General features: G+C 51.2%; 55 protein-coding genes and 1 tRNA gene (2 of these 56 running past the window's edge). 10 read left to right on the top strand and 46 right to left on the bottom strand.

Going from position 1 to position 57671, the window contains the following annotated elements:
• Positions 1-119 carry the 5' portion of a threonine--tRNA ligase gene (thrS, locus tag ACFR81_RS08585; RefSeq protein WP_343874937.1) on the bottom strand. It extends 1894 nt beyond the left edge of the window, so the window shows 119 of its 2013 coding nt (coding positions 1-119); the start codon lies at positions 117-119; its stop codon lies beyond the left edge, outside the window.
• 308 nt (positions 120-427) lie between these two features.
• Between thrS and ACFR81_RS08580 the strand changes: the two genes are divergently transcribed.
• Both ACFR81_RS08580 and ACFR81_RS08575 read left to right on the top strand, forming a co-directional pair.
• A complete protein-coding gene (locus ACFR81_RS08580; protein WP_343874940.1) occupies positions 428-1156 on the top strand; it encodes a DUF6318 family protein in 729 nt (242 codons plus the stop codon).
• A complete protein-coding gene (locus ACFR81_RS08575; RefSeq protein WP_343874942.1) occupies positions 1156-2202 on the top strand; it encodes a hypothetical protein in 1047 nt (348 codons plus the stop codon). Before ACFR81_RS08580 ends, ACFR81_RS08575 begins: the two co-directional genes overlap by 1 nt.
• A gap of 15 nt (positions 2203-2217) precedes the next feature.
• Here the strand turns inward: ACFR81_RS08575 and ACFR81_RS08570 are convergent, their stop codons facing one another.
• A complete protein-coding gene (locus ACFR81_RS08570) occupies positions 2218-3066 on the bottom strand; it encodes a fumarylacetoacetate hydrolase family protein (RefSeq protein ID WP_343874944.1) in 849 nt (282 codons plus the stop codon).
• Between the two features lie 179 nt (positions 3067-3245).
• Between ACFR81_RS08570 and ACFR81_RS08565 the strand changes: the two genes are divergently transcribed.
• Positions 3246-3758 carry a GNAT family N-acetyltransferase gene (locus tag ACFR81_RS08565; RefSeq protein ID WP_233125930.1) on the top strand — a complete coding sequence of 171 codons (513 nt, stop codon included), beginning with the start codon at positions 3246-3248 and terminating at the stop codon, positions 3756-3758.
• Between the two features lie 83 nt (positions 3759-3841).
• Here ACFR81_RS08565 and ACFR81_RS08560 read toward each other — a convergent pair whose 3' ends face one another.
• Genes ACFR81_RS08560 through ACFR81_RS08550 form a run of 3 tightly spaced genes read right to left on the bottom strand, consistent with a single transcriptional unit; the run spans position 3842 to position 6329 of the window.
• Positions 3842-4756 carry an SOS response-associated peptidase gene (locus ACFR81_RS08560; protein ID WP_343874947.1) on the bottom strand — a complete coding sequence of 305 codons (915 nt, stop codon included), beginning with the start codon at positions 4754-4756 and terminating at the stop codon, positions 3842-3844.
• The gene (locus tag ACFR81_RS08555) at positions 4756-5442 is read right to left on the bottom strand and encodes a lipoyl protein ligase domain-containing protein (protein ID WP_343874949.1); all 687 of its coding nucleotides are present in this window, start codon (positions 5440-5442) and stop codon (positions 4756-4758) included. The genes ACFR81_RS08560 and ACFR81_RS08555 overlap by 1 nt, the downstream gene beginning before the upstream one ends.
• A gap of 38 nt (positions 5443-5480) precedes the next feature.
• Complete coding sequence (locus ACFR81_RS08550; RefSeq protein ID WP_343874951.1) at positions 5481-6329, bottom strand: GNAT family N-acetyltransferase; 849 nt, start codon at positions 6327-6329, stop codon at positions 5481-5483.
• A gap of 60 nt (positions 6330-6389) precedes the next feature.
• On the opposite strand from ACFR81_RS08550, the gene ACFR81_RS08545 reads away from it, so the two are divergent.
• Entirely contained in the window at positions 6390-6863 is a 474-nt protein-coding gene (locus ACFR81_RS08545; RefSeq protein ID WP_343874953.1) for a P-loop NTPase family protein, read from the top strand.
• Positions 6864-6930: 67 nt separating this feature from the next.
• Here the strand turns inward: ACFR81_RS08545 and nrdF are convergent, their stop codons facing one another.
• From nrdF to ACFR81_RS08435, 22 genes are all read right to left on the bottom strand, one after another.
• Positions 6931-7905: a class 1b ribonucleoside-diphosphate reductase subunit beta gene (gene nrdF, locus ACFR81_RS08540; RefSeq protein ID WP_068168300.1), complete on the bottom strand. Its 975-nt coding sequence runs from the start codon at positions 7903-7905 to the stop codon at positions 6931-6933.
• Positions 7906-8006: 101 nt separating this feature from the next.
• Positions 8007-8477, bottom strand: coding sequence for a MarR family winged helix-turn-helix transcriptional regulator (locus ACFR81_RS08535; protein WP_068168297.1), 471 nt, complete (start codon positions 8475-8477; stop codon positions 8007-8009).
• A 121-nt stretch (positions 8478-8598) separates the two neighbouring features.
• Positions 8599-10698 carry a class 1b ribonucleoside-diphosphate reductase subunit alpha gene (gene nrdE / locus ACFR81_RS08530; protein WP_343875546.1) on the bottom strand — a complete coding sequence of 700 codons (2100 nt, stop codon included), beginning with the start codon at positions 10696-10698 and terminating at the stop codon, positions 8599-8601.
• Positions 10699-10742: 44 nt separating this feature from the next.
• The gene (gene nrdI / locus ACFR81_RS08525; RefSeq protein ID WP_068168295.1) at positions 10743-11213 is read right to left on the bottom strand and encodes a class Ib ribonucleoside-diphosphate reductase assembly flavoprotein NrdI; all 471 of its coding nucleotides are present in this window, start codon (positions 11211-11213) and stop codon (positions 10743-10745) included.
• Positions 11214-11324: 111 nt separating this feature from the next.
• The gene (gene nrdH, locus ACFR81_RS08520) at positions 11325-11549 is read right to left on the bottom strand and encodes a glutaredoxin-like protein NrdH (RefSeq protein ID WP_068168292.1); all 225 of its coding nucleotides are present in this window, start codon (positions 11547-11549) and stop codon (positions 11325-11327) included.
• Between the two features lie 547 nt (positions 11550-12096).
• Complete coding sequence (locus tag ACFR81_RS08515; protein WP_068170775.1) at positions 12097-13218, bottom strand: App1 family protein; 1122 nt, start codon at positions 13216-13218, stop codon at positions 12097-12099.
• Between the two features lie 99 nt (positions 13219-13317).
• On the bottom strand, positions 13318-13755 hold the full coding sequence (locus ACFR81_RS08510; protein WP_343874965.1) for a hypothetical protein: 438 nt from the start codon (positions 13753-13755) through the stop codon (positions 13318-13320).
• Positions 13756-13898: 143 nt separating this feature from the next.
• Positions 13899-14987: a 2,3-butanediol dehydrogenase gene (locus tag ACFR81_RS08505; protein ID WP_343875549.1), complete on the bottom strand. Its 1089-nt coding sequence runs from the start codon at positions 14985-14987 to the stop codon at positions 13899-13901.
• A 245-nt stretch (positions 14988-15232) separates the two neighbouring features.
• Complete coding sequence (locus ACFR81_RS08500; RefSeq protein WP_343874968.1) at positions 15233-15511, bottom strand: DsbA family protein; 279 nt, start codon at positions 15509-15511, stop codon at positions 15233-15235.
• Positions 15512-15585: 74 nt separating this feature from the next.
• A complete protein-coding gene (locus tag ACFR81_RS08495) occupies positions 15586-16029 on the bottom strand; it encodes a hypothetical protein (RefSeq protein WP_343874971.1) in 444 nt (147 codons plus the stop codon).
• A gap of 210 nt (positions 16030-16239) precedes the next feature.
• Entirely contained in the window at positions 16240-16425 is a 186-nt protein-coding gene (locus tag ACFR81_RS08490; RefSeq protein WP_343874973.1) for a hypothetical protein, read from the bottom strand.
• A gap of 48 nt (positions 16426-16473) precedes the next feature.
• A tRNA-Ala gene (locus ACFR81_RS08485) sits at positions 16474-16546 on the bottom strand.
• Between the two features lie 71 nt (positions 16547-16617).
• On the bottom strand, positions 16618-17064 hold the full coding sequence (gene rsfS / locus ACFR81_RS08480) for a ribosome silencing factor (protein WP_068169378.1): 447 nt from the start codon (positions 17062-17064) through the stop codon (positions 16618-16620).
• Between the two features lie 54 nt (positions 17065-17118).
• Positions 17119-18201 carry a hypothetical protein gene (locus tag ACFR81_RS08475; protein WP_343874978.1) on the bottom strand — a complete coding sequence of 361 codons (1083 nt, stop codon included), beginning with the start codon at positions 18199-18201 and terminating at the stop codon, positions 17119-17121.
• A gap of 94 nt (positions 18202-18295) precedes the next feature.
• Positions 18296-19018 carry a nicotinate-nucleotide adenylyltransferase gene (nadD, locus tag ACFR81_RS08470; protein WP_343874981.1) on the bottom strand — a complete coding sequence of 241 codons (723 nt, stop codon included), beginning with the start codon at positions 19016-19018 and terminating at the stop codon, positions 18296-18298.
• A gap of 66 nt (positions 19019-19084) precedes the next feature.
• On the bottom strand, positions 19085-19324 hold the full coding sequence (locus ACFR81_RS08465) for a hypothetical protein (RefSeq protein ID WP_068169387.1): 240 nt from the start codon (positions 19322-19324) through the stop codon (positions 19085-19087).
• Positions 19325-19448: 124 nt separating this feature from the next.
• Entirely contained in the window at positions 19449-20735 is a 1287-nt protein-coding gene (locus ACFR81_RS08460; RefSeq protein ID WP_343874984.1) for a glutamate-5-semialdehyde dehydrogenase, read from the bottom strand.
• A 54-nt stretch (positions 20736-20789) separates the two neighbouring features.
• A complete protein-coding gene (proB, locus tag ACFR81_RS08455; protein ID WP_377148781.1) occupies positions 20790-21923 on the bottom strand; it encodes a glutamate 5-kinase in 1134 nt (377 codons plus the stop codon).
• 156 nt (positions 21924-22079) lie between these two features.
• The gene (gene obgE, locus ACFR81_RS08450; protein WP_068169393.1) at positions 22080-23660 is read right to left on the bottom strand and encodes a GTPase ObgE; all 1581 of its coding nucleotides are present in this window, start codon (positions 23658-23660) and stop codon (positions 22080-22082) included.
• Between the two features lie 142 nt (positions 23661-23802).
• Positions 23803-24060 (bottom strand): 50S ribosomal protein L27, encoded by a 258-nt coding sequence (gene rpmA / locus ACFR81_RS08445; protein ID WP_145176109.1) that lies wholly within the window; start codon positions 24058-24060, stop codon positions 23803-23805.
• A gap of 50 nt (positions 24061-24110) precedes the next feature.
• The gene (gene rplU, locus ACFR81_RS08440; protein WP_068169399.1) at positions 24111-24422 is read right to left on the bottom strand and encodes a 50S ribosomal protein L21; all 312 of its coding nucleotides are present in this window, start codon (positions 24420-24422) and stop codon (positions 24111-24113) included.
• A gap of 490 nt (positions 24423-24912) precedes the next feature.
• Positions 24913-28050, bottom strand: coding sequence for an Rne/Rng family ribonuclease (locus ACFR81_RS08435; RefSeq protein ID WP_343874992.1), 3138 nt, complete (start codon positions 28048-28050; stop codon positions 24913-24915).
• Positions 28051-28474: 424 nt separating this feature from the next.
• Between ACFR81_RS08435 and ACFR81_RS08430 the strand changes: the two genes are divergently transcribed.
• Entirely contained in the window at positions 28475-29107 is a 633-nt protein-coding gene (locus ACFR81_RS08430; protein ID WP_343874994.1) for a vitamin K epoxide reductase family protein, read from the top strand.
• 48 nt (positions 29108-29155) lie between these two features.
• Here ACFR81_RS08430 and ndk read toward each other — a convergent pair whose 3' ends face one another.
• Positions 29156-29569: a nucleoside-diphosphate kinase gene (gene ndk / locus ACFR81_RS08425; RefSeq protein ID WP_145176115.1), complete on the bottom strand. Its 414-nt coding sequence runs from the start codon at positions 29567-29569 to the stop codon at positions 29156-29158.
• Positions 29570-29756: 187 nt separating this feature from the next.
• Here ndk and ACFR81_RS08420 point away from each other — a divergent pair, with 187 nt between their 5' ends.
• Positions 29757-30353 (top strand): hypothetical protein, encoded by a 597-nt coding sequence (locus tag ACFR81_RS08420; RefSeq protein ID WP_343874997.1) that lies wholly within the window; start codon positions 29757-29759, stop codon positions 30351-30353.
• A 95-nt stretch (positions 30354-30448) separates the two neighbouring features.
• Here ACFR81_RS08420 and ACFR81_RS08415 read toward each other — a convergent pair whose 3' ends face one another.
• From ACFR81_RS08415 to nirD, 5 genes are all read right to left on the bottom strand, one after another.
• Positions 30449-30880: a DUF4233 domain-containing protein gene (locus tag ACFR81_RS08415; RefSeq protein ID WP_343874999.1), complete on the bottom strand. Its 432-nt coding sequence runs from the start codon at positions 30878-30880 to the stop codon at positions 30449-30451.
• Positions 30881-30896: 16 nt separating this feature from the next.
• A complete protein-coding gene (locus tag ACFR81_RS08410) occupies positions 30897-32306 on the bottom strand; it encodes a bifunctional folylpolyglutamate synthase/dihydrofolate synthase (RefSeq protein ID WP_343875551.1) in 1410 nt (469 codons plus the stop codon).
• 13 nt (positions 32307-32319) lie between these two features.
• On the bottom strand, positions 32320-35610 hold the full coding sequence (gene ileS / locus ACFR81_RS08405) for an isoleucine--tRNA ligase (protein WP_343875001.1): 3291 nt from the start codon (positions 35608-35610) through the stop codon (positions 32320-32322).
• A 544-nt stretch (positions 35611-36154) separates the two neighbouring features.
• Positions 36155-36607, bottom strand: a complete 453-nt coding sequence (locus tag ACFR81_RS08400; protein ID WP_343875003.1) for a precorrin-2 dehydrogenase/sirohydrochlorin ferrochelatase family protein — start codon at positions 36605-36607, stop codon at positions 36155-36157.
• A gap of 169 nt (positions 36608-36776) precedes the next feature.
• Entirely contained in the window at positions 36777-37106 is a 330-nt protein-coding gene (gene nirD, locus ACFR81_RS08395; RefSeq protein ID WP_068170006.1) for a nitrite reductase small subunit NirD, read from the bottom strand.
• A 145-nt stretch (positions 37107-37251) separates the two neighbouring features.
• On the opposite strand from nirD, the gene nirB reads away from it, so the two are divergent.
• Together nirB and cobA are read left to right on the top strand one after the other, a co-directional pair.
• Positions 37252-39885 carry a nitrite reductase large subunit NirB gene (gene nirB / locus ACFR81_RS08390; protein ID WP_068170378.1) on the top strand — a complete coding sequence of 878 codons (2634 nt, stop codon included), beginning with the start codon at positions 37252-37254 and terminating at the stop codon, positions 39883-39885.
• Between the two features lie 101 nt (positions 39886-39986).
• A complete protein-coding gene (cobA, locus tag ACFR81_RS08385) occupies positions 39987-41009 on the top strand; it encodes a uroporphyrinogen-III C-methyltransferase (RefSeq protein ID WP_145176124.1) in 1023 nt (340 codons plus the stop codon).
• A 96-nt stretch (positions 41010-41105) separates the two neighbouring features.
• On the opposite strand, the gene ACFR81_RS08380 is transcribed toward cobA, so the two are convergent.
• From ACFR81_RS08380 to ACFR81_RS08350, 7 genes are all read right to left on the bottom strand, one after another.
• Complete coding sequence (locus tag ACFR81_RS08380) at positions 41106-42836, bottom strand: nitrite/sulfite reductase (protein WP_343875009.1); 1731 nt, start codon at positions 42834-42836, stop codon at positions 41106-41108.
• Between the two features lie 19 nt (positions 42837-42855).
• Positions 42856-43800 carry a sulfite exporter TauE/SafE family protein gene (locus ACFR81_RS08375; protein ID WP_343875011.1) on the bottom strand — a complete coding sequence of 315 codons (945 nt, stop codon included), beginning with the start codon at positions 43798-43800 and terminating at the stop codon, positions 42856-42858.
• A gap of 66 nt (positions 43801-43866) precedes the next feature.
• Complete coding sequence (locus tag ACFR81_RS08370) at positions 43867-45162, bottom strand: sulfate adenylyltransferase subunit 1 (RefSeq protein WP_343875013.1); 1296 nt, start codon at positions 45160-45162, stop codon at positions 43867-43869.
• A 1-nt stretch (position 45163) separates the two neighbouring features.
• Positions 45164-46090 (bottom strand): sulfate adenylyltransferase subunit CysD, encoded by a 927-nt coding sequence (gene cysD / locus ACFR81_RS08365; protein ID WP_083147189.1) that lies wholly within the window; start codon positions 46088-46090, stop codon positions 45164-45166.
• Positions 46072-46872 (bottom strand): phosphoadenylyl-sulfate reductase, encoded by an 801-nt coding sequence (locus ACFR81_RS08360; protein ID WP_343875017.1) that lies wholly within the window; start codon positions 46870-46872, stop codon positions 46072-46074. The genes cysD and ACFR81_RS08360 overlap by 19 nt, the downstream gene beginning before the upstream one ends.
• 255 nt (positions 46873-47127) lie before the next feature.
• Positions 47128-47844 (bottom strand): sirohydrochlorin chelatase, encoded by a 717-nt coding sequence (locus tag ACFR81_RS08355; protein WP_068170022.1) that lies wholly within the window; start codon positions 47842-47844, stop codon positions 47128-47130.
• A 5-nt stretch (positions 47845-47849) separates the two neighbouring features.
• On the bottom strand, positions 47850-48644 hold the full coding sequence (locus tag ACFR81_RS08350; RefSeq protein ID WP_343875022.1) for an SDR family oxidoreductase: 795 nt from the start codon (positions 48642-48644) through the stop codon (positions 47850-47852).
• Between the two features lie 181 nt (positions 48645-48825).
• Between ACFR81_RS08350 and valS the strand changes: the two genes are divergently transcribed.
• Positions 48826-51450 carry a valine--tRNA ligase gene (valS, locus tag ACFR81_RS08345; protein ID WP_343875024.1) on the top strand — a complete coding sequence of 875 codons (2625 nt, stop codon included), beginning with the start codon at positions 48826-48828 and terminating at the stop codon, positions 51448-51450.
• Between the two features lie 76 nt (positions 51451-51526).
• Complete coding sequence (locus ACFR81_RS08340; protein WP_151144682.1) at positions 51527-52936, top strand: LssY C-terminal domain-containing protein; 1410 nt, start codon at positions 51527-51529, stop codon at positions 52934-52936.
• A 54-nt stretch (positions 52937-52990) separates the two neighbouring features.
• Here ACFR81_RS08340 and ACFR81_RS08335 read toward each other — a convergent pair whose 3' ends face one another.
• From ACFR81_RS08335 to ACFR81_RS08310, 6 genes are all read right to left on the bottom strand, one after another.
• A complete protein-coding gene (locus ACFR81_RS08335; RefSeq protein ID WP_145176148.1) occupies positions 52991-53617 on the bottom strand; it encodes a mycothiol-dependent nitroreductase Rv2466c family protein in 627 nt (208 codons plus the stop codon).
• A gap of 54 nt (positions 53618-53671) precedes the next feature.
• Complete coding sequence (gene clpX / locus ACFR81_RS08330) at positions 53672-54958, bottom strand: ATP-dependent Clp protease ATP-binding subunit ClpX (RefSeq protein ID WP_190618489.1); 1287 nt, start codon at positions 54956-54958, stop codon at positions 53672-53674.
• A 215-nt stretch (positions 54959-55173) separates the two neighbouring features.
• Positions 55174-55851 (bottom strand): ATP-dependent Clp protease proteolytic subunit, encoded by a 678-nt coding sequence (locus tag ACFR81_RS08325; RefSeq protein ID WP_068170039.1) that lies wholly within the window; start codon positions 55849-55851, stop codon positions 55174-55176.
• 32 nt (positions 55852-55883) lie between these two features.
• Entirely contained in the window at positions 55884-56498 is a 615-nt protein-coding gene (locus ACFR81_RS08320) for a ClpP family protease (RefSeq protein ID WP_369796757.1), read from the bottom strand.
• Positions 56499-56689: 191 nt separating this feature from the next.
• Positions 56690-57445 (bottom strand): iron ABC transporter ATP-binding protein, encoded by a 756-nt coding sequence (locus ACFR81_RS08315; RefSeq protein ID WP_068170044.1) that lies wholly within the window; start codon positions 57443-57445, stop codon positions 56690-56692.
• Positions 57442-57671, bottom strand: the 3' end of a protein-coding gene (locus tag ACFR81_RS08310; RefSeq protein ID WP_233125982.1) for an iron chelate uptake ABC transporter family permease subunit. It continues 766 nt past the right edge of the window; only the last 230 of its 996 coding nucleotides appear in the window; the start codon falls outside the window, past its right edge; the stop codon is at positions 57442-57444. The genes ACFR81_RS08315 and ACFR81_RS08310 overlap by 4 nt, the downstream gene beginning before the upstream one ends.

The raw sequence follows: 57671 nt of genomic DNA, 5'->3' as shown, positions 1-57671 counted from the left end.
TCGTTTACTCGAGCGACGACGATTTCGCGGTCTTCCGCAAAAAGGTCCGCTGCAGTGGTGCCAGCTTCAACGTTCTTGTTTTCGCCGGATACGCTTACGGAAATATTTTCGACAGACATCTGTCTCCTTTTGTAGTGGTGCGCACCCGTACGAAGGGCACGCTGTCGGTTTATTCGCACGGTACGAGGGTACGAATCTTTCTTAGTTTATCTGCAGGCTCAAGGTGTTGTCTTCGTTTGAGTTATCCACAGGTGCAAAAGTTTTTGAAGTTTTTCCTGTACCCATTTGTGTGAGAGGCGCTTCACATTCCGTTATATTGCCTAGTAGCCCTGAATCGGTGATTTTGTTCGATTCTCGGTTTGCTTGTTATTGGCTAGTCTGTGGAGCAACTACACATACTGTTTGGCTCTACTTGAAAGGCATTTCGATGTCTCGTTCACTCCCCACCTCTAAATTTCTGACGACGACGAGCACGGCGCTGCTCGCGTCTCTCCTCTTCGTGGGGTGTGGCTCAAATGGCGAGTCGTCTGATGCAAATACAACGGCATCTTCCAGTTCAACTTCCGCCAGCTCGAGTTCTTCTTCGTCCCAGAATTCTTCTGCACAGCCTGACCAATCTGCAACCGCTTCAAGCTCGGAGAAATCTTCAGCAGATGCAACGAACGGTGAATATAAGCCTGCCGACGAGCACGGCCCCGCGCAGAATGTTCCTAAGCCCGTAAAACCAGAGGGTATGGACGTTGAGACGCCAGAGGCGATGGAGAAGTTCATTTACTACTGGAATGACTTGCGCAATTACGCAGTTCAGACCGGAGATACCACCGAGATTCGAAAATACACAGCAGGTTCATTCAAAACTTACGTTGATAACTTCGCAACATGGGATCAGCTTTATGAAAAGGATGGTTGGGTTGCTGGCGGTTTAGTCAAACCTGCCATAGGCACCCCATCAATCGTTTCTTTAGGTGATGGCTACTATGCGGTTCCAATGAATTATGACACCACAGATGCATTGATTGTAGATAACAGTGGTGATGAACCATATTACGAATCTCTTAAATTATCTGAAGATAATAAGACTGGCTATGAACTAAAAGTGCAATATTCAGACTCCGGAAATTGGTATGTAATCGATCAAAAAGTAGTTGGTAGTTAGTGAAAACTGCATTTCTACGTGGGGTTGGAATCTCTGCACTACTTTTGTGTAGCTCTTACTCTTATGCAGTAGCTGACTCTGACCCTACTTCTGCATCCATCGGTGGGGATGGAATCAGTGTTTCCGGTTCGGGTGAAGCAGCTAGTCGAGGAAATTATGCTAAGAGTTTCCGGCAGTCGTCTTCAACCTCGCTTAAAACCACGTTTACAGGAACTACCCTGAGCAAAGCGCTAGATGCAATTAAATTACAACCTGGCCGCAACACCTCCGACTCCACCGTCCCGCGCATCGCTTCCGATGATGCTCAGTCGAATGGTTCTGGGCGTCGGGGTGGAACCCTCGCCGGTCAGGGGTGCATGACGAACAGCGGCAAAGGCGCTGCCGGTCGGATGACCGCGATTCCTCTGCCGGTGGGCGAAACCGAGGGTACGGGTTCATTTGAAACGGACGCGGTAGGCAACCTCGCGTGTATACCCGCAAATGCCCCGGCAGGTGAACCCGTGGTGGTAGTCGATGAGGTAACGGGTGAGAAAATCGAAGTAGAACCTATCGTGATTTCGGTTTCTGCCGAAGATTTTGAGAACCAGCCCATCAAACCGGCGTCTTTGACCATGGATAACGCACCGCACTCGTTGAAGAACTACAACACCAACATTTTCGCGCAGTCGGGTGAGCAGACTTTCACCCAAAACGTGATGGGCGAACAAGTAGAAATCAAAGCGATTCCTGTCTCATATACTTTCAACTACGGCGACGGCACCGTGGTGACTACGACCAATCCCGGCCATTCCGTAGCCGAGCAGTGGGATGTGAAGACACCAACCAGCCACCAATATTCAACTCCTGGCGATTACACCTATACAGTCACCACCACGTTCCGCGGTGAATTTCGTGTGCCGGGCGGTCCGTGGCAGGTGATTGCAGGTACGTCGGATAGGACGTCGGCACCGCAGACGGTGCAGATTTGGCGGGTAACTTCGGGAAACGTTGAAGATTCGTGTGTTAAAAACCCATCGGCGTACGGTTGCCCTACATCCAAGAAGTAGTTCGCTCCAAAGAGTTTAGCTCTCTGCCCTACATGTGTTGGCGAGAGTGCCAATCCCTTCGATAGTGCACGTCACCGTTTGTCCATCTGACAGCCACTGCCTGGGACGTAGCGAAAGCCCCACTCCTGCCGGTGTGCCGAGAGCGACCAGATCACCGGGTTCAAGCGTCATAAAAGTAGAGATATAGGATATGACTTCTTCGGCACTGAAAATCATGTTGGCAGTAGTGCCGTTTTGCCTGAGCACACCGTCTACGCTGCACTGCATGGAAAGCCCCTCAGCGGGATCTAACGAGCCTGCCGTGACGATAGCTGGCCCAAACGGTGTGCTTCTATCCCAGTTTTTCCCCTGAAACCACTCGCTGGTTCTACCTTGCCAGTCGCGCACCGAAATATCGTTGAGTATCGTATAACCCAGGATGGATGCGCGAGCGTCCTCCGGGCTAACCCGTCGAGTGGATGCGCCGATTACTGCGCAGAGCTCTACTTCCCAGTCGATTTTGTTGGATTCAGCAGGTAATTGAATATCCTCTCCGGGCCCTATGAGCGCGTTGGAGTACTTGGTGAAAATGGTGGGATATTCAGGAAGAGGTGCACCCACTTCTTCTGCGTGGTCGGTAAAATTCAGTCCCACACAGAGAATTTTGCCGGGCCGGGTCAACAGTCGTGTGAAAGGAAGCTCGTTCCAATCAGCGTGCAACTCCTCTCCGCCTGCGTTCTCAACATCACCAAGGCTGTGAATCACATTTAGCTCCCCCTCCGCCACCATGGCATCGAGCGTGCGGTTAAATGCAAAGACGCGCTCATCCAGCAGGCAGACAGCCGTATTAGTCCCATGCTCCGGTCTGATTTGCGCCCACTTCATATTTCTTCCCTCGCTTCTTAAACACGTTGAAATAGAGCTTTAACCCTAGTCAGAGTATCTTGATGAGGTAAATATTTATCGTTTGGCTACCAAGAATTTTCCGAAATATTTGTTGGCTATGGCTGAAATGCAGTTACTCTTAAGATATTTCACCACCCTAACTAGAAACTCAGGAGGCAATGATGGAACGCATGATTACTCTCGTTTCTCACACTGATACGTTCACGCCCGATTCGGCGCTGAGCACCCGCTCTGCAGAATCCACCGATTGTGAAGCGTTGGCTCGTCTGCTCTTTACCTCCTACGAGAGCCGCCTCTACCCCACACAAGCTGATGCACAAAAAGAGCTAGAAGCTGTTTTCGCCGGTGAGAAGGGCGACTTTTTTGCCGAGGCTTCCCCTGTAGTGGTTGATGAAAATGGACGCGTTATTGCCGCCGCGCTGTGCCTGAAGAACCGTAAGGATGACGTCGAGCCCTCGGATGTCCCCACCATTTTTGAGTTGGTTACTGCGGCGTCTCGTCGGCGTCAGGGTATTGCTGAAAAACTTATTCGTGAAGCAATGACGTCGATGAAGAACAACGGCTTCGAAGAAGTGACCGTTCGTATACCTGAGACTAACGCACCAGCACTTGCCCTATACCTGACCTTGGATTTTCATCGTTGGCAGCCAGCTGATGAGGATCTTTACTAAAACCCGACGAGCCATAGAGTCTCAGAACCCCGGTTATCTTCTGGATATCCGGGGTTCCTTCTACCCAGATGAGCGGTCAAGCCCTAGAGCATCCCACTCAGCAAATCTTCGACCGGTTCAATCAATTCGGGGCCGTTGTTGCGCACATTCCCGACGGCATTGCTCACCGGATGCATGGTCCATTGGGTTGTCTGCCGATAGGCATTCGTCATAATGTCGTGCAAGGATTCACGAGCGCTCACCGTGAGCATTCCAGCAGGGGGTACGTTTATTTCCCCTGCTATCCTTCCGCTCCGAAGCCACTGCATGAGCGCGTCGTTCTCTGAACCATCGAAATGCAGGGGCACAGGAAGTCTGTCGTGAAGCTGGCTTAGCTGCAAGACTGGAGCATCATCAAGGCCTTCCGCAGAGAGCTCAGCAATCGCGAATTCATCGGGTGAGTCCATGGTGATAATAGAGCAACTCAGCAGCCACTGCCCCTCTTGACCAGTATAGGGTGAGCGGGGGTTCTCTGATTCCGCTTTGGTAATTTTCCACCATTCATAGAGTCCGGCAAAGTAAATGGGCTTGCCATCGTTGCGGTGAATGAAATAGGGGCTCTTCTGCTTTTTACCTGCGGCGGTCTCTTGAGTTTTCCACTCATAGTAACCGGTAACCGGTATGGCGCAGTGACCGTTAACCGCTGCATTTCGAAAGGTAGGTTTTTCGAATACAGTTTCGCTTCGTGCGTTGAAAGCTCGTGAAGAGAAACTAGCATCCTTAGCCCAACTGGGAAGGAGCCCCCATCGGGCAGCATGTATTTCGCGGTTGATGTTTGAGGTGTCTGAGCCAGAATCTATGGTTCCTGATTCTTGGTCTATGCTCTCTGGATTGATGCGGTCAATCAAGATGGGCACTGTAGTGGTAGGGGCAACGTTGAAATTGTAAATATCAGTTCCCACTTTGCGACCGCCCACATAAAGGTCATGGTCGAATTCAAGTACGTAGCGTCCGCACATTAGCAGTATCCTCGCTGGTTGAGTGATTCAAGGACTGCGTCTTCGACGTCCTCGATAGCAATCAGGGGGTTGGCGTCGGTCAGTGCTCCAACGGTAGATGGTTTGAGCGGTAGCCCAAGATTCCGATAGACGGCGGTGGTGACATCCCGTAGAGGCTCACTATTCGTTACAACGATGCCGGTACTAAACCACCAAGCCCCCGCCACCACACGCTGGGCAGTGCCGATAATCTTTGTAGGTGTTCCGTCGGGGAGGAGAATATGAACCGAGTGCTCACCGGGGCAGTACTCCCCCTCGATCTCACCCATCTGAGCTTGTACATCCAGAGTTCTTAGCGAATCGGTAAACATTTGCCCGAATTCGGTGAACCGTTTCATGTTCCCGCTGACGGCGTCCGCATCTGCCTGAAAATGATCGATAATCAGGCATCCGCTGTGATATGCCGCCGCATGCCCACCCACGGGTCTCACCTGAGGTACGAAACCATAATCTTTACACGCTTGCTGTGCCGTCGAAAATCGAGTGTTAAGTTCATCGCGTCGTCCAAAAGCGACGTTGGGGGCAGGTTGATACATTCGCAAGGTTGAGGGCTGCCCCCCTCGCCCCACAGCACGCAGAAAATCAACCGATTCGGCAAAAGAATAAAGGTGCGAACCGGGCGGGTTAGTATCTCGGATAATCTGCATGCATTGATTATCTCAAAGATTAATTAGGAGCATACCCATTAGTTGGTGTACTGAACCTTGGAAGGTTGAGACCCTACAGGAACGTCCAACAATGAACTGGACACAAACTCCCACCATGCCGGTTCAAATCCCGCCCGAAGAGCAAGATTCTGCGAAACAATATGTGAGGGCGAAGTTCCGTAGAACGGAACGAATCCACGGTCCAGGGATATTCGTGCCAATTTTTGAACAAGCAGGGTTCCCACTCCGCTATGCCTGTGTTCAGGTACAACGTCAATACCAATTTGCCACATAAGGTCAGAGTCCTCGCTGGCACCTACCATTCCCACTGTTTCTCCCTGGAACAGAGCAACCAAAACAGCGGTATCAGGGCGTAGGTCGTTGAATCCTAAGGCATTTGAGAATCGTGCATCATCTGCGAAAATCTGCCATTGCTCGGGTGTGAGCTCCCTAACCTCATAATTCTGGGGTACATGGAGGTCAAGAGGGAACTCCACGAGCTGTCGAGAGGGCGTAAAATACAGCGCGGTTCCCGTATTCTGCAATGCATAAGGAGTCAAGAAGTCGTTTATCTTGCGAAGCTTCGCATAATCTCCCATCCACTGACCGCCGTCACCCGCCAAAAGCTGATTGATTTCTTGCCGAACTCGCTCGTGCTCAGCACAAAGTAACGTCGTCCCACGATAGTTGGAAAGACGCAACTCGAAATGATCTTCAAACCGACGGCGGTGGGGTTCCATGTCCGCAATTTCTTGGCGAGGCGCACTAACAAGAAGCTCGTTGTCAGCTTGAGCTTTAGCTAAATCTCCCGCTGCCAAGCAGTGATCTGCTTCAAGCTGCTGCTGCACAATTGTTTTTATCGCAGCATAGGATTCGATTCGCCCCATCCTCGCCAACTTTCACTCATGTTTTGTCCGTTCATCTCTCGCCAGAGTAGGCTAACATTCATGAAAATCGCAATTCTTGGATTCTCTGGTAGCGGGAAATCAACATTAGCTCAACAGCTCGGTGCTGAGCATCAGTTTCCTGTGGTTCATCTCGATTCTCTACATTTCTTACCCGGCTGGGTCGAACGAGATCCCCAGGAAGAGCGCGCTCTTCTCGGCGAGTTCATGGATACCCATCAAGATTGGGTCATTGAAGGTTCCTATTCCTATCTACACTTTGAACGCCGGATGGATGAAGCCGACCAAATTTATATTCTGATGACCAATCGCTGGATTCGACTTTTCCGAGTTTTGCGCAGAACTGCTCAGCATCTCGGCACCCCCAGACCCGAGATGTCAGACGGATGCCCCGAAAAGTTCACCTTCGAATTCATCCGCTGGGTACTCTGGGACGGATGCCGGCCCGCGCGTCGTCAGCAATACCTTGATATTGCTCGGCAATATCTCCACAAAACTACAATTCGAAAAAATTAATCGGAGATATGAAAAGATGCCGCCGCAATTTTACGATTGCGGCGGCATCTTTTAAAGAATGAGGAGCTTAGAAGTCCCAGTCCTCGTCTTCAGTATTGACAGCTTTACCCATCACGTAGGAAGAACCTGAACCGGAGAAGAAGTCGTGGTTCTCATCGGCATTCGGGGAAAGCGCTGAAAGAATGGCAGGTGACACGTTGGTTACCGATGCAGGGAACATCGCTTCATACCCCAGGTTCATCAGCGCCTTGTTGGCGTTGTAGTGCAAGAATTTCTTCACATCTTCAGACAATCCCACGCCGTCGTACAGCGAGTGGGTGTACTGAACTTCGTTTTCGTATAGCTCGTACAGTAAGTCGAAGGTGTAGTCCTTCAGTTCCTGCTGGCGCTCAGGGCTTTCCTTCTCCAAAGCACGCTGATATTTGTAACCGATGTAGTAGCCGTGTACAGCTTCATCGCGAATAATCAAGCGAATCAAATCAGCAGTGTTAGTCAGCTTGGCGTGTGAAGACCAGTACATCGGCAGATAGAAGCCAGAGTAGAACAAGAAAGATTCCAGCAGAGTTGAAGCTACCTTTTTCTTGAGCGGATCATCACCCTGGTAGTAATCCATGACGATGTTAGCCTTTTTCTGCAGATGCTCGTTCTCGGTGGACCAGCGGAAAACCTCGTCGATTTCCTTGGTCGAGCACAGGGTGGAGAAAATCGAAGAATAAGACTTCGCGTGCACCGACTCCATAAACGCAATGTTGGTGTAAACCGCTTCTTCATGAGCCGTAACAGCATCGGGCAGTAACGAAACCGCACCCACAGTACCCTGGATGGTATCCAGCAGGGTCAAACCAGTGAAGACGCGCATGGTGAGCTGCTTTTCTTCATCAGTCAGAGTCTTCCACGACTGGACGTCGTTGGACAGCGGCACTTTCTCGGGCAGCCAGAAGTTCGAGGTCAAACGATCCCACACCTCGAGGTCTTTTTCATCCTCAATGCGGTTCCAGTTGATGGCTTCGACGTGGTGAACTAGTTCGACTTTTTCGCTCATAACAGCGGGAAACTCCTTGAAAAAGTGATAATCGGTTTTATCTATTCTCGCACGTTCGACCAGTGCGAGACAGCTCTTGAAATTGAAAGTGAGAATATTCTCTAGTGCTCGCGGAGAAGTTTCTTCTCCGCACTTTCGAGGGGTCTATCAACCAGGCGACGTAGCAGAGGTAACGCTTTAAGCACAGTGTTAGCTTCCTCCGCGGTTAGCTCAGCATCGACTTTCTCTTGAATCCATTTGAGTCTTTTGAGCTCAATGGCAGAGATGAGCCGCTCCCCCAGTTCGGTGAGAACTAGCTCTTTGCGACGTCGATCGAGGCTGCTCTTGTGAGAAGAAATATAACCCCTTCGAGTTAGGTTCTTAACCAGCATATGTGTTGACTGTGGAGTAATACGTTGAAATCGCGCCAGCTCTGCCCCCGTCTGATTCGGCTGTGCAGACAGAGCCAAGAGCACCGTTTCTTCTGAAACAGTTAGCGGGGATTCGTGCAGGGATTCGTTGCGCAGACGTCGATGCATTCTGAACACCACGTAATGGAGGTTGCGCGCGTCATCTTCTAAAAATTTTCTCATAGCGCCATCCAAAAATAATCAGTTTAACTTATCAGTTATATACATAATACTGCTAGTAATCATTTACGCTAAAGAAAAGTCCCGCCTGCTCAACACAGCAGACGGGACATTTAGCATAAACCTACAGCATGCAGGATACGCAACCTTCAACTTCAGTACCCTCTAGCGCCAACTGGCGAATACGCGAGTAGTAAATGGTCTTAATACCCTTGCGCCATGCGTAAATCTGCGCTTTATTCACGTCACGAGTAGTCGCAGTGTCCTTGAAGAACAGAGTCAAAGACAGACCCTGATCAACGTGCTGGGTTGCCACAGCATAGGTATCAATAATCTTTTCGTACCCGATCTCGTAGGCATCCTGGTAGTAATCCAGGTTCTCATTGTTCATAAACGGTGCCGGGTAGTACACGCGCCCCAGTTTGCCTTCTTTACGAATTTCAATCTTCGACGCGATGGGGTGAATCGACGAGGTTGAACCATTGATGTAAGAAATAGAACCGGTGGGGGGCACAGCCTGCAGGTTCTGGTTGTACATACCATGTTCAGCGACATCCGCTGCCAGCTTCTTCCAGTCTTCTTGAGTCGGAATATGGTGCTCCTCAAAGAGCTCAGCGGTGCGAGCAGTCTCAGGCTTCCATTCCTTTTCAATGTACTTAGTAAAGTAGGCTCCATTTGCATAATCTGAATTCTCAAACCCTGCAAAGGTCTCCCCGCGTTCGCGAGCAATCTCCATCGAAGCCTGAATCGCATGGTAAGTCACCGTGTAGAAATAAATATTGGTGAAATCCAATGCTTCTTCGGAACCGTAGTAGATAAGTTCACGCGCCAAAAAGCCGTGGAGGTTCATCTGGCCCAAACCGACCGCATGGGACATGCTGTTACCGCGCTCGATAGAGGGTACCGAGCGGATATCGGACTGATCAGATACCGAAGTCAACGAACGAATAGCCGCATTCACAGTCTTTCCAATATCGCCGCCGTCCATGGTCAGTGCGATATTCAGCGAGCCCAAGTTGCACGAAATATCCTTACCGATGGTCTCATAACCCAAATCAGGGTGGTACTTCGAAGGCTCTGACACCTGGAGAATCTCAGAACACAGGTTAGACATAATAACCTTGCCCTCGATGGGGTTCGCCTTGTTCACGGTGTCTTCAAACATGACATAGGGATAACCGGATTCGAACTGAATTTCAGCCAGAGTGGTGAAGAATTCGCGAGCATTAATCTTGGTCTTCTTGATGCGCGCGTCGTCTACCATTTCGTAGTACTTTTCAGAGACATTAATGTCTGAGAAAGGCACACCGTAGATTCGTTCGACATCGTAGGGCGAGAAGAGGTACATGTCCTCGTTACGCTTTGCCAGCTCGAAAGTGATATCGGGAATCACGACGCCAAGAGAAAGAGTCTTAATGCGAATCTTCTCATCAGCATTTTCGCGCTTGGTATCCAAGAAGGAGTAGATATCGGGGTGGTGCGCATGCAGATATACGGCACCTGCACCCTGGCGGGCACCGAGCTGGTTAGCGTAAGAGAAGGAGTCTTCCAAAAGCTTCATCACAGGAATAACGCCCGAAGACTGGTTTTCAATTTTCTTAATGGGAGCTCCAGCTTCACGCAGGTTGGTCAGCGCGAAAGCCACACCGCCACCACGCTTGGAAAGCTGCAATGCCGAGTTAATGGAGCGACCGATGGACTCCATATTGTCTTCGATGCGGAGCAGGAAGCAGGAGACAAGTTCACCACGTTGCTTTTTACCAGCGTTGAGGAAGGTGGGGGTTGCTGGCTGGAATCGTCCAGAAATAACTTCTTTTACGATTTCCTTGGCGAGCTCTTCATTGCCTTCTGCAAGAAGTAGCGCAACCATGACCACGCGGTCTTCGAAGCGTTCGAGGTAGCGCTGGCCATCGAAGGTCTTCAGCGCGTAGGAAGTGTAGAACTTGAAAGCTCCGAGAAAGGTGGGAAAACGAAATTTGAAAGAATATGCGAACTTAGAAAGTTCTTTGACAAAGTCCAGGCTGTACTGATCAAAGACTTCCTGCTCGTAGTACTGGTGCTGTACGAGGTATTCCAGTTTTTCTTCGAGATCGTGGAAGAAAACGGTGTTGTTGTTGATGTGCTGCAAGAAGTACTGGCGTGCTGCCTGACGGTCGGCGTCGAATTGAATATTGCCTTGCTCATCGTAGAGGTTCAATAGAGCATTGAGCTCGTGGTAACCCATACCGCGAAATTTTTCGGGGGTTGAGGGATCGTCGTGGCCGGGTTCTATAGTGTGGCGGGGTACAGAGAGTTGCTTCTCCAAAATGCTTTCAATCCTTCTTGTACGTTTTCTACATCTTCGGTGGTGCCCATGAGTTCGAACTTGTAGAGCACCGGGACGTCGCACTTTGCGGCTATTTTGTCAGCTGCAATGCAAAAGAGCGATCCAAAATTTGTATTACCGGCGCCGATAACTCCTCGGAGGAGTTTCCGGTTGCCGGGCTGGTTGAGAAATTTTACTGCTTGAGGAGGTACGGATCCGGCTCCCCCAGGTCTACCGTAACTGGGTACGCAGAGCACATAGGGGTGGTGAACCAACGGTGTTTCACCGGAGGTTTTGAGGGGCAAACGGATACTGTCTATACCTGTTTTTACTATGAACTTGTGGGTGTTTTCTGAAACCGATGAAAAGTACACGATGCAGGGTTCGCCAGTTTGTTCATTTTCTGGCTGCGCCTGAAGTACTTGGGATTCCATGTTCGTCATCTCCTGGGAAGAAACACGGGTGCTGCCTCGTGAGCGGCTAGCTAAGCTACCGTGCTCTTTCTTAATCCTTCAAGGACGACGATGACACGGCAGCGGGTGGAGCTAGGATGCCAAAGCGTTGATGCGGTCGGGCTGGAAACCTGACCAGTGTTCATCTCCAGCGATAACTACCGGCGCCTGCATGTAGCCGAGCTCCTTAATGCGAGCGAGCGCTGCGGCGTCTTCGGTTACATCAACGGTGGTGTAATCAATGCCGTTTTTATCCAGTGCGCGGTAGGTCATGTTGCATTGAACGCATGCGGGTTTGGTATAGACCGTAACTGACATTGTTTAGCTCCTTGAGGGCGCGTTGTGGGGCGTCCGATATCTGCGGTGAATGGTGGGGAGAGGAACGAGAATGAGCGTTTGGAACCGGGTTGTGGCCGGTTTTTATAGGGGATTCTCTAGGGGCTCCTCATAACGGTTAATACTATATCTAGTGTTAGCTGGAAATACATACCCCAATATAGTGTGGTTTCTGACTATAAATTGTGGGAATATTTTTTAATCCACAGCTACTCAGGCTTGTTTGCGGGTTTCTGGTTGGGTTATCCACATTGTTGCTTGGGCTATCGCTTGGTGGGGCTCTTGCTCACATCTGTGGGCCCTTTCTGGGTAGTGTTTGGAACACTGCCGCGTGTTCTCGCGGAATTCGCTTCAACCAGGCATTTAACTTGAAACCGCTCCCCTGTTGAGTCAAAATTTTTGCCTTAATTTTTTTTCGGGGGTGTCGGCTTCAGGGGTTGCACACGGGGAATATTTTGGGTACTTAAAGAGTTTTGGCGGTTCTCGAATCGGCTTGAGATTCGTGAACCGCCATTCGTACTATTTTGGGTTAGTACTTGTTGTGTTTGCCCTTGGTGCTCTTGAGCAAACCAAGACCTTTGAGTTTCTTGATAAAGCTGGCACCGTCGTTTGCTTCTAGCCACAGTCGTCCGCGGGAGATTTCTTTGGACTGGTTATCGCTCCATACTCGGCCCGATGCGAGGACGCTTTCTCCCAGCGTCAGGTTGCGAATGAGGATGGCTGCGACGTTTTGGGGGTAGCGTACGGCAAAGCCACTGTAGACGTCAGGGTCTCGCTGTCCGTCGTCGCCGATGAGGATCCACTGCATCTCGGGGAATTCTTCTGCTAGTCGGCGCAAAGAGTTTACTTTATGGGCGGATCCTGAACGGAACCAGCGGTCTGTGGTCGGGCCCCAATCGGTGAGGAGGAAGGTGCCTTTAGGGTAGGCGTTGCGGGTTAGGAAGCGGTGAAGGGTTGGGGCGATGTTCCATGCTCCTGTGGAGAGGTACATGAAGGGGGCGTCGGGGTATTCACGGTGGATGCGGTCCATCAGCACGGACATTCCGGGGGTGGGTGTACGTGCGTGTTCGTTGAGTACAAAGGAGTTCCACGCTGCTAGAACTGGGCGTGGGAGGGCGGTTACCATTACGGTGTCGTCGATATCTGAAACTACGCCGATCTTTTGTTCGGGGGGAACGATGTATACGGTCGTTCGGGCAATGGTGCTTCCTGGGGTGTGTAGCAGTACCTCATGAATACCGGGTTCTAGGTCAATTGCAATCTTGACGTCCAGGACGCCGCCGCGGTCCGTGTTTACTTTAAACTGTTGTCCGTCCACTGTAATGGTGATGGGTGCATAGGATATAGCGATGGCGGTGAATGAACGCCATCCACGAATTGTTTCGTGTGAGGTCTGGTAACTATCCAGTGAGTTAAAGACTTTTTCGAAAAGCTCTGTCTTATACAGTGCACGGGCAATGACTCGTACCCAGCCGTCTTTGGCAGAACCGTAACCCACCGAGGGTACAATCACCGGCTCTTCTTCATGATGGCGAGCGCGGTTTTCGCGAGCCTGGTGCAGGTGATCGGAGATGCGGTAGAGCAGGTTGGTGGGTTGGGTGTGGTGTTTTTCGATTTCAACGGTTGCTGTGTTGGTCGTTGTGGTACTCATGTCCTCTAGTTTTCCATATGTTTTGGGTTGGTGGAGCGCATAAAGAAAGCGGATTTTTTCGGGTGTGAAAAAATCCGCTGTCTTGGTGGTGTTTCAGGGTTAGCTGACGTCGATTTGGCAGGTTGCTGAGCCTTCGCCTTCGGATTCTGTGGCGTGAGTTGGTTCTTCTTTGGTGATGTCTTTGATGGCGCAGAGTACTTCTGCTTCGGGGTCGTTTGCTTGGACGACGACTCGGATGAGGTGGCCGGAGACTGATTCGCCTTCGTCGGTGACGACTTTGAAGTAGGATTCTTCGGGGTCGAAGTCTTTGCGGTTGCCGTCGAAGTCCATTTGGTCTTGGGTTACGGTGATGTTACCGGGCTTGAGTTCACCGGTTTTGGCGTCTTTTACCGCCGCTTCGATGACCAGTGAGTCTCGGTTGTCTTCAAAACCTGATGCTTTTTCGAGTCCCAGTCCTGGGACGATGGTTTGTGCGCAGCCGCTGAGCACAACGGTGGCTCCGATTGCTAGTGTAGCCAAAACTTTTTTATTACCCATACCAAAAATATAGCTTGTTCCCAGGGATTTCATAAATCTATTACATGGGTTTGGTGTAGTTAGTGGTTAAAGTTTTTGTTTTTTAGGGTGGGGTGAGGGAGTCTCGGTTGGGGTGAGACTCCCTCAGTTTGTTGTGTGGGGTGTTATGGGCGGTGGAGTAGGGCGGGGTCTGTGGTGGCAAGGATTTTTACTGCTGATTCGTTGCGGTGGATGAGGGTGTCGAAGCCTTTGTCTATGAGCTCATCGACCATGATTTTTCCGGTGATGAAGGGGGCGAGGTCGATTTTTCCGGATTCTACGAGTTTGATGGTTTGGGGGTGGCTGTTGACGTAGGCGATGGTGCCGCGGAGGTCGACTTCTTTGAGGACTAGTTTTTGCATGTCGAGTTGTGCTGGTTTGCCCCAGATGGAGACGACGACGATGACGCCGGTAGGTTTGATGGCGTCAAAGAGTGTGTCGAGTACTGCGTTGACGGAGGTGCATTCGAAGGCGATGTCAGCTCCCCGTCCGTCGGTGAGCTTTGAAATTTCTTCTACGATGTCGGTTTCTTGTGGGGAGTATGCGTAATCTGCTACCCCGGTTTCTTGGGCTTTTTGTCGTCGTAGAGTTGAAAGCTCAGAGATGACGACGGTGGCGCCTTTGGCTTTGAGGACTGCGGCGGTGAGTAGTCCGATGGGGCCGGCGCCGCCTACGAGGGCGACGTCACCGGGGCGGATGTCTCCTGCTCGTTCTACTGCGTGGTATCCCACGCTGAGGGGTTCGATGAGAGCTGCTTGATCGAGGGGGATGGTGGGTGAGATTTTGTGGACCCAGCGTCGTTTGACGGCGACTTTTTCGGAGAGTCCCCCGCCGCGTCCTGCTAAACCTATGAAGTTCATGTGTGGAGAGAGATGATAGGTCTTTGAGGTTTCGCCGGTATCGATGCTGTCGTCAATGATGTAGGGTTCGACGACAACGTGGTCGCCGACTTCTAGGTCATCTATTCCCCCACCTAGTGCTTCGATGACTCCTGAAAATTCGTGCCCCATGGTCACTGGGGCGGTTTCACCGGAAATAGGGTGCGGTGTGTCATGGGTGGGGCAGAAGATGGGGCCATCTAGGTATTCGTGGAGGTCTGTTCCGCAGATTCCGCACCAGGCTACTTTGATGAGTACTTCTCCGGTGTCTGGGGTGGGTTCAGGGATATCTTCGATTCGGATATCTCCGCGATCGTAAAAACGTGCTGCCTTCATCATTTTCACCTGAGTTCAAGAGGTTTGGAGTGGGAGGTGTAATTTTCCCTCCCACTCTTTACGATACTCAGCTGTAATGTCTGCCGGTAGGTTTGGAGCGGAGATAACCGAGTGTGAAGTTTAGGTTATTGAGGCCTAATCTCTGGGTGGTGTTAGCAGCCGACGGATCCGCAAGTAGATGCGTTCTCAGTGCCGTCTAGGGCGATAAATTGTGGTGTCTGTTGCGGCTGTAGTTCTACCCATACTTAACGCAGCGCACCGAGAATCATCTCCGGTGCTTGTGCGCGGCGAGCTACATCTTTTTGGCTCTCGATGGACTGTTCCAATGAAATGCCGTATTTCTGTGCGACGCCTTCTGCTACATTTCCTTCGACTTCATCAGGTGCGTTGGGATCTAGCTCGAAGGAGCGCCAGATGATGGCGGCGTCCTCGGCATGCTCAAACTGTTCGAGGGCAAGTTCTAGATGCCGTTTCCCGATGGTACAGAAAGGGCAAATGATGTCCGGCCACATCTCGATTTTCATGGGTAATACTTTCTTCAAAAATATATTTACCTCTGAATAACTGTAGAGTTACCCAGCATACTCCCTGTTGTTTTCTAGAAGAAAGCAGGAACTTTTCTAAATGCTTTCGCGCCCATCATGCGCCGGTTGAGTTCATATTGCACCGGTTCAATCGTTCCCTGCATGTACAAGGAAGGAATCTGTAAGGTCCGCCCATCGCTCAACATCACTTCAAGATATCTATGACGGCTCCAAAACGTCATCTTAATCTGCGTCGAGACGATTTCTCGGTAATCCATCAAGCAAAAAACTAGATCTCGGCGGAGTAAATACAAGCAGACTTTTTGTGGACCGAACATCATGGCACCAATCGCATCACCCTCACACAGTGTGTAAGCCACTTCAGTGCGCTCGATGGTGAGAGGACGACCCTCTAAAAGCAGCTGAGTAAGTTTTCGAGCCGCGTACTGGGGCGATTTATTGAGCTTTTGATGGATGTTCTGCTCTAGCAGATGATTCTGAAATTCTTCGGGGGTCATAGGAGAATCTGACTTCTTTCGGGGGGTTTAATTCTTGGGAGGAAGTTGGGGGGACTTCTCATCCATCCTAGGGACTCACTGGCGCACATAAAACGCATTTTTTGAAGAGGGATATGACCTGCAGAAACGCCCGACGCAAAAAGCAACAATCAGATCATCGTTCTTTACTCTCTAGTACCTCAGCCGCATCGAAGATTAAGTTGGGCGGGTTCAGAACCTGCCGGTGAGGTTTTCAGCAGTTTCCTCTGTCTCTTCCTCGCGCACGTCGTTGCAAGACTCACGAGTGGAACGAGCAACCTGCTCTCTATCTACAGATGCGCCACTGGTTTCTTGCGCCCTGCCCAGATGATGTCGCAGACCGCTATGCAAGCCTTCATATGCGAGGAAATACCACAAGACCCGAACCTCACCATCAATGATGGAAAGATTCGGGTCTTGTCAGTGTGGAGATAAGGGGACTCGAACCCCTGACCCCTTGCATGCCATGCAAGTGCGCTACCAGCTGCGCCATATCCCCGTATTTAGTTGAATGCCCGTGAGCACTCAACCAGTGTACACAAGTGTGCTCCACCTGTGCAACTTGAAGAATTAGTCTTCGATTTTTACTTCGTCTTCAGCAGTGATTATGCGCTGGTCAGCTTCCTGGTCTACCTTTTCGGTAAATTCAGTTTCGCCTTCCACACCCAGTTCAATACGGGGTGCTTCCGACCACAGGCGATCCAACGCATAGAATGCACGGTCTTCTTCATGCTGAACGTGTACAACGATATCCTCGAAGTCCAGCAGTACCCAACGACCGCCGGCACGTCCTTCACGGCGGGCGGGTTTCCAGCTCATCTCTTCACGGAGTTTGTCTTCAACTTCGTCCACAATCGCATTGACCAAGCGCTCGTTATGAGCGGAGACGACCAAGAAGCCATCGATAAGCCCCATAGCTTCTGAGGTATCAACAGCGAACAAATTAGTTCCCTGCATTTCTTCGGCTGCCTGAGCAGCAATTTTTAGAGCCTTAATAGATTCGGCTGATGCAGTCATGGTGTCCTTTCGACACTCGATTTACCGCAGTCGGTAAAGGAGAAAATATCAATCTTACAGTACAAAGAAAAGGGCCACAGCGATCAAGACCACAAGCATGAACAGGAATAACAGCAAACCTGTTTTTGCAGAAGATTTCCGATTTTCCTCTACGGGCGCCGTTGAATCATCAGGGGTAGCCAGCACATCCCGTGAAGGTGCCTCATCTGCAGCGGGTACTTCTTCAGGGTCGGAAGTATCTTCAGTAGTCTGAGTCTCATCCGCAGACTCTTCTTGAGAGACGACGGGCTGCTCTGAAGTGATCCACGGTGTCAAGTGCGGAGCAGACTCATCAACAGAATGAACGGACATATCTGAGGAAGCGGAATCCATCGCCGAATCCTGTTTAGGTGCCTCAGATGAGTTATTCGGGTGAAGGGGTTCCCATGCCTCGACTTCGTGATCGTCCGATCTATCCAAGGTGCTCAAATCCAGTCCCTGTGCTTTGAGCGCCGGGACGGGTAGAGGCAAGCGAACTTCGATGTGCTCTGTAGCGTGATCAGCAGGTGCCCGCCCAGATGCCTCTGCCTGATTTTCAGAGAAATCTTGCTCAGAGACAGTTGCTGATTCTTCACCGGCGAGCGCACCGTACTCGTCCGTTGTATCTTCGTCTTCATCTACGATGACGTCGCCGTCATAGGTGATGTCGGTTGTCGCATCGTGATCGACGGCGGCCAGATCAAGGGGTGATGAAGTTGTTTCGTTCATCTGTGGTACCGGCGTGGCGTCCACTACTGCGGTGTCTTCACGCTGATCCTTACCGCCGACAGTAATGTCATTAGCGGCATCGGGACCTTTAATGTCCCCCATAGCGGAGAGTGCAGCAAATTTGCGCTGTACTTCCAGGGTTTCTTCGGTGACTCCTTGTTCCTCAGCGGAGTTCGGCATAAAAGCTACGGGCTCCTCGGGCAGAGGCCTGCCGTCTCTTTTGGCGCGCAGGTAGGAGGCAACGTCGTCTCTATATCGAGCAAGACGACGCGGACCCATCGGACGAGTCGGAGGGGGTACCTCTAGACCGTCCGCGGTGATGAACGGGTCAAAAAGGTAACTGTTATTCTCGGCGTCGTTTCCTACTGCCTCGTCTTTATTTTCAGTCAAAATTTCCTCGCTTCAGAAGAACTGAGTCTGCTCTAAACCCATACTAGCAACGCCTAAGGGGGTTGAGCTTGAGGGATTTTATCCCACAGGGGTTTTATTCGCCGTTTCGCAGCTCATGGGCACCGTGCGGGAGGCCATCCGAATAGTGTGGGAGGTCTTCTGCTGTGTATGCAGTTGCATGGTAAAGGTCGTACTTATTGATATATTGAACCACCCCATCTGGCACTAAGTACCAGACGGGCATGTGGTTAGCAGAGCGCTCTCTGATGTCGGTGGAAGAGATTGCCATAGCGGGTACTTCCATGAGTGCGAAATGCTCTGGTCCTACATCCGGGACTTCGAGTTTGTGTCCTGGGCGTGTCACGCCTACAAAGTAGGCAAGGTTCCACAGTTTATCGGAGTCTTTCCAGGTCATGAGCTGATTCATGGCATCGGCGCCAGTTATGAAGAAGAGGTCACTCTGAGGTCGGAGCGCACGCAAATCGTTGAGCGTGTCGATGGTATAGGTGGGACCTTCACGATCAATATCAACCCGGCTGACTGTAAAACGGGGATTGGACGCGGTGGCGATGACGGTCATCAGATAGCGGTGCTCGGCATCTGATACCTGCCTTTTATTTGCCTTTTGCCAGGGCTGACCGGTGGGTACGAAAACTACCTCGTCTAAATCAAGAAGGGCTGCTACTTCACTTGCCGCTACGAGGTGACCGTGATGGATGGGGTCAAAAGTTCCACCCATGACCCCTAAACGGGTGCGGCCTTCTACGCGCGGAGGTATATTCGTAAATTCTTGGGGGAAATGAGGTAGGACGCTCATAAAACTCCTGGACACTACGAAAGTCGGCGCACCCCTGGTATGGATGCGCCGACTTTCACGAAAAAATTAGTGGCGGTGCTTTGCCTTGTAGTCTGCCATCGCCTGTTCTTCATCGTGGCCGATGATGTTGCCAGCATGGTCGGGGCGTACAATGCTTCGACCGCTGAAAGAGATAGTGACGAGGAAAAGCGCAATAAAAATGATAGCGGCAATGATACCGAACCAGTAGGTGGGAAGCCCCAAGAGCATCAGCTGTTCGCCGTGCTCAGCTTCAGCTTCCGCTGCTGCTAGAAAAATCTCGTTCATGAAATTCCTTTCCGAAAAGCTCGTGTGTGAGAGAGCAAATGCAGATGTTTAGTCACCATGCTACCGGCTTTTAATCGATTATTCGCATTGTGAACTGGGTATAGTGGCTAAAAACGTCGTGCTTTTAGCGGCGGGTTTGACCGTCACCGCGCACAATCCACTTACTGGTGGTGAGCTGTTCTAATCCCATGGGCCCACGGGCGTGCAGTTTTTGGGTCGATATTCCTACTTCTGCACCCAAACCAAATTGCCCACCATCAGTAAATCGAGTAGAAGCATTGACGTAAACGGCAGCTGAATCCACTTCTTGAATGAATTTCTCCGCATGATCAAGTGAGTTCGTAATAATCGCTTCAGAGTGACCGGTCGAATATCGGCGAATATGCGAGATAGCAGCATCGACGTCATCAACCGTCGCCACCGCGAGGTCAAGAGAACCATACTCAGTATGGAAGTCTTCTTCGGTAGCTTGAACATATTCAATCCCCGCAGGCAAACGCGCGGAGGTTCGCTCATCTACGTGCAAGGTCACCCCTGCCTGAGCAAGTGCTTTAAAAACTGCAGGAGCGGCATTGGAGCCCTCTGTTAGCAGAAGGGTCTCCACCGTATTGCAGGTACCGGGGCGCTGGGTCTTTGCGTTTACCAAGATATCCTTGGCCATTTTCTCCGATGCTGAAACATCCACGAAAATATGGCAGTTGCCCTCCCCTGTCTCAATCACGGGGACGCGCGCGTTCTTCACTACGCTTTGGATAAGATTGTGACCGCCCCGGGGAATCAGAACATCAATAGCTCCGGTGGCAAGCATCAGTGCGTTGGCGCCCTCTCTGCCGAATTCATCAACTGACTGAACACAATCCATCGGAAGACCACACCGATCGAGAGCGGCACGAATGATACGGCTGATGGTCTGATTAGTCTTGGCCGCCGCAGAGCCCCCTCGCAACATCACAGCATTTCCTGATTTAATCGCTAGACCTGCGATATCGACCGTCACGTTTGGTCGGGCCTCATAAATAGCCCCGACTACCCCCAGAGGCACCCGTGTCTGCACCATGCGCAAACCATTATCGAGGGTTGCCCCTCGAATGACCTGCCCCACCGGGTCTGCAAGCCCCACGAGAGCATGCAATGAATCTGCCAACTCTTGAATACGCTGAGGGTTAAGCGATAAGCGGTCGAGCATCGCCTCGCTCATGCCGTTGGCGCGCTCACGATGTACGTCATCAGCATTTTGCGCCAGAATTACCGAAGACTGCTCTACTAAGTCCTCAGCAATCGCTTGTAGTCCCCTGTTCTTCCACGCAGTATCTGCCCGAGCTAAAGCACGCGAGCTTATCCGCGCGTCGTACGCCATATCGCGAACTTCGCGCATGACAGAATCGGAAACGGTCAATGAACTCTCAGTCATGCTTCTATCCTAAACAGATACTGCGCAGAATGGGGCGTTTCTTATCCTAAAGAATCAGTATTGCCCCACGACAGCAATATTATCGGCATGCACCGCAATAGCGTCGAAGCTCTCCCCCAGCTTTTCTCGGATTTCTGCCGAGTGCAGACCAGCTATTGCCGCAGTTTCAGTAGCACTATAAGAACACAGCCCATGAGCAATCACCGCTCCCCCACTATCGCAAAGTGCCACCGGGTCGGCGCCGTCAAAGTTGCCTTCTACGCTCACAATCCCCGCTGCTAAGAGGGAACGGCGACGGCGCACCGCCGCTACTGCTCCCTCATCGAGAACAATACGTCCGCGAATATCTGCGAGATGTTCCAACCACAATTCGTGAACAGAACGCCGCGCACCGGTAGCAAAAAACCATGTTCCCACGTCCTCCCCTGCAAGAGCCGCCCGCGCCTGAGCCGCGCTAGTTACCAAAGCGGGAATACCCGAAGCTGCAGCAAGATGAGCCGCCTGAACCTTCGTCACCATTCCACCAGAACCCACTCCTGCAGACCCTACTGAACCAATTGAAACACCCTCTAAATCTTCTGCTCCTCGCACCTGGACAATGCGCTCACCACCCTGCGCAGGATGCTTCGTATACAAAGCATCCACATCAGAGAGCAGAATCAGAGCATCTGCTTTCACCGTATGAGCCACCAACGCAGCGATGCGATCATTATCCCCAAATTTAACTTCAGCAGTCGCAACGGCATCATTCTCATTAATAATGGGCATTACCCCCAGTTCCAAAAGGCGCTCTAACTGCCGGTGGGCATTCCGATACCGATCCCGCGCCATCAAATCGTCGGCGGTCAGCAACACCTGAGAAACCCGCACACCATAGCGACTAAAAGTCTCCGTATACCGCGCCATCAGAAGTGATTGCCCCACCGACGCCGCAGCCTGCTGAGTCGCTAGATCCTTTGGTCGGCGAGAAAGCCCCAAAGGCGCCAAACCCGCAGCAATCGCCCCCGAGGACACCAAAATAATCTGCATCTGAGGATTCATCCGCAGAGCCTTCGCCAAAACATCAATAATGGTGGCGATAGCCAACTCATCTAAAGAATTCTCAATGGAAGTCAGCGATGAAGAACCCACCTTAACCACGACTCTCTGTGCCTTAGGCAACTCAAAGCGCTCGGAAATAGGACTCATCCGATGCTTAGCCCGAGACTGAGCACTAGCAACCAAAGATTCTTGCGAAGCGGAGTTCATGAAGACTCATTTCATCGACCAACAAAACAAAACACCGTACCCGAGACACGGGTACGGTGTTAAGTCTAAAAGAGATCTAGGACTCATCTCTAATCATTAGGAGTTTTGCTCGTTCTTCGAAGAATTCTTAGCTTTCGCCTTTTCATCCACAGATTCAGTCCACACACCTGCCTGACGCTCAGCTTCAAGCTCAGCACGAGCCTCAGCCTTAGCATCCATACGATCGTGGTACTGAGCCTTACGTTCCGAACGGCTGGGACGAATAACTTCTTCCAAACGCACATCAGTACCGCGAGGAGAAGCCAACATCTCGGCGCCACCTACCATCGTAGGCTCCCAATCGAAGACGACGGCGTCATTCGCTTCACCAATCACCACGGCGTCACCAGCACGCGCACCCTGTTTATACAGTTCGTCTTCAATACCAAGCTTTGCAAAACGATCCGCCAGATAGCCGACCGCTTCATCGTTATTAAAATCGGTCTGCATAATCCACTTTTCGGGCTTCTCACCAATTACGCGGAACAAAGGCTCCAGATTACGCTCTTCACGGCGAATAAAGAATTCCTTCTGCTTCTTCGAGCGGAATCCCTTGGGGCGAACCACAGTGTTATCTTCAACGGGTTTCGATTCAGCCTTCTTCCGAGCCTTTCGATCCGCCTCAACAATTTCTGCCATCGCGAAAGTCAGCGCTCGCAAGCCTTCATGAGAGGCAGTAGAAATCTCAAAAACCTTGAAACCCTTGGCCTCAAAGTCACCGCGCACAAACTCCGCCAACTCGCGAGCATCGGGTACGTCAATCTTATTCAAGACAATCAACTGAGGACGCTCGTTCAACGGGATGGTCACTCCGGCAGTGGGATCCACCTCGTAATTTTCTAGCTCCCCACGGATAACCTCGAAATCAGAAATCGGATCGCGATTAGGCTCCAGAGTTGCACAGTCAATCACATGGACTAGCGCAGAAGAGCGCTCCACATGACGCAAGAAGCGATGCCCGAGCCCCTTACCGTCGGAAGCACCCTCAATCAAACCGGGAACATCCGCTACGGTATAGCGGGTATCCCCTGCCTGAACCACACCGAGGTTAGGCACCAAGGTGGTGAAAGGATAGTCTGCAATCTTAGGACGTGCAGCGGAAATAGCAGCAATCAAGGAAGACTTACCAGCACTGGGGTAACCCACCAGAGCGATATCAGCAATTGACTTAAGTTCAAGAACGATATCTCGTTCATCGCCGGGAATACCCAATAGAGCAAAACCGGGAGCCTTGCGCTTAGCAGAAGCCAACGCCGCATTACCCAGGCCCCCCTGACCACCCTGAGCGGCCACGAACTCATCGCCTACCCGAATAAGGTCGGCAAGAACATTGCCTTCTTTATCTTTGACCACGGTTCCCTGCGGAACCGACAAAATCAAAGATTCACCGTTGAATCCATGGTGCAGGTCGCCACGGCCAATATCACCATTGGGTGCATGCTGATGGGGGGTGTGATGGTATTCCAGCAGTGTGGTCGACTGACCATCGACTCGCAAAATGACGTCGCCGCCATTTCCACCGTTTCCACCGTTAGGGCCGCCAAGAGGCTTGAACTTCTCGCGGCGAACCGACACACAGCCGGTCCCGCCGTGTCCACCGGATACATGCAGGACGACGCGGTCTACAAATTCTGCCACGAAAGATTCTCCTTGTATTGACTATAAAAACTTTTACTCATTGTCCCATATCTAACGGGACTGAACTATACGCATCTTGAACAGATGCAGAGAGGGCAAGCACCATCGGTGCTTGCCCTCTCCGTGCATTCTAAAGAGCTAATTACTCAGCTGCTGCAAGAATGTTAACGACCTTGCGGCCCTTACGGGTACCGAACTCGACCTGACCTGATGCAAGTGCAAACAGGGTGTCGTCTCCGCCACGGCCTACGTTGTTGCCGGGGTGGAAATGGGTGCCGCGCTGGCGGACGATGATTTCGCCTGCGTTGACGGTCTGACCGCCAAAGCGCTTAACACCGAGGTACTGGGGGTTAGAGTCACGGCCGTTGCGGGTGGAGCTTGCGCCCTTCTTATGTGCCATCTGTGCCTACCTTAGGTAAAGATTGTTTGAAGATCCGGAGCTTGCCGAACTTACGCGTTGATCGCAGTGATCTTGACGGTGGTAAGTTCTGCGCGGAAGCCCTGACGCTTCTTGTAACCGGTCTTGTTCTTGTACTTCTGAATAACGATTTTAGGACCGCGAAGGTCTTCAATCTTTTCAGCAGTTACCTTGGCAGAAGCCAGGGTCTTTGCATCTGCAGTGACCTTGTCCCCATCAACCAGCAGCAGTACAGGCAGCTCTAGAGTGCTACCGGGCTCGCCAGCGACGCGGTCAAGGGTAACGAGGTCTCCTACGGAAACCTTTTCCTGGCGGCCGCCAGCGCGTACAATCGCGTATGCCACTTGGGAACTCACTTCTCTCGACGTCTTTAGTTTGAACAATATTTCGACAGAGCGCTGATCCTAGTACCAAAAACGTGTATCGCTTACTGAACCCTGAGAAGATTTCTCGCTGGATTCAGAGCATTTATATAAGGATGCGCGCTCATCGAGTTTTCCAGTGATTGCTCACCGGTGGATGCTTAAGTCTGACTTGAAAAGTGTAAAACAAATCAAACAGCACCGACATATAAGCCTACGACACTCTGCTACAGAGGGCAAGTGACACGCCCTGAGCATGTCAGCAAACACTCTGGACCCCTCATCAGACAACAAAGTTCTCTGAAAGAGTAGAAACGAACGCAAGTTTATCTACCCATTAATATATGAATTCTCGTCTCTTAGTAAGCCCACAAGACGCATTGTGTTGAAACACTCATAGCAAGAGCCTGGGGTACCGCCGTTTATAGCGGTCCCCCCCCAGGCTCTTGCATTTACCTGCTCACAGAAAGTCTTACTTTCCTTCGCGCTTAATTTCTTCGGCTGACACGCCCACGCCCAACATGACCGGCGCAGAGGCATTTTCAGTTGAAGACGCCACAGACATAGAAGTCGAAACAACTGTTCCTGTAGCTTCTGCCTTCTGAATATCCTGGGACTGCACGCTACCGTCAATGCCCGTGCTGACCGCGCGTCGCGAACGGCGCTTCTTTGCAGGTGTTTTCTGTACGGGCTCAGCTGGTTGCTGAGCTACAGTTTCAACAACCGAAGGCTCGGATGTTCCGTTCACACTACCGGGCTGCGCTACCCCGCTGACGCGAGGTTTTTTCTGTGCCTGACGCTCGTTATGTCGGGCATTCTCACCCTGAGATTGAGAGTTAGCGCGGCGCCCACGAGAATTCCTCGATGGTTTTTCTGCGGTATCGCGAGAGGAACGTGAACGTTCTGTACGCTGTGTAGATGATTCGGTGTCTCCGTTCTCATTCTCCGAGCGAACGACGTCGCGACCTGCTTTCTGCGATGCACGAGCCCGTGCCTCACCAGCGCGAATTGCTTCGAAGCGGTTGGAGTTCTGAGTGAAGCGGGAATCAATGTCAGCAGAAGAAGATGATGAGTCAGAGACATCAGATTCTTCTGCGGACTTAGCACTCTGTGATTGCGCAGAAGAATCAGAACGACGCTTGCGAGAGCGCCCCTTCTTCTCTTTCTGGTCAAATGCTTCTGTGAGCGACTCAAGAGTCAAAGACCCCTGCTCGGCAGTAGTGTCTTCAGTCTCTTTCGATTCCTCACGTTGGGGAAGCTCTATGACTTCACCGCCAATAGTAACCGTCAAATCCGGTGTACCGGTGAACTGCTCGTTTGAGCTCTGCTGATCCTGGGGAGTTTGCTCCCGGCGATTCTGCTTGCGACGCTTACGCCTGCGAGCATTCTTAGACTCTCGGGAGTCATCCGCCTCAGATTTCTCGGGCTCATGAGTACTTGCCGCAGCAATATTAGCAAGGGCTGCACGACGTGCTTCGCTTTGACGATTGTCGTCTTCATGCGAATACACCTGATGATCGTTGTGGCGAGTATCGCGATTACGCTGAGACTTACGTGCCTTACGACGGTCATCCCGATCATGGCGATGGATGTAATCCGAAGCGCCTCCCGAACGACCCTTCAGAGGCTGGTCGTGAACGATGACGCCACGCCCCGCACACTCCTCGCACGGCTCTGAGAAAACTTCCAAAAGTCCGGTTCCCATGCGCTTACGCGTCATCTGAACAAGACCAAGCGAGGTAACTTCAGCAACCTGATGCTTGGTACGGTCTCGACCCAGGCATTCCACCAGACGGCGCAGAACCAAATCACGATTTGATTCGAGAACCATATCAATAAAGTCAATAACGATAATGCCACCGATATCGCGTAACCGAAGTTGGCGCACAATCTCTTCTGCGGCTTCAAGGTTGTTCTTGGTAACGGTCTCTTCCAAGTTGCCACCGGAGCCTGTGAACTTACCGGTGTTTACATCAACCACGGTCATAGCTTCAGTACGATCAATGACCAGCGAACCGCCTGAAGGCAAGTAAACCTTTCGATCGAGAGCCTTGAAGAGCTGTTCTTCAATGCGGTAATGATCGAAAAGATCTTCGTCCTTGTCCCACTTTTGCAAGCGATCCACCAAGTCCGGAGCCATATAGGTGACATAGGCTTCAATAGAATCCCAAGCGACATCGCCCTGAACCATCATGGCGGTGAAGTCTTCATTGAAAACATCACGCACAGTCTTGATGGTGAGGTCAGGCTCCTGGTACAGCATTTCGGGAGCAAGAGTCTTCGGCGCGGAGGCGCGGTTTAGAATCTCTTCCCACTGTACGCGCAAGCGGTTAATATCGTGGCTCAGTTCTTCCTCAGAAGCGCCCTCTGCTGCGGTACGGACAATAACGCCTGCACCGTCAGGCAACTTATTCTTGAGAATCTTTTTCAAGCGTGTGCGCTCGGTATCAGGCAATTTACGTGAAATACCGGTCATTGAGCCACCGGGCACGTACACCAAGAAACGACCGGGCAAAGATACCTGGCTAGTCAGTCGAGCGCCCTTATGACCCACGGGATCTTTGGTGACCTGCACCAGGACAGAATCCCCAGATTTTAGGGCGTTTTCGATTTTGCGGGGTGAGCCGTCGAGACCTGAAACGTCCCAGTTCACTTCACCGGCATAGAGGACGGCGTTGCGTCCGCGTCCGATATCCACGAATGCTGCTTCCATTGAAGGCAAAACGTTCTGCACCTTTCCGAGGTACACGTTGCCAATCAGGGAGTCCTGCTGGGTTTTTGAGACAAAGTGCTCGGCGAGTACGCCATCTTCGAGGACACCGATTTGGATGCGGTCATCTTTTTGGCGGACTACCATTTGGCGGTCTACTGATTCGCGGCGGGCAAGGAACTCTGCTTCGGAAATTCCTCGCTGGCGACGGCCCGAATGGCGGGATTCGCGGCGGCGGATTTTTTTCGCTTCGAGACGGGTTGAGCCGCGTACACCGGTGACGCGGTTGGTGCTGTGGGAGTCGGACAGTCGCGGCGCACGCACCTTGGTGACGGTATTTTCGGGGTCGCCGTCGGTTCCGCCGTCAATTTCGATATCAACTTCTCCGCGGCGGCGGCGGCGACGTCGGCGGGAAATCACTTCTTCTTCGTCGTGGGTAATTTCAGCTAGACGGCGCTGGCGGCGTTCAGCCTCAAGAGCTTTGCGGCGAGCTTCGCGTTCTGCTTTTGCCTGTTCTGCAATCTCATCGAGATTAGGGGCGAAAAATAGGAGACTATTCGCGGCAGCTGCTTTAGTGAGGTTTTGCAGCTCGGCAGCTAGCTTCTCCCGTTGGGATTTGCTCTCTGCTTTTTCTTCTTCAGTTTCTTCAGCTTCTGAGGAAGTTTCCGGAGTTTGCTCGGAAGAGGTTTTTTCTTCGCTGGGCTGCTGCTCAGCAGAAGTATTGGATGATTCCGTAGCGTCTTCGGCGCTTTCTGGCGTCTCAACATTCTGCTGGTTATCTTGATTATTCTGGCGTTCTGCTGAGGTATCAGGATTCTCCTGGGGGGTATTCTGAATTGAAACCACTTCAGGTGAAGTGGATTCGTCAGCAGAGTTTACGTTCTGAACGTCCTCGCTCATCTGTATTATCTCCTGCCCTAGGGAGCGTCCGCATATCGCCCCTACGGCGTTCAGGGGCGCATTGCGCCCAAAAGCTTATAACTACCCGATTGCTCTCCAGCTCTTATGCGATCTACCTGAGACTGACCATTACTAAAGTCGTATTTCTCAGTGAATCGGGCCAACTATTTTTTCGAGTCGAACTTTGTCGAACTTATTTCAATCTAAACCTTGCCACCTGGGGCAGCGGTGCATCGAAAAAACCTGTTGGATGGCTACTTTTGAGTGCGGGTCAAAAGGCCACCGTCCCAATTCTCTCACAGAAAGTGCGCACATCGAATCAGATATTCAGCATTCTTTGCGGTGCCTGACGAGTCTAAGACCTTCAATCTCGAAGTACACATCAGTAAGATGGGGAGAGTCCACGTTCACTTGAGAGGTTAAAGTGCCACATATTTCCGAGGCGTCCGCTATCCATGAGTACTCGACCCACGAAGCGATGAAAGCAGACACAAGATACGCGATTCTATCTTTGTTGACAGGCATTCTCGCTTTCGCGTCTTCAGCTATGTTGGTGTATGAGCACTTGCAAATTGCCAAAGATGCATCCCACGTATCAGTGTGTGATATGAATGCTATTCTCAACTGCGGCACCGTCATGCGCACACCTTTTGCAGAGGCATTTGGGTTTCCTAACCCCTACATTGGGCTAGTAGGGTATGCAATTACCATTACAATCGCCACCGCAATGCTTGCTGGGGCACGGTTTTCTCGCTGGTACTGGCTGTGCATGAATGTGGGGCATGTACTGGCGTTTTGCTTCATTCTCTATCTCTGGTTCAACACTACTTTTGTGATCGGCGCGCTATGCCTGTTCTGCATGATCGTCTGGATTATGCAGACCATTTTGATGACCAAGACGACCGCTTATAATATTCAAACGGGTGTTATTCCTGCCCCAGAGCATATTCGTCACGCAGTAGCCGGGTGGTCCTGGTTCGTGGTTATTTTGATTTTTGTGCTCCTCTTCGGAATCATCATCATTCATTTCTTTGATCAGATAATAAATTCTTTCTAAACAGCAAATGGCCCGGTTAGTTGAAACTGACCGGGCCATTTTTATGACTTATTTGAACCAGATAGCGATTTCTCGTTCTGCAGATTCTGCTGAGTCTGATCCGTGCACCAGATTCTTCTGGACACCTGCACCCCAGGAGCGCCCCAAATCACCGCGGATAGTTCCGGCTGGAGCCACAGTCGGCTCGGATGGCCCCATGATGCTGCGAATACCTTCAACCACACGATCGCCTTCAAATATTGCTGCCACTACAGGACCTGAGAGCATGAAATCCACGAGGGGCTGAAAGAAGGGCTTGCCCTGGTGTTCGGCGTAGTGTTCTTGGAGGATTTCTTCGGTTGCCTGAAGCTTTTTGAGCTCCACCAGCTGGTATCCCTTCCGCTCGATGCGGGCCAAAACCTCACCGGTGAGACCGCGCTCGACGCCGTCGGGCTTGACCAAAATTAGACTGCGCTCAGTCATGAGTACTCCTTAAAATTCGCGAAACTATTGTTCTACCTCACAATATCAGCCCTGGTTGCATGCATGGAACTTCTGGGAGATTGCTCATTCCTTTACTTTTCTGCTCACAGGTTCGCCATAGGTAGGAACAATATCCATCACAGCCCTAACTCATACCCTTGAAAACAGGAGCGAAAGGAAAACGACAATGACCCAGAACGTGCCCCCTGAAAACAACAGCAACACATCCCTGAACAGGTATAAATATTTACTGTCAACGGCGAATCCTCAAGAAATTGAAAAAGCACATGAAGAGGCTTTCGCATCGATGAGCGAGGAGGAACGCTCCCAAGTACTTCTTGCTCTATCGCAGAGTGGGGAGAACGCTGTCAGCACTTCCCCCACAGCTCTTGCACAATCTGCAACTCGACTTGAGATGAAGAAGCCTAGAACCTTGACACAAGTCTTTTCGCAGGGATTGGGATCGGGTGGAACCATTCTTGCCTCATTAGTGGCAGGATTTATTGGTTCTGCCGCGTGGAGCACCGTAACCGGTGGAGATGGGTTCGGAGGTCGTCCCGGCTTATTATCCCGAATCTTTGGCATGGGTAACGGCTGGGGACAATATATGAATGGTGGCGGCATGGCCCGGGTATTAGGAGACTTCAACCACGGACCGCAAGGAGGATACAACTACAACCGACCCGATATGCATGGGCACGGTGGATTCCAAGGGCAGGGAGAAGGCAGACAAGGAGGTCCCGGTCCTGGAGGGTTCGGTGGTGGCCCCGGCGGAATGTTCTAAAAGCAAAGACATCGAGACATTACGAAGAAGTCTCCGCAACTTATGGTCTGCGGAGACTTCTTCGACTGAGCTGAAACTCGAAGATCTAATGGATTCTAGCTACTCAGATTCTTCCGCTCCCACTCACGCTGTGCTCTCGCACGCTGGACGTTTTCATAATCGAGTTTTTCGCCGGTGTGCACCGCATACCAGTAGGTAGCAGCAAAACAAGCCCCAATAAAGAACATTGGTATCAATGCAAAACCAGTCAATATCAAGCAAACCTGCAATACCCATCCGAGAGTATATCCCCATGATTTGCTCAAAAAAGCAGGGGTAGCAATGAAAGCGGCAGCAAGGAGTAGCCCCACTACCCAAATAGAAATTTTGATGAGCGAACCATCATTAAAATGGTGCCCAAACGTGGCAAGGGTGGCAAAAAATGCAACCAAAGCTTCCAAAGTGAGCACTGTAGATGCGAACATCTTTTTAACCTGTGCCGGTTTCTTCGTTTGCCCCGGGCGCCACTCTCGCTGTCTTTTAGTCATTCGAGCCATCATGTTCTTAGAGTCCCATCATCGAACGTGCTTCACCAATTACCGTGATGGAGCCGGTAATGAGCACAGCAGAGCTGAACTCCTCTCCCGTTCCAGCATCGGTAATTGCCTGAGCTACTGCGTCGTGCAAGTGCTCAAAAGTACTCAGTTGGTCTTCATCGAACCCCGCATCAAGAGCCATGTTTTCCAATTGCTCTACGGGGATGGCGCGTGGAGAATCCGAAGCTGTGAGATATAAAGATAACTCAAAATCGGTGGAATCCAAGTACTCTTCACGGATGGTTTCGAAGATGCCCACGGCGTCCTTCTCCCCCAAAATTCCAACCACTAGGTTGAGTTTATCTACCGCGAAGGATTCTTTAAACGCCTGTGCTGCAGCTTTGATACCGTGTGGGTTATGGGCGGCATCCAGTAAAACGGTAGGTGCGCTACGGATAATCTCTAGACGCCCCGGCGAAGTTAAATCCTCCCAGCCTGCACGAATAAGCTCAACGTTCAGGGGCTTCTCTCCCCCGCCTAAGAAAGCCTCAACAGCTGCAATAGCCACCGCAGCATTTTCAGCCTGGTGAGCGCCAAAAAGTGGAACTGGCAAATCCTCATAAGTATCAGCTAGACCGCGCACAGAAATCATCTGCCCGCCGACGCCGGGCAACCGGGAAGACACTCCAAATTCAACGCCCTCAAACCGGAATTCCGCCTGATGCTCCCGGGCAGAATCCAACAAAACTTGAGCGGCTTCGGGCTCCTGAACCGCAGACACCAAGAAACCATTATCTTTGATGATGCCCTGTTTCTCCCCGGCAATTTCCGCCAAGGTTTCCCCCAGCATGTCGGTATGATCCAACCCAATCGGAGTAACGACAGAGACCTGGGCGGTTGCCACATTCGTCGCATCCCATGACCCGCCGATACCGACTTCAAGAATTATCACGTCAACCGGCTCATCTGCGAAAATCGCAAACGCCAGGACAGTTAATGCCTCAAAGTAGGTGATACGGGGTTTATCTGCTGCGATAAGCTCCTGATCCACTATCTCGATATAAGGCTGAATCTCTTCCCAAATCCGTACAAAAGTCTCATCAGCCACGGGCTCACCCGCAATACTGATGCGTTCAGTTACTTTCGTGAGATGGGGGCTGGTGTAGCGACCAGTGCGCAAATCATGAGCCATAAGTATGCGCTCAATCATGCGGGCCGTCGACGTCTTACCATTGGTCCCAGTGATATGAATAACCGGCGCGGCATCTTGAGGAGACCCCAGAATTTCCATAGCCCGCTGCATAGCATCGAGACGCGGTGCCATCTTGTTCTCAGGAGCGCGCGAAAGCAAATCCTGGTAGACGGACTCCACGCCGAAAGCAGCAGCCGGGCTACTGCTTTCGGCGGCGAGTTCGTTGAACAAGGAATCTTCGTTCATGTTCTCGGACAAATTATGCCTTCTCTACCTCAACCGACTGCTTCTGAGCTTCACGGTAGTTCACCGAGACAGCCAAGGTTTCGCCAGCCACGAGTTCTTCGTGTGCCTGCACAGATTCAATGACGTTTGCAGGTGCCAAAAGTGTGAGCTTAATACGGTCTGAAACGTTTAAATCAGCTTCCTTGCGAGCCTGCTGAACCGAACGGATAGTATCGCGAGCAATACCTTCAGCCAGCAAATCGTCGGTAAGCTCAGTATTGAGCACGAGGAAACCACCACCGGGCAGAACAGACACAGCACGTTCAGCAGAATCTTCCGATTCAGCCACCACGGTATCGAGTTCATATTCGCTAGATTCAAGGGCCAAACCACCCTCAACAGCCTTCAACCCGACGACGACGGTACCGTCGTCCTGGATGGTCCAATCCCCTGACTTCGATGCCTTGATAGCAACCTGAACTTGCTTACCTAAACGAGGACCAGCAGCACGCGCATTAACCTTCAGCTGCTGAGAAATACCGAAATCGGCAGGTTCAACTTCAGAAGCATCCAGCAACTCTACAGACTTCAAGTTGAGCTCATCTGAAATAATCTGCTCAAAGATCCCTGCCAGTTGCTTTCCTCCCGCAACCGCAACAGTCATAGACTGCAGGGGCTGGCGCACGCGCAAATTATTTGCCTTACGCAAAGCAGAACCGGCAGAGCAGATAGAACGCGTAGCTTCCATCAACTGCAACAGATCGCTTTCGTCAGCAAATTCCTCAGGCTTTGGCCAATCGCTCAGGTGTACTGAACGCTCACCGGTAAGGCCGCGGTAGATTTCCTCGCTCATCAAAGGCAGCAGCGGAGCAACAACTTTCACCGCAGTGGACAACGCCGTGAAGAGAACATCAAATGCTTCGGTGTCTTCATCAAAGAAGCGCTCGCGCGAACGACGCACATACCAGTTGGTCAGTGCGTCGGTGAATTTGCGGAGATCTTCTGTAGCGCCCCAAACATCGTATTCGTCCATGTGAACGGTAGCGTTTTCCACCAATTCGCGGGTCTTACCCAAAATGAATCGATCCATCACATGTTCGGACTCATAGCGGAGCTGCGCTTCATAACCTGCACCGTTGTTAGCTGCGTTAGTATAGAGCGCAAAGAAATGGTAAACGTTCCACAGCGGAAGCATCACTTGGCGCACGCCCTCACGGATACCCTGTTCTGTCACGATAAGATTACCGCCGCGCAGAATCGGGCTAGACATAAGGAACCAGCGCATGGCATCTGATCCATCGCGATCTAGAACCTCTGACACATCCGGGTAGTTGCGCAGGGACTTAGACATCTTCTGCCCGTCTGAGCCCAGCACGATGCCATGAGAAATCACGTTCGTGAAAGCGGGGCGGTCAAAGAGAGCAGTAGCCAAAATGTGCATGGTGTAGAACCAGCCGCGCGTCTGACCGATGTACTCCACGATGAAGTCTGCGGGGTTATGGTTCTCAAACCATTCCTTATTTTCAAAAGGATAGTGAACCTGCGCGTAAGGCATAGAACCTGAGTCAAACCAGACATCCAAGATATCTTCCACGCGGCGCATGGTTGATTTGCCAGTGGGATCGTCAGGGTTTGGCCGGGTGAGCTCGTCGATGTACGGTCGGTGCAGATCAGGCTCACCGTCTTTATTGACGGGGTAGCGGCCGAAGGCAGCCTTGAGTTCTTCTAGCGAACCGTAGACGTCCATACGTGGATAGTTAGGATCATCGGAAACCCACACAGGAATGGGTGAGCCCCAGAAACGGTTACGGGAAATAGACCAGTCGCGAGCATTAGCTACCCATTTGCCGAACTGACCGTGCTTTACATTTTCAGGAATCCAATTAATTTCTTCGTTGAGTTCGCCCATGCGATCTTTGAAGTTGGTTACCTTAACGTACCACGACGTAATCGCACGGTAGACGAGCGGGGTACGGCAACGCCAGCAATGCGGGTAGGAGTGAACATAGGATTTCTCCCGAATCAGATGTCCCTCAGATTTCAGCAGATTAATGATGGTGCGGTTAGCCTCGAAGATCTGCACACCTGCAATTTCTCGCAGGGGCGCACCGTCAGCTAGTGATTCGTCGCTGAAGAGGTCGAGGAATTTAGCGCCATCATCGATGGATAGAATAACGGGAATACCGTTTTCTTCACAGACTTTCTGGTCTTCCTCACCATAGGCCGGTGCTTGGTGCACCAAACCGGTGCCGTCGGTGGTGGATACATAATCGGCAACAAGAATCTGCCAAGCCTTTTCCGTACCAAATTTCTCGGCGTCGGTGAAATAATCCCACAGAGGTTCGTAACGGACCCCTGCCAAGTCAGAACCTTTGTAAGTCTTGACGACCGCAGCAGTAGCCTCCGCGGCGTCTTCAAATCCAAGATCCTTGGCATAAGCACCCAACAATTCAGAGGCGATCAGGAACTTCCGCCCCTGGAAATCTCCTACGCCGGCTACCACAACATAATCGATATCTGGACCGACTGCGAGCGCCTGGTTAGTAGGCAGTGTCCAGGGGGTGGTGGTCCATGCAAGGGCTTCAACGCCGGTGAGCTCTGCAACGACACCGGTGTTCTTTGCCAGCGAGGTGTCCGAGGTGATGGTGAAGGTGACGGTTACTGATGGATCCTGTCGGTCTTTGTAGACATCGTCGTCCATGCGTAACTCGTGGTTGGAAAGGGGTGTTTCGTCTTTCCAGCAGTAGGGAAGGACGCGGAATCCCTGGTAGGTGAGACCTTTTTCGTGAAGCTGTTTGAAGGCCCATATGACCGATTCCATGTACTCGACGTTGAGCGTCTTGTAATCGTTTTCGAAGTCGACCCAGCGAGCTTGGCGGGTAACGTATTCTTGCCACTCTTTGGTGTATTTGAGTACGGAGGAGCGGGCTGCATCGTTGAAGTTATCGATACCCATCTCAAGAATTTCTTGTTTGTCGGTCATGCCCAGCTGCTTCATAGCTTCGAGCTCTGCGGGCAGTCCGTGGGTATCCCAGCCGAAGCGACGTTCGACGCGGTGTCCGCGTTGCGTTTGGTAGCGGGCTACGAGGTCTTTGACGTAGCCAGTGAGCAGGTGCCCGTAGTGGGGCAGTCCGTTGGCGAAGGGAGGGCCATCGTAGAAAACGAATTCGTTGTCTTCAGCCGATCGCTGATCGATGGATGCTTGGAAGGTGTTGTCTTTTTTCCAGTAGTCGAGAACAGCTTCTTCAAGCTGGGGGAAGGAAGGTGATGCTGCAACTGTGTTTTCAGTGCCGGCAGTTGCCTTGGGATAAAGAGGATTATTCATTGCGACGCGCCCTTTGTAGTAATCCATTGAAAAATAGGACTTGCAAGGACGCTACAGCACACATTGCTGCCGGTGCAGAACGGTGCGGTGGCGCGGTACCACCTTGCTTACTGAGCGCTACCCGTGCCACTCCCCCGGGAAACGGGGTTTCTCGGGGGAAATGACACAGTCAAGCGTTATCAGTCGCTTCATGACTGCTGTTACGGGCTTACCCGTCCGGTTCTACTAAAACTGTATCTATTCCGCTCCACCTCTCGTCGCAACGAATTGATGAGGTATTGCAGGTACGGTTCGTTCTTCCGGATTGCTCGCCGGTGATGGCCGGGTCAATGCAACTGATTCAAGTCTAGGCAGTTTCGCCGTCGCTGTCTAACGCATTTTATGGAGGAGCCCTGCGGGGTGAGTGCCTGCTGGGAGCAAATCACCGGATGTACCCCTATATGTTGTGTTGGGTGTCAGGCTTCTACCCAAAATATCGAGGTAGACCTCTCGGGAGCGCGAACAGTCTCACGGGAATTACAATTTTCGATATTCGTGGCGGTTTTTAGAGTTTCTGTTTGTTGACCAACTCCACCAAGCGTTTCACCACGTTGAGTGAGCGCCGAGGATTCTTTTGCGAGGAAACCGCAACAGTGATGCCTGATTCTGAAGTTTGGTGTGCCATCATCCAGAAGTCTGATTGATCTGGCGCTCCACCCTGTAGGCAAAAAATCTGTTTCTGAGAACAAAGCTTCGCAATATTTTGGTTCACCTGTTGAGAATCAGTGTGGGCGAAGCATAACCACATACCTTCCACGTCCGAGGGTTGAAAGATACGTTGATGCCATTTAACCGAGGCATGTTCCACCAATTCGTGGAGACCACTCGTAATCGTAGGGGCAACGAGGCAGACGGCACCGCCGCTTTGCACTACTTTTTCCACCCGACGTCGAGCTACAGATCCCCCGCCCACGACGAGCACCGGCTTGCCGTAGACGTTCAGCATAAGGGGTAGCATACAATCTCCAATGCGGTAAATGTTAATTATAAATTTACCTTTACTTTTAACACAGAGAAAAAGAATATGATACGGGACGCGCTAATTTAGTTAAAACCAAAAAGGGAAAAAACTACACAGCCCACGTCTATGGTCGTACCATAACGTCTCTCTGATGGTAGTTGAAGAATTATGCAATACGCAGAAATACTTCTCCATCTTCTATGCGGGTCTCGTAAACCGGCAAGGTGAAGTCAGAATTCAGGCTTTCTCCGGTACGCAAATCATATTCTTCTTTATACAGAGGGGAAGCAATGGTAGGGATATCCCCCTTTTGACCAGTGATTCCACGAGCAATTACCAGGGCGCCACTATTGGGATCTGCATGATCAGAGGCAAACACTCGGTCATTATTCAATCGAAAAATCGCGTACTGGTGGTTCTTGATCAGGGCAACCTCACCCCAATGCTCTTCCAAATCATTCAGCTTGCACACCTTTTGCCATTTTTGGTCGCTCATACCTTTACCTTATTTTTAGGAATCTATTAGTTTGGGCATTAAAAATTAATCCGACTGATGTATTTCAGATGCTATATTAGCATTATTGATTCAAATTATTTCGCGGTATCCCACCCTGTCCGCAAATTCGACGAACGGTATGAAGATGACTGATAAGCACGCACACGGATTGAGAAACATTCTAGTGATCGGCGGTGGTCCTGCTGCCTGGCGATTTGTTCGCGCTTACCTCAAAGAATCTCAAAATGAGGATCGTGTTACCGTCCTCTCCGCTGAAGCCCACGTACCCTACGACCGCGTAGCGCTGGAGCAACTCTTCAAAGATCCAGAAAAAGATCTCACCCTCGCTAATCCTGAAATCTGGGAAGATTCAAGAGTTAACCTTCAGTTAGGTGTCTCAGCTACTGCCATAGACCGCAAGAACCACATGGTCTCTGCAGATAACGGCGAGAGCTACCCTTACGATGAACTTGTTCTCGCCACCGGCTCCCGTGCGGTTAAAATCCCTATTCCCGGTTCCGACTCCGCCCATGTCTTCCGCACCATTGAAGACGTTCAAACCATGGTCAGCGAAGTAGCCCGTCTCAAAGAGAAGCTCGGCAGAGCTCCTCGCGCTATCGTCGTCGGCGGCGGTTTGCTAGGACTCGAAGCTGCCGAAGGTTTGCGTGACTTGGGTGCAGAACCCACCATTTTGGATGTCGCCTCTTGGCTTCTCTCCATTGAAGTAGATCAGGGCGGCGGACACCTTGTAAATTCTCTGATTCGAGAGGCCGGTATCAACATCGAAACCGGTGCTTTCATCTCAACCATCAATAAGAACGCCCAGGGCGAAGTTACTTCTGTATCAGTAGCAGACGGCATGGGCGATGAAGCCGATGTTCACAACCTGGATGCAGATTTGGTATGCATGGCTGCCGGTATCCGCGCCAACGACCAGCTAGCTCGCGAAGCTGGGCTGACCGTCGGCGAGCGCGGCGGTGTAGTTGTCAACGATCACTGCCAGTCAGAAGATGAGAATATCTGGGCTATTGGTGAAGTAGCCTGTGTTCTGGGACGCACCTGGGGTCTTGTAGCTCCTGCCAATTTAATGGCAGATGCGGTGGCTAAGAATTTGACGGGCCATGATGCTCACGTTGAAGAGTTTGATATTGCCACCAAGTTGAAGTTCTCCGGTCTTGAGGTCGGCGGTTTTGGAGATCGCCGTGCTACAAGCGAGGGTGCGCTGGAGATTATGTATATTGATCCGGCGCAGAAGATTTATCAGAAGATTGTGACATCTTCTGATGCGAAGACTTTGCTCGGTGGTGTGTTCGTGGGCGATGCTACGCCTTTCGATAATCTGAAGCCTTTGGTGGGTCGTGAGCTACCTGCGGAAGCGGCTGCATTCCTATCTGCAGCGGGTGGCGAGGGCGCTCCGGATACTGATATGCCAGATGATGCGGTACTGTGCTCCTGCAACAACATCACTTTTGGTGAAGTTCGCCAGTCCATTGTGGATGGTAATCAAGATGTTCCCTCTATTAAGAAAGCAACTACTGCGGGTACTCAGTGCGGTTCGTGCGTTCCCGTGATTCAGAAGACCCTTGCCAAGCAGATGAAAGCTATGGGCAAGACCGTAAGCAAGGCGCTGTGTGAGCACTTTGATTTCTCCCGTGCTGAGTTATTCGCAGCGGTCAAGGCAACTGACTACAATGATTTCCCCTCGGTGTTGAAGCGTTTTGGTCACGGGGAAGACGGTTGTGCTATCTGCAAGCCCACTGTTGCCTCTATTCTCGCTTCAACGAAGAACTCTTACGTGCTTGACGGTGGCCGTGGTACTTTGCAGGAAACCAACGACCGTAATCTGGCGAATATGCAGAAAGATGGCACCTACGGCGTCATTCCTCGTATTCCCGGTGGCGAAATCACTCCCGAGAAGCTCGGTGTGATTGCTGATGTCGCCAAGGAATACGGTTTGTACACCAAGGTCAATGGTGCACAGCGTATTGGTCTCTATGGTGCTCGTTTGGAGCAGCTGCCAGAGATTTGGCAGAAGTTTGTTGACGCAGGCTTTGAGTCTGGTCAGGCATACGGTAAATCTTTGCGCAATGTGAAATCTTGCATTGGCTCTTCCTGGTGCCGTTTTGGTATGCAAGATTCTACGACTTTCGCTATTGAGCTGGAGAACCGTTACCGTGGTTTGCGCTCCCCCCATAAGTTCAAGATGGGTGTTGTGGGTTGTAACCGCGAGTGCGCTGAGGCTCAGAATAAGGACGTCGGTGTGATTGCTACCGCCAAGGGTTGGAATCTGTACTTTGCCGGCAACGGTGGTGCAAACCCGGCGCACGGTCGACTCTTTGCAACAGACCTTGATAAAGAGACCCTTATCAAGTACGTAGACCGTTACCTGATGTATTACATCCGCACCGCTGACCGGCTACAACGTACAGCGCGCTGGGCTGAGGATTTGGATGAGCAGTTTGGTGATGCGATTGAGCATCTGAAAGCTGTCATTATCGAGGATTCTTTGGGTATTTGCGCTGAGCTAGAAGCAGAAGCGGAACGCCATGTTGAATCTTATGAAGACGAATGGGTTGCTACGTTGAAAGATCCCGAGCGTCTCAAGCGATTCCGTGCCTTTGTGAATGAACCTGATGCTCAGGACGAAGGTTCACGCATGTATGTGCTGGAACGCGAGCAGATTCGCCCGGCTACGCCGGAAGAAATAGCTGCACATGAACGTGGCGATGGCCCGGTTCTGGTTTCGGGTGCAAAGATTCCCGTCGGTCAGCCCAGCTAGGGCAGAAGTAGTTTTTACTTCGTCGTCTGAGAATTGAAAAGCTAGGTAGGTTTAGTCTTTTTGAGAAGATGAACCTACCTAGCCGTTTCTAAGGGATATTTGTGTTTGTTGATTTAGATATTGAGAATTGTTCTGTGCTGCTGTGCGGTGAGGCTACACGCACTGAAAGGGTGGCTTTGAAGTTTGCCCAGGCAACGGAGGTACTACGCTTCAACCGCGTCGAGGATATGCGTGCGCCGGGGACTCCGGTGGGTTTAGTAGTGCTTTGTGTTTCTGATGAGAGAGAGGCACAAAAGTGGAGAGCTGCTGTACTTTCTTCAGGTATTGGTGCGCCCTCCATCGTTGATACCGAGGTTCCTGCCGAATCGCAGGGCGAAGTGTTCCTCATTGGAGCCGGCCCTGGGGATCCTGGTTTGATGACTCGCCATGCTCTGGAAGTACTCAGCCAGGCAGATGTAGTTCTTCTCGATCATTTAGCACCCTACCAGGATTTACCTCGATGGGCTCCTCATGCCGAAATCATTGATGTGGGTAAAATTCCCGGAAAGCATCGGGTCCCCCAGCGAGAAATTGATCAGCTGATGGTGCGTTACGCACTGCAGGGTAAGAAAGTAGCTCGCCTCAAAGGTGGAGACCCCTATGTTTTCGGACGCGGGGCTGAGGAACTTTATGTCTGCGAAAAAGAAGGCATCCCGGTGAAAGTCTTCTCGGGCGTAACTTCCTCTATATCTCTTCCCGCCATGGCAGGCGTTCCGTTGACCCTTCGCGGGGTCTCCCATATGTTTACGGTAGTCTCAGCCCATCAAAAGCTCACCGATTCTGAGCTCGATCAGCTCTCCGGGTTACTGAAGGACGGCGGCACGGTTTCCATCCTCATGGGAGTGAAAACTCTCCCCCACACCATCGCAGGCTTGCTGGAACGCGGCGTCCGCCCAGATATGCCGATGGTGACCGTCCAAGATGGCTTCCGCGCCCATCAACGGGAGTACTTCTCCACTGTAGGTACTTGCTTGGAGAATTATGACCAGCTTAAACCTCCAGCTGTTACAACCATCGGCAATGTCTGTGCCGCGGTGGGTGAAAACAGGGAAGAACTGATGGGAAAGGCATTTGAAACCCATTAAAGTCTAAAAGGTGGAGCCTTCACTCATTGAGAGTGAAGGCTCCACCTTTTATATTTGCCGCGCAGAACACCACGGCTACTCTGAGAGCAGGAGTTCTTAGACCAGAAGCTCTTCGTCCGCACTCTGTGCCCAGACCGCGAAAGTCTCTTCCTCAGTGGAGCGGGTATCCAGGTACTTACGCAATACTCTCTCCAAATAATCCACTAGGTCAGCAGATGCAACCTTTAGTCCCCGGACGGTTTTACCCACGTTGCCGGATCCAGCGTTGAGATAATCAGCCAGCGTTCCCCCTAAATGGACCTGGAATCCAGGAACTTGTTCTCCTTCATCAGTGGTAATGATTTGACCCTTCAACCCAATATCTGCAGTCTGAGTACGCGCGCAAGCATTGGGGCAACCGTTAATGAAAACGTTGAACTGTTGAGGCAATTCTTCTTTGACGTCTTCCAGGCGTTTTTCCAACTGGTCTATTGCATCAATCGCCGTTTTCTTTGTATCAACAATCGCTAACTTGCAGTATTCAATACCCGTGCACGCAATGGTATTGCGGCGGAAAATTGAAGGGTTGGCGGTAAGCCCGAGCTCTTCAATTCCCTCCAGGAGAGCATCGATTTCTTGATCGGGAACGTCCAACACCAAAATCTTTTGGTAGGGAGTGGTGCGCACCCGCTTCGAACCAGCGGCCTCAGCTAGCTCAGCAAGTTTTACCAACGTGGTGCCAGAAATACGACCAACTGTGGGGTTCAAGCCCACAAAATTCTTTCCATCTTTTTGAGCAAACACACCCACATGGTCCCCGCTCTTCGTCGGAGCAGGCATCTCAATGCCATCTGCCAAGGAGTAACCCAGGTATTCGTTTTCAAGAACCTCGCGAAACTTCTCTACACCCCAGTCGTTGATGAGGAATTTCATACGAGCACGGTTTCTCAATCGACGGTAGCCGTAATCGCGGAAAATTTTGATAGTACCCAGCCACACATCGGTTACTTGCTCAGGTTTGACGAACACCCCGACATTTTCTGCCAATTTAGGATTGGTCGACAGACCCCCTCCCACCCAGAAGCTAAATCCCACACCTAACTCGGGGTGGTTCACAGCAACCAACGAGATGTCGTTAATTTCATGGACGACGTCGTGGCTTGGATTTCCAGTGATGGCTGTCTTGAATTTTCGAGGCAGGTTAGAAAGGTCAGGATCTCCTATGAACTTTTCCTTGATTTCCTCAATGTAAACCGTAGGGTCAATGAGTTCATCGGCGTCTACTCCAGCTACGGGAGATCCCAAAATAACACGCGGTACATCTCCACAAGCCTCGGTAGTTGAAAGCCCCACGGCTTCTAATCGTCGCCAAATTTCTGGAGCATCTTCAATTTGTACCCAGTGCAACTGAATATTTTGGCGATCTGTAATATCGGCTGTATCGCGAGCGAATTCCTGGGAAATTTCCCCAATCACACGCACTTGCTCGGTGGTAAGCTGCCCGCCATCAATGCGTACACGCAACATGAAATAGTGATCTTCCAGCTCTTCAGGAGAGAGCTTAGCGGTACGACCGCCGTCAATGCCTTGCTTACGCTGGGTGTACATTCCCCACCAGCGCATACGTCCGCGCAAGTCGTCAGCGGGAATCGAGTCAAAGCCCTCTTTGGAGTATTCATTTTCAATGCGCTCGCGAACGTTGAGACCGTTGTCTTCGAGTTTAAATCGCTCATTATCATTGAGCGGTTCCGTGCCATCGATTTTCCATTGACCATTCGGTTTTGCCGAACGTGGTGTAGGTTTTTTGGTTGCGGCAGCTTTATCTTGCTGGGTCAGTGATTTTGCCATCTTGGTTTCCTTTAGAAGTTTAAAACGTAGAGTTATTCAAGGCAGGTGCGCTGAGAGCTGGCTCTGCGGGGATTCTTTCGCTCAGTTTTAGAGCTTCAGTCTGGGTGTGGCGTGAACGCTTGACCCCGAGAATACTCATCACAAGACCAATAAGTCCCACCAGAAGGTAAATCGCTAGATTCCACGCATCCAGGGCGGGAATCAAGCTAAGGAGTTGAGGAAGGTTCAACAACACCAGGGTTGTTCCTACGAATCCGCCCAGCGCCGAAGGGTTAATCTTGCTCACCAACCACGCCGCAAAAGGAGCTGCTACTACACCACCGGCGAGAAGCCCCAAAACTGCAATCAAGTGCGTGGTCAGTTCAGACCATAAGCTCAAAGCAAATCCAGCGGAAGCTGCGAGCGTGACCAAGAACTCCGCCGTGTTGACGGTTCCTACAATGCGGCGGGGAGCCGTCCGCCCGATGCTCATGAGTGTAGAACTTGTCACAGGTCCCCATCCCCCGCCACCGGTGGCATCCACAAAACCCCCAAAGAGTCCTAATGCCAAAAGGGATCGGTGGGAGGCAGGTGCCTCGTGCCCCGCAGCTGCTTGTCTGCCGCGAGAAAAACGAAAAACTAGGTAGGCGCCAATTGCAAGAAGCAAGCAGGAGGTCACGGGTTTGGCAGCGTGCAAACTGATATTGCTCAGTATCGTCGCTCCGGAAAATGCTCCCATTGCACCGGGGATTCCAAGACGCAGCGCTACTTTCCAATCCACATTGCCAAATTTCCAATGGCTCAATCCTGATGCGGCAGTCGTTCCCAATTCCGCTACGTGTACAACTGCGGAGGCGCTGGCAGGTGCTATTGCTGCCAAAGACATCAGCAAGGTTGTGGAGGTGACTCCAAACCCCATTCCCAGGCTTCCATCAACGAGCTGGGCTATTGCACCACCTAAAGCTATGAGGAGTAATGAACGCATCTTTATTAATCCTTTTTCCGCGGCTGCGGGCTATGCGAACCAGAAATTTTTCAAGTTCGCAGATTTTTATGATGGATTGAGGTCCGAGACCATACCGGCGGCTAATGTGTTTCCATCGGATGGATCTACCAGCAAAAATGAACCGACTCTCCCCTGGGCGTTGTAAAGATCTATTGGTAGGGGTTGTGCGAGTTGAATTTTGACGGTCGCAATATCGTTGAGCTCAACAGTTTGCGCTTCGTGCTCCGTTGAGGTATCGATGTCGAGAACCGAGGTAATCCCCACCAAGCGCGCTTGGAGCAGGGAGGTTCCGTAACGGATTTTGAGCTTTGACTTGGCGCGAAGAGACTGCTCGGAAAGCCCAACGATGGTTGCCTCAAAAATGGTGGTATCTTCCGGACGGTCGCTTGCAGCGATGAGGTCTCCACGAGCTAAATCAATCTCGGCAGAAAGGCGTAGGACCACTGATTCATCGACTCCAGCGATATTCAGAGCACCGTCGCTAGAATCAATATGGGTGACCGTTGCCGAGCGTTCTTGACCCAAGTCCACCGAATCACCAACGGCAATTTCACCGGAGGTAATACGTCCGGCGTATCCTCGATAATCTTGGGAGCCCTCTCGAATCACATATTGGATGGGAAAGCGGAAACCAGTGCTGTTTTCAGAGTTCGCATTCTGGGTATGGACTTCCACCTCTTCGAGGTATCCCAGTACAGTGGGACCGTCATACCAGGGAGTATGCTCCGATGGGTTGACGACGTTATCGCCTAATAACGCACTGATGGGGATAACCTGAACATCTGTAATTCCCTTGCTACGCGCCAGTTCAACGAATTCGTCTCGAATAGTCTCGAAAATAGAGGCAGAATAATCTACCAGGTCAATTTTGTTGACAGCTAACACCACGTGTTTGATTCCCAAAAGAGCCGCTACCGCCAGGTGCCGCTTGGTTTGAGTAACAATGCCATGGCGAGCATCACTGAGTAGAACCACAACCTCCGAAGTGGACACACCAGTCACCGTATTTCTGGTGTACTGCACATGGCCGGGAGTATCCGCCAAAATAAATGTTCGACGTGCGGTAGAGAAGTAACGGTAGGCAACGTCAATCGTGATGCCCTGCTCCCGCTCTGCTCGAAGCCCATCTACCAGTAGCGAAAGATCAGGATGCTCTAGACCCCGCTCTCGAGATGTACGTTCCACCGCCGAGAGCTGGTCAGCCAAGATGTTCTTGGTGTCATGCAAGAGTCGACCCACAAAAGTCGATTTACCGTCGTCAACGCTACCTGCGGTGCACAGATGTAAGGTTTGGCGCTGCTGAAGAATCTCTGAGCTGGGTTCGGTTGATGTAACGGTCATTTTAGAAATACCCCTCCTTCTTGCGATCCTCCATCGAAGATTCGCTCAGGCGGTCATCGGCGCGAGTAGCGCCTCGTTCGGTTAAGGTAGAGGTTGAGATCTCGGTGAGGATATCGTCAATAGTGGACGCTTCAGAAAGCACAGCTCCGGTGCAGGACATATCTCCCACCGTGCGGTAACGGACCTTCTTAGTCTCAAGGGTTTCTCCCTTTTTAGGCCCGCCCCAGTCCCCTGCGGTGAGATACATGCCATCTCGCTCAAAGACTTCACGCTCATGTGCAAAGTAGATGGGAGGCAACTCAATTCCGCGAGCGCCGATATACTCCCAGATATCTGTTTCTGTCCAGTTTGAAATGGGGAATACGCGGATGTTCTCTCCGGGTAGGTGACCGCCGTTGTAAAGGTTCCAAATTTCAGGGCGCTGGCGACGAGGGTCCCACCCGCCAAAGTTATCTCGTACGGAGAAGATGCGTTCTTTTGCGCGGGCTCGCTCTTCATCTCGACGTGCGCCGCCTAGAACTGCGTCGTATCCCTGCTCTTCGATAGTCTCCACCAGCGGAACGGTTTGAAGGGGGTTTCTGGTGCCATCGGGGCGTTCTTTGAGTTCTCCCTTATCAATCCAGTCCTGCACTTTTGCTACGCGCAGTCGTGCGCCGGTGCGTTCCACTAAATCATCGCGGAACTTGATGACTTCAGAGAAGTTATGTCCTGTATCAACATGGAGCAGTTCGAAGGGCACTTGCGCTGGCGCAAATGCTCGGCGAGCGAGTTCAAAGACGACCACAGAATCTTTTCCTCCGGAGAAAAGGAGCGCGATTTTGTCGAATTGCCCTGCGGTTTCGCGAAGAATCTGTAGGGATTCGTTTTCCAGGTCTTTGAGGTGGGGTGAAAGCGTTGTGGCTGTTTCTCTCATGTGTGTAGTCCGCATTCCGTTTTTGTAAATTGTGCCCAGCGCCCGCTGCGGGGGTCTTCTCCTTCAGCTACGGGTGCGGTACAGGGAGCGCATCCGATGGAGGGGTATCCGGCGAGTGTTAGGGGGTGAATAATCAAATCGTGATCAGTGATATATTCCTGGGTCTCTTCGAGTGACCAGGTAACCAGTGGTGAAATTTTCAGTCGACCATTCTGATCGATATCTAAAGCAGGGGTGTTTGCTCTCACTGGGGAGTCTGCTCGTCGAAGCCCTGTAATCCATCCTGAATAGGGTTGCATGTAGGTAGCGAGGGGTTCCACTTTGCGCATACGGCAACATGCTGCGGGATCTTTGGAATAGAGGCTCATTCCGTAGCGGTCATCTTGTTCGGGAACGCCCAGGAGGGGTTTGGCTCTGATGAGTGGTTGAGGGTAACGCTGATCTACTTGGTCGGCTACATCGATTGTTTCGGGAAAGTGGTAGCCCGTATCAAGGAAAAGAAAGTCTGAACCGGGCAGGTATTTGGAGGCTAGTTCTGCAAGTACCGTGTTCTCCATGGAAAGGGTGACGGCGAGTTTGCCAGGTGCGTTATCGTGAGCCCATTCAAGGATTTCTTGAGCGCTTGCATCATAGAGTGCATCAGCGTATTCGTTCACCAGTTCTTGGTTGCGTTCTTGAATTTTTGCATCAAGTGGTGCAGGTTCGGTGGTTCCCGGAGGGCTTATTTGTGGGTCAGTGAAAGAATGAGCTGCGGGTTTGACCCCGTAGCTCTTGAAAAGGTGGGAGTTATTGGACATCGCTTCTTCCTTTCTACTGTATGAAAGCGTGCCACTTATAGGGAAATCCTAGGGAGTAGGTTTTTAGATAACAACCCATCGTTCATAAGGAGAAACGCTGATTAACGGGAGGTCATTTTTAGTCTTCTTTTGTCATTTTCAGATCTACAGCTTGATTTCTCCCGCTATTTTTAGCGAATTCTTTACCCACTAAAAAGCCTTCACTCATCACGAGTGAAGGCTATTGAACGATTATTTTAAGGAAAAGGGTCGGCTCTACTCCAGCTGACCCAGAGAATCTAAAGCACACTGACAGATAACATCAACCGATTGTTGATCGCCTGGTACCACCAATGGTTCTGCAATGTGAGCCCCTCGCTGGTGTCCGAGTTTTTTCAGTTTTTGATCGAAGAAACCTCTCCCCAGCAAATAGTTTGCAACAAATATCGGCCCGTTTCCCTGGGCTTCAGTAACTGTCTCTTCGATGGTGGGAGAAATATCAGCTATGAAACCGAAGGTAACTTCCTGTGCCAGCACGTTGGATAACATGGCACATTGGCGGGCGACAGCTTCTTGACCATCGGTACGAGATGAACCAGCACCGGCCATGACGACGGTGTCACCCGGTCGCCATCCTTTTTCAATCAAACGGTGATGCATCAATTGCGCCATGAGGGGTGAAGGACCCAGCGGCGCGGCTATCGCAATATCAGAAATCCCTGATTCTTTTGCTGCATCTCGCATATCAACTTGGGTATGATACCCCGTTGAAAGTAAGAGAGGAAGAATGATGGTCTGGTCTTCAGAGTGTAAACCCTCTAAAACTTCATCGAGAGTAGGAAATTGAACATCAACATAGGCTTCATAGACGTGATAAACAGGCCCTAGCCGTTGGGAAAGGAGCGAGCGCAAATTCTCGATAATCGATTCGATAGTTGAGCGCCCGTCCGGGCTATTGGTTCCGTGGGCAGTTGCAACAATATTAATCGGCATGGAATCTACTTTCTAATCACCTTGAATTGAGAAGCTTGAGCTACCGGGCGCATCACAATCCGATCGAGATTAATATGGTGGGGTACATTGACGGCAAACGTCACGGTTTGTGCCACGTCTTCTGCGGTGAGGGGCTTTTCGACACCTTCATAAACTTTCTCAGCTGCCTTGGGTGACCCTAGTCTATTGAGCGAAAATTCCTCGGTGTGAACCATGCCAGGAGCTACCTCAATCACACGGATATTGTGCTCGGCTTCTTCGAGACGAAGCGCTTCTGTCATACCCCGTTCACCAAATTTTGAGGCGTTGTATCCGCCGCCACCTTCATAGCCGTGTTCTGCAGCGGTAGAGGTGAGATTGAGAATGGTTCCTTCGCCAGAGGCTCGAAGAGCCGGAAGGAATGCCCGAATCATGTTGAGTGTGCCCAGTACATTCAGCTCAAACATAGAGCGCCATCTGGATCCATCTGCATCCGCAATAGAGTCGGCGCCCACTGCTCCCCCGGAAATGTTGACCAGCGCGTCAATCGATCCGCTATTCTCTTCGATAATTCTCAAAGCAGTCTGAGTTACCGCAGATTCATCGGTGATATCTAGGACGACAGGAATAACACCTGTCTCTTCCGCCAGCTGGTGCAAACGCGCTGCACGACGCGCTACCGCATAAACGGTCCATCCGGTAGCTCGCATCTGCTGAGCCGTTGCACGTCCGATTCCTGATGAAGCACCAGATACCACAGCAATTTTGCCCCGTTGTGCATCTGATTCAAAAGGATTATGCAATCTATGGGAGTGATTCATCCCCCAACCGTACCCGGATATCTGTACAGGTTTCTTCAAATCGCTGCTCATGCTGAAGAATACGAAAAATGTTAAGCAATATGAACCTCGCATAGATATTCCCTCCTCCTGGAAGCAAAGGTGAGGAAAGCAAAACAGTCAGGAGGAGCACCTCTCACTGATACATGAGAGAATAAGCCGTATGGCTGAAATAAATCAGGGCTCAGACTCGCCCATCACAATTACCGTTCCCGATCGTCCCGCGCTAGAAGGACTCGAAGAAAAACTTTCTGCTCGCTGGGAATCCGCACAAACGTACGCGTTTGACCGCGAAACAACTCGTGAGAACGTGTACTCTATCGATACTCCTCCTCCCACAGCATCTGGCTCCCTTCACGTGGGTCACATGTTCTCCTACACGCAGACCGACGTCATTGCCCGCTACCAGCGCATGACCGGCAAGAACGTGTTCTACCCGCTGGGTTGGGACGACAATGGCCTGCCCACCGAACGCCGTGTTCAGAACTACTACGGCGTACTGTGTGACCCCGCCATCCCCTATGATCCTGACTTCCAGGCACCCGAGAAGCCTGCAAAGAATCAGCGTGACTGGCCCCGTATTTCGCGCGGTAATTTCATCGAACTGTGCGAGACACTGGCAACAGAAGACGAAAAGGTTTTCGAACAGCTTTTCACCACGTTGGGGCTTTCGGTGGACTGGTCTCATTCCTACCGCACCATTGATGCTCATTCGCGCAAAGTCTCTCAGCTTGCTTTCCTCAATGACCTCAAATCTGGCGATGCATACATGGCAGAAGCACCCACCATGTGGGATGTTACCTTCCGCACCGCGGTCGCTCAGGCTGAGCTAGAAGATAAAGAACGTGAAGGCGCCTACCACCGCATCTCTTTCCACCGCCCTGACGGAGAAAAAGTCTGGATCGAGACCACACGCCCCGAGCTTCTTCCCTCCTGTGTTGCGCTGGTTGCTCACCCCGATGACGAGCGCTACCAGCCACTGTTCGGCACCACCGTTACCTCACCTCTGTTTGGCGTTGAAGTTGAAGTTAAGGCTCATCCCCTAGCCCAGCCAGATAAGGGTGCCGGTATCGCCATGGTGTGTACCTTTGGTGACACCACCGACGTCACCTGGTGGCGCGAGCTCCAGCTCCCCACCCGTGCCCTCATCGGTCGCGACGGACGATTCGCACGCGATATGCCCGAGTGGATTACCACAGCAGAAGGCCAGGAACGATTCGAAAAAATCGCTGGCGCCACAGTCTTTTCTGCCCAAAAAGCAGTAGTTGAGATGCTGGTCGAAGAAGGCGAGATGGAGGGTGAGCCCAAGAAGATTACCCACCCCGTCAAGTTCTATGAAAAGGGCGATAAGCCCCTGGAAATCGTAGCTTCACGTCAGTGGTACATTCGCAACGGTGGACGCGACGCCAGCCGCCGCGAAGATTTGATCAGCCGCGGTCGCGATATCGAGTGGCACCCGTCCTTTATGCGAAGCCGCTACGAGAACTGGGTAGAAGGCCTCAACGGCGACTGGCTCATTTCGCGCCAGCGCTTCTTCGGCGTGCCCTTCCCCATCTGGTACAAACTCGATGAAGCGGGCGAGCCCCTTTACGATGAGCCCATTGTCCCTGCCGAAGATTCACTTCCCGTAGACCCCGCTGCAGAACCCGCGCCGGGCTTCACCGAAGAACAGCGCGGAGTACCCGGCGGTTTCCAAGCAGATCCGGATGTTCTAGATACCTGGGCTACCTCTTCACTGACCCCTCAAATTGCAACTGGTTGGGCAGTAGATGAAGATTTGCACAAGGTCACCTACCCTATGGATTTGCGCCCCCAGGGTCACGACATCATTCGCACCTGGCTCTTCTCCACTGTGGTCCGATCGAATTCCCTGGAGAATTCCGTACCCTGGAAGCACACTGCACTTTCAGGCTGGATTCTCGATCCTGACCGCAAGAAGATGTCAAAGTCCAAGGGCAACGTCGTCGTCCCCAACGAAGTCCTAGAAAAGTACGGATCAGATGCGGTTCGCTACTGGGCAGCTTCAGCCCGCCTGGGTGCCGATACAGCCTACGACGAAGGGCAGATGAAAATTGGCCGACGCCTCGCCATTAAGCTACTCAACGCATCCAAATTCGTACTCAATTTGGGAGCAACTGAAGCATCGGTTCTTACCACAGCGGAGCAGGCAGCCGTCGTCATCAACGATTTGGATCGTTCACTACTCGCCAAGCTGGCAGTAGTGGTGGAAGAAGCCACCGCTAGTTTTGAGAAGTACGAGTACGCTCGTGCACTTCAGATTTGCGAAAGCTTCTTCTGGTCATTCACCGATGATTTCGTTGAGCTCATCAAGGATCGTGCCTACGGCGCTCGCGGAGATGATGAACAGGCATCCGTTCTGGCAGCCCTGGCTACTACTTTGGATGCGTTACTTCGCCTCTTTGCACCGATCCTCCCCTTCGCCACCGACGAGGTCTGGAGCTGGTGGCGCGAAGGTTCGGTTCACCGCGCTGCATGGCCCACTCACGAAGGATACAAGGCAATTGCCGACGATGCCGACGCCGCCGTGCTACCCACTATCGGCATTGCACTCGGTGGATTGCGCAAGTCAAAATCAGAGGCAAAGGTCAAGCAACGCACCGAAGTTGAAGTTGCGACCATCACCGCTGATGCTGAATCAATTCAGCGCATTAAAGCAGGTATTAATGATTTGAAGGCAGCGGGTAATGTTCGCGAGCTCAACCTCCAGGTTGGAGAAGGCGAACTTGCTGTTTCAGATATTGTACTAGTTGCTGAAAATGCAGAATAAACATTTGCGCTAGTCACAGCGTGGGTCGCCCGTCATCTCTACGGGCGACCCTTTTGCGTATTAAGTGAGGATATAGATGAACACGCCTGAGGTGCCGGTCTACCGTGGGGAAACTGCCCGCAAAAAGCGACGCAAATACCACCTCATACCCAAAACCCGTTTCACTGCAGGTGCCACGGACAGTATCTTCTTTGTCTTTGCAGGGCTCGCCGCCTCGGTGCTGACCCTCCTTATTTTTCAGCAAGGGTTGCAAAACTCCTGGCTGAATTTAGCTTTACTCTTTCTCTTCTGGGCCTTTACTGCCTATCTCACGCTCCCCCGTCTGCATGCCATTTTTACACGCATTTATGTGCCTGAATACTTTATTGGGCGAACCCGAACCAACGACGGCCTGTTGGGCGATCCCATCAACCTTGGCTTCCGAGGAACAGCTGAACAAATTCATGAGGTCATGACCCAAGCAGGTTGGTCCCGTGCCGACGATATTACGCTGAAGTCATCCTGGGGCATCGTTAAGTCGACCCTCACCAGAAAGTCCTATCCCGAAGCTCCTATTTCTCCTTTGCAACTCTTTGGAAATATCCAAGCCTTTGCATATCAGTTGGAAGTGGATGGAAATCCGCTCAAACGCCATCACGTACGATTTTGGAAATCACCGGAAGGGTGGGTTCTTCCCGGTGGGCAAAAAGTTGATTGGATTGCCGCCGCCACCTACGACACCGGTGTCGGATTTTCTTTCTTCACTCTTCAAATCACGCACCGTATCGACGCCGAGACGGACTACGAACGCGACTACATTCTGGACACCATCCAGTATGTAGCTCCTGGAACTGACGTTCAGGTGATTGAAGATTTTTCAACCGGTTATCACTCGCGTAATGGCGGGGGCGACAATATCGTCACCGACGGTAACTTACCCATTGTGCAGCTTCACAACCAACCTAAACATAGGTCGGTGCGTGATGACCGCATCAATCTTCACTCTGCCAGTGACATCGCCCGTAAACTTCCCATGAACCTCTTGGTAGGTTCAGTGATGGTCGCACTGTGGGGGCTTGTCCAAGGTGTGCAACTCCTCTACCGGCTACGCAATCCCTTAGATATTCAAGAGATGGTCTCTTCAGAACCTACACTGCAGCAGATTGTTGATTATCTAGGCGGCGAGAAGTTTATCGAAACCTTTGAGAGCTTTCTCCCCTACGGCGTCGTTCTCTTCGTTGCTATGCTATGGTTTCTTGCTTGGCGTTTGCTCAAAGGGTCCTCCCGAGCTCGTCTCTTCACCCTCGACTTGTTGGCCTTTGCTTTTCTCGTTTTGCTCTTTCGAACCTACGTCTGGGGCAAGCACCTTGAGCTCATCACAATCCTCGGTCAAATGACCATCTTGGTCTTTGCGATGCTCGCCTACACCTCAGACCAAGCACGCCGTTATACAGAAAAAGCCAAGACGCTCAAAACGCCATGGCTCTCCAAATCGGATCTCAAATAAAGATAATTCTGGGCGGTCAGCTAAACTGACCGCCCAGAATTATCTCTACAGTTGTTACTGTTCAGTGTTAAAGATTGGGCCTACATTGCGAGGGCGCTTCAACTCAAAGAAGCCAGGGTAGGATGCCAAAGCGAGAGCGCCGTCAAACACCTTACCTGCTTCTTCACCGGTAGGAGCAGGGCTCATGACCGGACCGAAGAAGGTGACGCCGTTGATGGACATGAGTGGGACGCCGATATCGTCACCACCGGCTGCTTCTAGACCTTCCTTAGTTGAAGTTCGCATCCGCTCATCTGATTCACCAGAAGTAGCGAATTCAGCAAGCTCTGCAGGAAGTCCAGTTGCCGCTAGTGCTTTTTCAATAGCGTCAGAATACTTGTTGTCATTATTCTTGCGGTGGTGAATCTCTTCGCCCAAGGCAGTGTAAAGCGCATCTACCTCAGACTGACCATAGCGTTCAGAAACAGCAGTAGCTACGCGAACAGGGCCCCATGCCTCATCCATATGCTTCTGGTAGCTTTCGGGCAAATCGCGACCTTCATTGAGTACCGCGAGAGAAAATGGATGCCACTGAACCTCAACGTCGCGAACTTTTTCAACGTCTTTAATCCAGCGTGAGGTCATCCAGCACCAGGGGCAGATAGGATCAAACCAAAAATCAATTTTTGAAGTTTCAGACATTCTTTCCTCCATCGATAGAATTCATAGCACCTTAGATGAGCAGAAGCTCAAGCTTTAGGCAGATTTTTTTGTCTCTTCAGGGAAGAACACCAGTTCGGGTGTTTTATTCCCCGCCACTACATCGGCGTCAATGATAACGGCAGAAATATCTGACCGTGAGGGTACATCGAACATGACCGGTTGAAGCAAATCCTCCATGATTGAACGCAAACCTCGCGCCCCCGTTTCACGCTCAATAGCCAGCCGTGCAATTGCCTCAATCGCCTGATCTTCAAAAATTAAATCAACATTATCGAGAGCAAACATACGGCGGTACTGCTTCACCAAAGCATTTTTCGGCTCGGTCAAAATACGGGTAAGTTCTTCCTGGCGCAGCTTTCCTAAAGCAGCCAAAACAGGTAAACGCCCAATAAATTCGGGAATCAAACCAAATTTCAAAAGATCTTCAGGCATGACTTTGAGCATGAAGTCGTCGCTCTCATCAGCAATCTGAATGGGCGCACCGAAACCAATCCCTTTTTGCCCCACCCGGTTCCCCACGATTTCTTCTAAACCAGCGAAGGCTCCGGCAACGATGAAAAGCACGTTCGTTGTATCAATTTTGATGAAGTCCTGCTGCGGATGCTTGCGGCCGCCCTGCGGTGGAACTGAGGCTTCTGTTCCTTCAAGAATTTTTAAGAGAGCCTGTTGAACGCCCTCCCCTGATACATCTCGCGTAATAGAGGGGTTATCAGCTTTGCGGGAAATCTTATCAATTTCGTCAATATAGATGATGCCACGCTGCGCTTTTTCGATATCTCCATCTGCAGCTTGAATAAGCTTCAAGAGGATATTCTCCACGTCCTCCCCCACATAACCTGCTTCGGTCAAAGAGGTAGCATCAGCGACGGCGAAAGGCACATTCAACTTTTTAGCTAGGGTTTGGGCCAGGTAAGTTTTACCAGAACCGGTGGGGCCCACCAGAAGAATATTCGATTTGGCAATTTCAACGTCTTCGCCCTCGGTTGCCAAAAGTGTTTGAGCATCGCTGACAGCCGACTCTGCTGCACGAATTCGCTTATAGTGATTATAAACAGCTACAGAGAGCGCACGTTTAGCTTGTTCTTGCCCAATGACGTACTCTTCGAGATGCGCAAAAACCTCGCGAGGGGTAGGTAGTTCGAGCGTGCTCGAAAGATCTTTAACGTCGGCTAGTTCTTCATCCAGGATTTCGTTGCAGAGTTCAATACACTCATCACAAATATAGATATTTGGACCGGCAATGAGCTTGCGAACCTGTTTCTGATTCTTCCCGCAGAAAGAGCATTTGAGAAGTTCAGCAGCTTCGCTCATTCTCGCCATGCTGTTTGTCCTTTCAATACGACCGAATCTAATCCAAGGCTACCTGTAATTTGAGCCAAGCCAAACTCGTCTTTTACATATCTCGCACTTTATCTCAAAATGACAAGATGACGTTTCCGATGCTGCGTGTTAAGCGCCTTCAATATCGGCGAAATAAAATAGGGGCGCTACTGTTCGTTTGACCAGTAGCACCCCCTATTTCTAACCAGCAGTGATTAGCTAAAATCTTCTGCCTGGTTAAACTTTGGCTTCACAGCCTTGCGTGATTCAAGAACCTGATCCACCAGACCGTATTCTAAAGCCTGCTGAGCGGTCATAATCTTGTCACGCTCGATGTCGCGGTCAACTTCCTCAGCGGTTTTACCCGAATGCAGAGCAAGAGTCTGCGCCGTCCAATCACGCATGCGCATCACTTCATTAGCGTGGATTTCGATGTCGGATGCCTGTCCACCCTGCTGACCACCGAGCGCAGGCTGGTGAATGAGGACGCGGGCGTTTGGAAGAGCCAATCGTTTACCGGGAGTTCCTGCTGCCAACAGGGTAGCTGCAGCAGACGCCGCCTGACCCAAGCAGACCGTCTGAATTTCAGGGCGGATGTACTGCATCGTGTCGTAGATTGCTGTCATCGCGGTGAATGAACCACCGGGTGAATTGATGTACAGCGTAATATCACGATCAGGATCCTGGGATTCAAGAACGAGCAACTGCGCCATAATGTCGTCTGCAGAGGCGTCATCTACCTGAGTACCCAAGAAAATAATGCGATCCTCAAACAACTTGGCGTAAGGATCTTGGCGCTTGTAGCCGTAAGGAGTGCGCTCTTCAAAGCTGGGCAAAACGTAACGGCTATCTGGCATACCTGCAGGAGCCATCATTGAAGGATTGAAATTCATAAGTTATATCTCCTAAAAACGTGGATCCGCGATTACTTATTGTCCGAAAGCTTTGAACCGGCGCTGGTTGCGATGTGATCGAAGAATCCGTATTCCAATCCTTCTTCAGCGGTAAACCAGTTATCGCGATCGTTATCTTTGAGGATGGTTTCTAAGCTCTGACCGGTGCGATCAGCAGTAATCTGCGAAAGACGCTTCTTCATATCAAGAATCAGCTCAGCCTGGGTGCGGATATCAGATGCGGTACCACCGATACCACCGGAAGGCTGGTGCATGAGAATTCGTGCGTTGGGAGTTGCAAAGCGCTTGCCCTTGGTGCCTGCGGTCAGCAGGAACTGCCCCATGGATGCTGCCATACCGGTAACGACGGTTACGACGTCATTAGGAATCAACTGCATGGTGTCGTAAATTGCCATACCTGCAGTGACTGAACCACCGGGTGAGTTGATGTAGAGGTAGATATCAGCTTCTGGATCCTCAGCAGAAAGAAGAAGCATCTGTGAGCAGATGCGGTTAGCATTTGAATCACGTACTTCCGAACCCAACCAAATGATGCGCTCTTTGAGCAAACGGTTGAAGACGTAGTCGTCCTGACCGCCCATAGGTGTTTCCATGGTGGGTTCTGAGCCTGCGGAGAACTGCGGCATAGGCAAAATGTTAGTCATTAATACTTCTTCCTTTTCTCTAACGCCTCGTTATTACAACGAGGCATTGAAAATTTTGGTTAATAGAAGATTATCGAAACCTGCTTGCCATAGGAAAACAGTTCGCTGTTGGCACACGCAACCGGCCTAGAGCTTAACTATTCCGATGCCCTGGCTTGCAGAAGCACGCACTTTTAGTGATAGCACGCAAGAAGACCTTGAGGCGTTGAAATGACTTCGATAGGTGTTTCAAAAATATCAGTCAAAATCTGATTGTTCATCAGCTCTTCGGTGCGGCCCATATGAATGACTTTTCCATTCTTCATAGCACACATGTACCGGGCGTAGCGGGCAGCGTAATTGATATCGTGCAACACCACAATGATCGTACGGTTGAATTGTTCTGCGGCGTCCTTGAGATGTTGCATCATATGAACAGAGTGCGAAATATCAAGGTTATTCAGAGGTTCATCCAACAACACATACTCTGTTTCCTGGGCAAGCACCATAGCAACGTAAGCCCTTTGACGTTGCCCGCCAGAGAGTTCATCAAGATAGCGAGATTCAAGTTCTGCTAGGTGCAAAAAATCTATATACCGGGAAATGATTTCCTCATCTTCAGCGGTTAACCGACCTTTCGAATGCGGGAACCTACCAAACCCCACCAGCTGCCGCACCGTCAGCTTGGTCATAAAATGATTTTCTTGCTTAAGAATCGAAACAATCTTGGCAAGGTCTTTTGACTTCGTTGTCGTAATATCCATTCCTGCGATTTCGATGGCACCCTGATCAATCCCCAGTAGCCGCCCCATCATAGTGAGCAGCGTCGATTTACCAGCGCCATTTGGTCCTACTAAAGCTGTAATCCCACCGCGCGGAATTTCTAAATCTACAGGACCAATGGACACCTCCGAGGAGTAGTTTTTGTTGACATCCTTCAGAGTTATCACAATGCTCCCTTTCGCAAAATAATTGTTAAGAAGACCACTGCCCCCACAAATTCAATGATTATACTGACTACACCCTGGGCAGAAAAAATATGATTCATCAGAAAATACGAGAGGGTAAGCACCAAGTAGGCTAGCAAACTTGCCAGCGGAAAAAGGTACTTATGGTCGTAAGTAGGCGCGCTCTGATAGGTCAACATAGCCACCAAGAAACCCAAAAAAATCATGG

This window comes from Rothia amarae (genome assembly GCF_042677725.1).
Lineage (GTDB): Bacteria > Actinomycetota > Actinomycetes > Actinomycetales > Micrococcaceae > Rothia > Rothia amarae.
This window is presented reverse-complemented; position numbering and strand designations above follow the sequence as displayed.

Bases quoted from the DNA above. Each gene is read 5' to 3' on its own strand.
- ACFR81_RS08415 (WP_343874999.1), bottom strand. From the start codon at position 30,880: ATGACTAAAAGACAGCGAGAGTGGCGCCCGGGGCAAACGAAGAAACCG.
- ACFR81_RS08510 (WP_343874965.1), bottom strand. From the start codon at position 13,755: ATGGGTAATAAAAAAGTTTTGGCTACACTAGCAATCGGAGCCACCGTT.
- ACFR81_RS08400 (WP_343875003.1), bottom strand. From the start codon at position 36,607: ATGCTACCCCTTATGCTGAACGTCTACGGCAAGCCGGTGCTCGTCGTG.
- ACFR81_RS08560 (WP_343874947.1), bottom strand. From the start codon at position 4,756: ATGTGCGGACGCTACGTACTTGAATTCGACCATGACCTTTATGTGGGC.
- nirB (WP_068170378.1), top strand. From the start codon at position 37,252: ATGACTGATAAGCACGCACACGGATTGAGAAACATTCTAGTGATCGGC.
- rpmA (WP_145176109.1), bottom strand. From the start codon at position 24,060: ATGGCACATAAGAAGGGCGCAAGCTCCACCCGCAACGGCCGTGACTCT.
- clpX (WP_190618489.1), bottom strand. From the start codon at position 54,958: ATGGCGAGAATGAGCGAAGCTGCTGAACTTCTCAAATGCTCTTTCTGC.
- nrdF (WP_068168300.1), bottom strand. From the start codon at position 7,905: ATGAGCGAAAAAGTCGAACTAGTTCACCACGTCGAAGCCATCAACTGG.
- ACFR81_RS08570 (WP_343874944.1), bottom strand. From the start codon at position 3,066: ATGAAGTGGGCGCAAATCAGACCGGAGCATGGGACTAATACGGCTGTC.
- proB (WP_377148781.1), bottom strand. From the start codon at position 21,923: ATGAGTCCTATTTCCGAGCGCTTTGAGTTGCCTAAGGCACAGAGAGTC.
- ACFR81_RS08515 (WP_068170775.1), bottom strand. From the start codon at position 13,218: ATGAGTACCACAACGACCAACACAGCAACCGTTGAAATCGAAAAACAC.
- ACFR81_RS08350 (WP_343875022.1), bottom strand. From the start codon at position 48,644: ATGAATCACTCCCATAGATTGCATAATCCTTTTGAATCAGATGCACAA.
- ACFR81_RS08555 (WP_343874949.1), bottom strand. From the start codon at position 5,442: ATGCAGATTATCCGAGATACTAACCCGCCCGGTTCGCACCTTTATTCT.
- ACFR81_RS08580 (WP_343874940.1), top strand. From the start codon at position 428: ATGTCTCGTTCACTCCCCACCTCTAAATTTCTGACGACGACGAGCACG.
- cysD (WP_083147189.1), bottom strand. From the start codon at position 46,090: ATGCGGACTACACACATGAGAGAAACAGCCACAACGCTTTCACCCCAC.
- ACFR81_RS08355 (WP_068170022.1), bottom strand. From the start codon at position 47,844: ATGCCGATTAATATTGTTGCAACTGCCCACGGAACCAATAGCCCGGAC.
- ACFR81_RS08545 (WP_343874953.1), top strand. From the start codon at position 6,390: ATGAAAATCGCAATTCTTGGATTCTCTGGTAGCGGGAAATCAACATTA.
- ACFR81_RS08500 (WP_343874968.1), bottom strand. From the start codon at position 15,511: ATGAAAATCGAGATGTGGCCGGACATCATTTGCCCTTTCTGTACCATC.
- ACFR81_RS08550 (WP_343874951.1), bottom strand. From the start codon at position 6,329: ATGGGGCGAATCGAATCCTATGCTGCGATAAAAACAATTGTGCAGCAG.
- ACFR81_RS08320 (WP_369796757.1), bottom strand. From the start codon at position 56,498: ATGCCGCAGTTCTCCGCAGGCTCAGAACCCACCATGGAAACACCTATG.
- ACFR81_RS08535 (WP_068168297.1), bottom strand. From the start codon at position 8,477: ATGAGAAAATTTTTAGAAGATGACGCGCGCAACCTCCATTACGTGGTG.
- ACFR81_RS08420 (WP_343874997.1), top strand. From the start codon at position 29,757: ATGACCCAGAACGTGCCCCCTGAAAACAACAGCAACACATCCCTGAAC.
- rsfS (WP_068169378.1), bottom strand. From the start codon at position 17,064: ATGACTGCATCAGCCGAATCTATTAAGGCTCTAAAAATTGCTGCTCAG.
- ACFR81_RS08335 (WP_145176148.1), bottom strand. From the start codon at position 53,617: ATGTCTGAAACTTCAAAAATTGATTTTTGGTTTGATCCTATCTGCCCC.
- ACFR81_RS08465 (WP_068169387.1), bottom strand. From the start codon at position 19,324: ATGAACGAGATTTTTCTAGCAGCAGCGGAAGCTGAAGCTGAGCACGGC.
- ACFR81_RS08410 (WP_343875551.1), bottom strand. From the start codon at position 32,306: ATGAACGAAGATTCCTTGTTCAACGAACTCGCCGCCGAAAGCAGTAGC.
- ACFR81_RS08380 (WP_343875009.1), bottom strand. From the start codon at position 42,836: ATGGCAAAATCACTGACCCAGCAAGATAAAGCTGCCGCAACCAAAAAA.
- ACFR81_RS08495 (WP_343874971.1), bottom strand. From the start codon at position 16,029: ATGACCCCCGAAGAATTTCAGAATCATCTGCTAGAGCAGAACATCCAT.
- nadD (WP_343874981.1), bottom strand. From the start codon at position 19,018: ATGAGCGTCCTACCTCATTTCCCCCAAGAATTTACGAATATACCTCCG.
- ACFR81_RS08505 (WP_343875549.1), bottom strand. From the start codon at position 14,987: ATGAAGGCAGCACGTTTTTACGATCGCGGAGATATCCGAATCGAAGAT.
- ACFR81_RS08435 (WP_343874992.1), bottom strand. From the start codon at position 28,050: ATGAGCGAGGACGTTCAGAACGTAAACTCTGCTGACGAATCCACTTCA.
- ACFR81_RS08360 (WP_343875017.1), bottom strand. From the start codon at position 46,872: ATGTCCAATAACTCCCACCTTTTCAAGAGCTACGGGGTCAAACCCGCA.
- ileS (WP_343875001.1), bottom strand. From the start codon at position 35,610: ATGAATAATCCTCTTTATCCCAAGGCAACTGCCGGCACTGAAAACACA.
- nrdI (WP_068168295.1), bottom strand. From the start codon at position 11,213: ATGGAATCCCAAGTACTTCAGGCGCAGCCAGAAAATGAACAAACTGGC.
- ACFR81_RS08375 (WP_343875011.1), bottom strand. From the start codon at position 43,800: ATGCGTTCATTACTCCTCATAGCTTTAGGTGGTGCAATAGCCCAGCTC.
- nrdE (WP_343875546.1), bottom strand. From the start codon at position 10,698: ATGGGTTACCACGAGCTCAATGCTCTATTGAACCTCTACGATGAGCAA.
- ACFR81_RS08565 (WP_233125930.1), top strand. From the start codon at position 3,246: ATGATGGAACGCATGATTACTCTCGTTTCTCACACTGATACGTTCACG.
- ACFR81_RS08340 (WP_151144682.1), top strand. From the start codon at position 51,527: ATGAACACGCCTGAGGTGCCGGTCTACCGTGGGGAAACTGCCCGCAAA.
- valS (WP_343875024.1), top strand. From the start codon at position 48,826: ATGGCTGAAATAAATCAGGGCTCAGACTCGCCCATCACAATTACCGTT.
- nrdH (WP_068168292.1), bottom strand. From the start codon at position 11,549: ATGTCAGTTACGGTCTATACCAAACCCGCATGCGTTCAATGCAACATG.
- nirD (WP_068170006.1), bottom strand. From the start codon at position 37,106: ATGAGCGACCAAAAATGGCAAAAGGTGTGCAAGCTGAATGATTTGGAA.
- ACFR81_RS08460 (WP_343874984.1), bottom strand. From the start codon at position 20,735: ATGACTGAGAGTTCATTGACCGTTTCCGATTCTGTCATGCGCGAAGTT.
- ACFR81_RS08370 (WP_343875013.1), bottom strand. From the start codon at position 45,162: ATGACCGTTACATCAACCGAACCCAGCTCAGAGATTCTTCAGCAGCGC.
- ACFR81_RS08325 (WP_068170039.1), bottom strand. From the start codon at position 55,851: ATGAATTTCAATCCTTCAATGATGGCTCCTGCAGGTATGCCAGATAGC.
- ndk (WP_145176115.1), bottom strand. From the start codon at position 29,569: ATGACTGAGCGCAGTCTAATTTTGGTCAAGCCCGACGGCGTCGAGCGC.